General features: G+C 66.3%; 57 protein-coding genes. 30 read left to right on the top strand and 27 right to left on the bottom strand.

What is annotated here, in order from left to right; genetic code table 11:
- The first annotated feature begins 73 nt into the window (after positions 1-73).
- Complete coding sequence (locus EYZ64_RS24615) at positions 74-496, top strand: pyridoxamine 5'-phosphate oxidase family protein (RefSeq protein ID WP_135460228.1); 423 nt, start codon at positions 74-76, stop codon at positions 494-496.
- 43 nt (positions 497-539) lie between these two features.
- Positions 540-2,264, top strand: coding sequence for a GAF domain-containing sensor histidine kinase (locus tag EYZ64_RS24610; protein ID WP_135457553.1), 1,725 nt, complete (start codon positions 540-542; stop codon positions 2,262-2,264).
- Between the two features lie 86 nt (positions 2,265-2,350).
- On the opposite strand, the gene EYZ64_RS24605 is transcribed toward EYZ64_RS24610, so the two are convergent.
- Positions 2,351-3,766 (bottom strand): class II fumarate hydratase, encoded by a 1,416-nt coding sequence (locus EYZ64_RS24605; RefSeq protein ID WP_135457551.1) that lies wholly within the window; start codon positions 3,764-3,766, stop codon positions 2,351-2,353.
- A gap of 27 nt (positions 3,767-3,793) precedes the next feature.
- Positions 3,794-4,822 (bottom strand): class II fructose-bisphosphatase, encoded by a 1,029-nt coding sequence (glpX, locus tag EYZ64_RS24600; protein WP_135457550.1) that lies wholly within the window; start codon positions 4,820-4,822, stop codon positions 3,794-3,796.
- Between the two features lie 55 nt (positions 4,823-4,877).
- On the opposite strand from glpX, the gene EYZ64_RS24595 reads away from it, so the two are divergent.
- Together EYZ64_RS24595 and EYZ64_RS24590 are read left to right on the top strand one after the other, a co-directional pair.
- The gene (locus tag EYZ64_RS24595) at positions 4,878-5,516 is read left to right on the top strand and encodes a DUF4245 domain-containing protein (protein ID WP_135457548.1); all 639 of its coding nucleotides are present in this window, start codon (positions 4,878-4,880) and stop codon (positions 5,514-5,516) included.
- A 23-nt stretch (positions 5,517-5,539) separates the two neighbouring features.
- Complete coding sequence (locus EYZ64_RS24590) at positions 5,540-6,340, top strand: dienelactone hydrolase family protein (RefSeq protein WP_167857954.1); 801 nt, start codon at positions 5,540-5,542, stop codon at positions 6,338-6,340.
- Here the strand turns inward: EYZ64_RS24590 and EYZ64_RS24585 are convergent.
- The 4 genes from EYZ64_RS24585 to EYZ64_RS24570 all read right to left on the bottom strand — a co-directional run bounded on the left by EYZ64_RS24585 (position 6,318) and on the right by EYZ64_RS24570 (position 10,305).
- Positions 6,318-7,517, bottom strand: coding sequence for an AI-2E family transporter (locus EYZ64_RS24585; RefSeq protein WP_135457544.1), 1,200 nt, complete (start codon positions 7,515-7,517; stop codon positions 6,318-6,320). The genes EYZ64_RS24590 and EYZ64_RS24585 overlap by 23 nt on opposite strands.
- Before the next feature lie 63 nt (positions 7,518-7,580).
- Positions 7,581-8,426, bottom strand: a complete 846-nt coding sequence (locus EYZ64_RS24580; RefSeq protein ID WP_135457542.1) for an SDR family NAD(P)-dependent oxidoreductase — start codon at positions 8,424-8,426, stop codon at positions 7,581-7,583.
- A complete protein-coding gene (locus EYZ64_RS24575) occupies positions 8,423-9,196 on the bottom strand; it encodes an SDR family NAD(P)-dependent oxidoreductase (protein WP_167857953.1) in 774 nt (257 codons plus the stop codon). Before EYZ64_RS24575 ends, EYZ64_RS24580 begins: the two co-directional genes overlap by 4 nt.
- A gap of 8 nt (positions 9,197-9,204) precedes the next feature.
- On the bottom strand, positions 9,205-10,305 hold the full coding sequence (locus tag EYZ64_RS24570; RefSeq protein WP_135457540.1) for a cholesterol dehydrogenase/isomerase: 1,101 nt from the start codon (positions 10,303-10,305) through the stop codon (positions 9,205-9,207).
- A 398-nt stretch (positions 10,306-10,703) separates the two neighbouring features.
- On the opposite strand from EYZ64_RS24570, the gene EYZ64_RS24565 reads away from it, so the two are divergent.
- A complete protein-coding gene (locus EYZ64_RS24565; RefSeq protein WP_210115568.1) occupies positions 10,704-10,979 on the top strand; it encodes a hypothetical protein in 276 nt (91 codons plus the stop codon).
- A gap of 12 nt (positions 10,980-10,991) precedes the next feature.
- Here the strand turns inward: EYZ64_RS24565 and EYZ64_RS24560 are convergent, their stop codons facing one another.
- Entirely contained in the window at positions 10,992-12,191 is a 1,200-nt protein-coding gene (locus tag EYZ64_RS24560) for a cytochrome P450 (protein ID WP_135457538.1), read from the bottom strand.
- 165 nt (positions 12,192-12,356) lie between these two features.
- On the opposite strand from EYZ64_RS24560, the gene EYZ64_RS24555 reads away from it, so the two are divergent.
- Entirely contained in the window at positions 12,357-12,923 is a 567-nt protein-coding gene (locus EYZ64_RS24555; protein WP_135457536.1) for a TetR/AcrR family transcriptional regulator, read from the top strand.
- Here EYZ64_RS24555 and EYZ64_RS24550 read toward each other — a convergent pair.
- From EYZ64_RS24550 to EYZ64_RS24535, 4 genes are read right to left on the bottom strand one after another with little or no spacing between them, the layout of a single operon-like run.
- A complete protein-coding gene (locus EYZ64_RS24550) occupies positions 12,920-13,807 on the bottom strand; it encodes a formylglycine-generating enzyme family protein (protein WP_135457534.1) in 888 nt (295 codons plus the stop codon). The genes EYZ64_RS24555 and EYZ64_RS24550 overlap by 4 nt on opposite strands.
- Before the next feature lie 28 nt (positions 13,808-13,835).
- Complete coding sequence (locus tag EYZ64_RS24545; RefSeq protein WP_135457532.1) at positions 13,836-14,747, bottom strand: HAD family hydrolase; 912 nt, start codon at positions 14,745-14,747, stop codon at positions 13,836-13,838.
- 3 nt (positions 14,748-14,750) lie between these two features.
- The gene (locus EYZ64_RS24540) at positions 14,751-16,304 is read right to left on the bottom strand and encodes an arylsulfatase (protein ID WP_135457531.1); all 1,554 of its coding nucleotides are present in this window, start codon (positions 16,302-16,304) and stop codon (positions 14,751-14,753) included.
- Between the two features lie 3 nt (positions 16,305-16,307).
- Complete coding sequence (locus EYZ64_RS24535) at positions 16,308-17,858, bottom strand: arylsulfatase (RefSeq protein WP_135457529.1); 1,551 nt, start codon at positions 17,856-17,858, stop codon at positions 16,308-16,310.
- Between the two features lie 440 nt (positions 17,859-18,298).
- On the opposite strand from EYZ64_RS24535, the gene EYZ64_RS24530 reads away from it, so the two are divergent.
- Positions 18,299-19,936 carry a fatty acyl-AMP ligase gene (locus EYZ64_RS24530; RefSeq protein WP_135457527.1) on the top strand — a complete coding sequence of 546 codons (1,638 nt, stop codon included), beginning with the start codon at positions 18,299-18,301 and terminating at the stop codon, positions 19,934-19,936.
- Positions 19,937-19,998: 62 nt separating this feature from the next.
- Positions 19,999-20,274: a DUF1876 domain-containing protein gene (locus EYZ64_RS24525; RefSeq protein WP_044519921.1), complete on the top strand. Its 276-nt coding sequence runs from the start codon at positions 19,999-20,001 to the stop codon at positions 20,272-20,274.
- Positions 20,275-20,285: 11 nt separating this feature from the next.
- Here the strand turns inward: EYZ64_RS24525 and EYZ64_RS24520 are convergent, their stop codons facing one another.
- From EYZ64_RS24520 to EYZ64_RS24505, 4 genes are all read right to left on the bottom strand, one after another.
- Positions 20,286-21,371 carry a 3-beta-hydroxysteroid dehydrogenase gene (locus EYZ64_RS24520; protein WP_135457525.1) on the bottom strand — a complete coding sequence of 362 codons (1,086 nt, stop codon included), beginning with the start codon at positions 21,369-21,371 and terminating at the stop codon, positions 20,286-20,288.
- Positions 21,372-21,434: 63 nt separating this feature from the next.
- Positions 21,435-21,647 (bottom strand): exodeoxyribonuclease VII small subunit, encoded by a 213-nt coding sequence (locus EYZ64_RS24515; protein WP_135457523.1) that lies wholly within the window; start codon positions 21,645-21,647, stop codon positions 21,435-21,437.
- A gap of 11 nt (positions 21,648-21,658) precedes the next feature.
- Positions 21,659-22,888, bottom strand: a complete 1,230-nt coding sequence (xseA, locus tag EYZ64_RS24510) for an exodeoxyribonuclease VII large subunit (RefSeq protein WP_135457520.1) — start codon at positions 22,886-22,888, stop codon at positions 21,659-21,661.
- The gene (locus EYZ64_RS24505; protein ID WP_135457518.1) at positions 22,885-23,469 is read right to left on the bottom strand and encodes a lipid droplet-associated protein; all 585 of its coding nucleotides are present in this window, start codon (positions 23,467-23,469) and stop codon (positions 22,885-22,887) included. Before EYZ64_RS24505 ends, xseA begins: the two co-directional genes overlap by 4 nt.
- 53 nt (positions 23,470-23,522) lie before the next feature.
- On the opposite strand from EYZ64_RS24505, the gene EYZ64_RS24500 reads away from it, so the two are divergent.
- The gene (locus EYZ64_RS24500) at positions 23,523-24,536 is read left to right on the top strand and encodes a 4-hydroxy-3-methylbut-2-enyl diphosphate reductase (RefSeq protein ID WP_135457516.1); all 1,014 of its coding nucleotides are present in this window, start codon (positions 23,523-23,525) and stop codon (positions 24,534-24,536) included.
- Positions 24,537-24,564: 28 nt separating this feature from the next.
- Here the strand turns inward: EYZ64_RS24500 and EYZ64_RS24495 are convergent, their stop codons facing one another.
- Positions 24,565-25,767, bottom strand: a complete 1,203-nt coding sequence (locus tag EYZ64_RS24495) for a DUF6542 domain-containing protein (protein WP_167857952.1) — start codon at positions 25,765-25,767, stop codon at positions 24,565-24,567.
- Positions 25,768-25,851: 84 nt separating this feature from the next.
- Here EYZ64_RS24495 and ychF point away from each other — a divergent pair, with 84 nt between their 5' ends.
- Positions 25,852-26,925, top strand: a complete 1,074-nt coding sequence (gene ychF / locus EYZ64_RS24490) for a redox-regulated ATPase YchF (RefSeq protein WP_135457514.1) — start codon at positions 25,852-25,854, stop codon at positions 26,923-26,925.
- Positions 26,926-26,998: 73 nt separating this feature from the next.
- A complete protein-coding gene (locus EYZ64_RS24485; protein WP_210115567.1) occupies positions 26,999-27,544 on the top strand; it encodes an OsmC family protein in 546 nt (181 codons plus the stop codon).
- Positions 27,545-27,607: 63 nt separating this feature from the next.
- Here EYZ64_RS24485 and EYZ64_RS24480 read toward each other — a convergent pair whose 3' ends face one another.
- Positions 27,608-27,988, bottom strand: a complete 381-nt coding sequence (locus EYZ64_RS24480) for a nuclear transport factor 2 family protein (RefSeq protein ID WP_135457510.1) — start codon at positions 27,986-27,988, stop codon at positions 27,608-27,610.
- Between the two features lie 128 nt (positions 27,989-28,116).
- Here EYZ64_RS24480 and EYZ64_RS24475 point away from each other — a divergent pair, with 128 nt between their 5' ends.
- Both EYZ64_RS24475 and EYZ64_RS32500 read left to right on the top strand, forming a co-directional pair.
- The gene (locus EYZ64_RS24475; RefSeq protein ID WP_135457508.1) at positions 28,117-29,040 is read left to right on the top strand and encodes an alpha/beta hydrolase fold domain-containing protein; all 924 of its coding nucleotides are present in this window, start codon (positions 28,117-28,119) and stop codon (positions 29,038-29,040) included.
- Positions 29,041-29,393: 353 nt separating this feature from the next.
- The gene (locus tag EYZ64_RS32500) at positions 29,394-29,798 is read left to right on the top strand and encodes a class III extradiol ring-cleavage dioxygenase family protein (protein ID WP_286175116.1); all 405 of its coding nucleotides are present in this window, start codon (positions 29,394-29,396) and stop codon (positions 29,796-29,798) included.
- Positions 29,799-29,837: 39 nt separating this feature from the next.
- Here EYZ64_RS32500 and EYZ64_RS24465 read toward each other — a convergent pair whose 3' ends face one another.
- Entirely contained in the window at positions 29,838-30,206 is a 369-nt protein-coding gene (locus EYZ64_RS24465) for a VOC family protein (protein ID WP_135457506.1), read from the bottom strand.
- Positions 30,207-30,352: 146 nt separating this feature from the next.
- On the opposite strand from EYZ64_RS24465, the gene EYZ64_RS24460 reads away from it, so the two are divergent.
- From EYZ64_RS24460 to EYZ64_RS24450, 3 genes are read left to right on the top strand one after another with little or no spacing between them, the layout of a single operon-like run.
- Positions 30,353-30,775, top strand: coding sequence for a hypothetical protein (locus tag EYZ64_RS24460; protein ID WP_210115566.1), 423 nt, complete (start codon positions 30,353-30,355; stop codon positions 30,773-30,775).
- Between the two features lie 38 nt (positions 30,776-30,813).
- The gene (locus EYZ64_RS24455; protein ID WP_135457504.1) at positions 30,814-31,560 is read left to right on the top strand and encodes a class I SAM-dependent methyltransferase; all 747 of its coding nucleotides are present in this window, start codon (positions 30,814-30,816) and stop codon (positions 31,558-31,560) included.
- A gap of 41 nt (positions 31,561-31,601) precedes the next feature.
- On the top strand, positions 31,602-32,000 hold the full coding sequence (locus tag EYZ64_RS24450) for a hypothetical protein (RefSeq protein ID WP_135457502.1): 399 nt from the start codon (positions 31,602-31,604) through the stop codon (positions 31,998-32,000).
- A 42-nt stretch (positions 32,001-32,042) separates the two neighbouring features.
- Here the strand turns inward: EYZ64_RS24450 and EYZ64_RS24445 are convergent, their stop codons facing one another.
- Positions 32,043-32,453, bottom strand: coding sequence for a hypothetical protein (locus EYZ64_RS24445; protein ID WP_135457500.1), 411 nt, complete (start codon positions 32,451-32,453; stop codon positions 32,043-32,045).
- 208 nt (positions 32,454-32,661) lie between these two features.
- Positions 32,662-33,342 (bottom strand): guanylate cyclase, encoded by a 681-nt coding sequence (locus EYZ64_RS24440; RefSeq protein WP_135460222.1) that lies wholly within the window; start codon positions 33,340-33,342, stop codon positions 32,662-32,664.
- Positions 33,343-33,383: 41 nt separating this feature from the next.
- On the opposite strand from EYZ64_RS24440, the gene EYZ64_RS24435 reads away from it, so the two are divergent.
- Positions 33,384-33,554: a hypothetical protein gene (locus tag EYZ64_RS24435; protein ID WP_135457498.1), complete on the top strand. Its 171-nt coding sequence runs from the start codon at positions 33,384-33,386 to the stop codon at positions 33,552-33,554.
- A 24-nt stretch (positions 33,555-33,578) separates the two neighbouring features.
- Here EYZ64_RS24435 and EYZ64_RS24430 read toward each other — a convergent pair whose 3' ends face one another.
- From EYZ64_RS24430 to EYZ64_RS24420, 3 genes are read right to left on the bottom strand one after another with little or no spacing between them, the layout of a single operon-like run.
- Complete coding sequence (locus tag EYZ64_RS24430) at positions 33,579-35,438, bottom strand: outer membrane protein assembly factor BamB family protein (RefSeq protein WP_135457496.1); 1,860 nt, start codon at positions 35,436-35,438, stop codon at positions 33,579-33,581.
- Between the two features lie 41 nt (positions 35,439-35,479).
- Positions 35,480-38,413, bottom strand: coding sequence for an aminotransferase (locus EYZ64_RS24425; protein ID WP_135457494.1), 2,934 nt, complete (start codon positions 38,411-38,413; stop codon positions 35,480-35,482).
- The gene (locus EYZ64_RS24420) at positions 38,410-39,288 is read right to left on the bottom strand and encodes an alpha/beta fold hydrolase (RefSeq protein ID WP_167857950.1); all 879 of its coding nucleotides are present in this window, start codon (positions 39,286-39,288) and stop codon (positions 38,410-38,412) included. Before EYZ64_RS24420 ends, EYZ64_RS24425 begins: the two co-directional genes overlap by 4 nt.
- 94 nt (positions 39,289-39,382) lie before the next feature.
- Here EYZ64_RS24420 and EYZ64_RS24415 point away from each other — a divergent pair, with 94 nt between their 5' ends.
- From EYZ64_RS24415 to EYZ64_RS24395, 5 genes are all read left to right on the top strand, one after another.
- The gene (locus EYZ64_RS24415; RefSeq protein WP_286175115.1) at positions 39,383-40,018 is read left to right on the top strand and encodes a TetR/AcrR family transcriptional regulator; all 636 of its coding nucleotides are present in this window, start codon (positions 39,383-39,385) and stop codon (positions 40,016-40,018) included.
- Positions 40,019-40,145: 127 nt separating this feature from the next.
- Positions 40,146-40,772 carry an Rv1363c family protein gene (locus EYZ64_RS24410; protein WP_135457490.1) on the top strand — a complete coding sequence of 209 codons (627 nt, stop codon included), beginning with the start codon at positions 40,146-40,148 and terminating at the stop codon, positions 40,770-40,772.
- A complete protein-coding gene (locus EYZ64_RS24405; RefSeq protein WP_135457489.1) occupies positions 40,769-41,536 on the top strand; it encodes a hypothetical protein in 768 nt (255 codons plus the stop codon). Before EYZ64_RS24410 ends, EYZ64_RS24405 begins: the two co-directional genes overlap by 4 nt.
- On the top strand, positions 41,533-42,438 hold the full coding sequence (locus tag EYZ64_RS24400; protein WP_135457487.1) for an alpha/beta fold hydrolase: 906 nt from the start codon (positions 41,533-41,535) through the stop codon (positions 42,436-42,438). Before EYZ64_RS24405 ends, EYZ64_RS24400 begins: the two co-directional genes overlap by 4 nt.
- A complete protein-coding gene (locus tag EYZ64_RS24395) occupies positions 42,428-43,684 on the top strand; it encodes a WS/DGAT domain-containing protein (protein ID WP_135457485.1) in 1,257 nt (418 codons plus the stop codon). The genes EYZ64_RS24400 and EYZ64_RS24395 overlap by 11 nt, the downstream gene beginning before the upstream one ends.
- Before the next feature lie 13 nt (positions 43,685-43,697).
- On the opposite strand, the gene EYZ64_RS24390 is transcribed toward EYZ64_RS24395, so the two are convergent.
- Positions 43,698-44,300: a TetR/AcrR family transcriptional regulator gene (locus EYZ64_RS24390; RefSeq protein ID WP_135457483.1), complete on the bottom strand. Its 603-nt coding sequence runs from the start codon at positions 44,298-44,300 to the stop codon at positions 43,698-43,700.
- 24 nt (positions 44,301-44,324) lie between these two features.
- Between EYZ64_RS24390 and EYZ64_RS24385 the strand changes: the two genes are divergently transcribed.
- The 4 genes from EYZ64_RS24385 to EYZ64_RS24370 all read left to right on the top strand — a co-directional run bounded on the left by EYZ64_RS24385 (position 44,325) and on the right by EYZ64_RS24370 (position 47,817).
- Positions 44,325-45,098, top strand: coding sequence for an SDR family NAD(P)-dependent oxidoreductase (locus tag EYZ64_RS24385; protein WP_135457481.1), 774 nt, complete (start codon positions 44,325-44,327; stop codon positions 45,096-45,098).
- A gap of 22 nt (positions 45,099-45,120) precedes the next feature.
- Positions 45,121-45,633 carry a DoxX family protein gene (locus EYZ64_RS24380; RefSeq protein ID WP_135457479.1) on the top strand — a complete coding sequence of 171 codons (513 nt, stop codon included), beginning with the start codon at positions 45,121-45,123 and terminating at the stop codon, positions 45,631-45,633.
- A gap of 80 nt (positions 45,634-45,713) precedes the next feature.
- A complete protein-coding gene (locus EYZ64_RS24375) occupies positions 45,714-47,450 on the top strand; it encodes a DUF3556 domain-containing protein (RefSeq protein WP_135457477.1) in 1,737 nt (578 codons plus the stop codon).
- A complete protein-coding gene (locus EYZ64_RS24370; protein ID WP_135457474.1) occupies positions 47,419-47,817 on the top strand; it encodes a hypothetical protein in 399 nt (132 codons plus the stop codon). Before EYZ64_RS24375 ends, EYZ64_RS24370 begins: the two co-directional genes overlap by 32 nt.
- Positions 47,818-47,940: 123 nt before the next feature.
- Here the strand turns inward: EYZ64_RS24370 and EYZ64_RS24365 are convergent, their stop codons facing one another.
- A complete protein-coding gene (locus EYZ64_RS24365) occupies positions 47,941-48,732 on the bottom strand; it encodes a FadR/GntR family transcriptional regulator (protein WP_135457472.1) in 792 nt (263 codons plus the stop codon).
- A 202-nt stretch (positions 48,733-48,934) separates the two neighbouring features.
- On the opposite strand from EYZ64_RS24365, the gene EYZ64_RS24360 reads away from it, so the two are divergent.
- The 4 genes from EYZ64_RS24360 (at position 48,935) to EYZ64_RS24345 (ending at position 53,038) form a co-directional block, all read left to right on the top strand.
- Positions 48,935-50,083, top strand: coding sequence for a thiolase family protein (locus EYZ64_RS24360; RefSeq protein ID WP_135457470.1), 1,149 nt, complete (start codon positions 48,935-48,937; stop codon positions 50,081-50,083).
- On the top strand, positions 50,080-50,874 hold the full coding sequence (locus EYZ64_RS24355; protein ID WP_135457468.1) for a crotonase/enoyl-CoA hydratase family protein: 795 nt from the start codon (positions 50,080-50,082) through the stop codon (positions 50,872-50,874). The genes EYZ64_RS24360 and EYZ64_RS24355 overlap by 4 nt, the downstream gene beginning before the upstream one ends.
- Before the next feature lie 3 nt (positions 50,875-50,877).
- Positions 50,878-52,020 (top strand): acyl-CoA dehydrogenase family protein, encoded by a 1,143-nt coding sequence (locus EYZ64_RS24350; protein ID WP_135457466.1) that lies wholly within the window; start codon positions 50,878-50,880, stop codon positions 52,018-52,020.
- Positions 52,021-52,165: 145 nt separating this feature from the next.
- Positions 52,166-53,038, top strand: a complete 873-nt coding sequence (locus EYZ64_RS24345; RefSeq protein ID WP_210115565.1) for a type IV toxin-antitoxin system AbiEi family antitoxin domain-containing protein — start codon at positions 52,166-52,168, stop codon at positions 53,036-53,038.
- Between the two features lie 23 nt (positions 53,039-53,061).
- On the opposite strand, the gene EYZ64_RS24340 is transcribed toward EYZ64_RS24345, so the two are convergent.
- Both EYZ64_RS24340 and EYZ64_RS32495 read right to left on the bottom strand, forming a co-directional pair.
- Positions 53,062-53,772, bottom strand: coding sequence for a fasciclin domain-containing protein (locus EYZ64_RS24340; protein WP_135457462.1), 711 nt, complete (start codon positions 53,770-53,772; stop codon positions 53,062-53,064).
- Between the two features lie 156 nt (positions 53,773-53,928).
- Positions 53,929-54,524 (bottom strand): MFS transporter (locus EYZ64_RS32495; protein WP_286175114.1); only part of this gene is annotated, 596 nt, incomplete at its 5' end.

Raw genomic sequence — 54,524 nt, 5'->3', positions numbered from 1 at the left:
CCCTGGCGGATAGGGCTTTCGCCCATGGTGCCGCGAACTGCGCGGCCATAGCCTCACGGCTATGGGAATCGGAATGTCAACGCGCAGTGAGCCGGTCACGATCCTGTCCGAGCGTGAGTGCTGGGAACTGCTGGGCAGTGTGTCGCTCGGCCGCCTCGTCACCGCAGTCGACGACGAGGCGCACGTCTTCCCGGTGAACTTCGTGGTGCAGAACCGAACCATCCTGTTCCGCACCGCGGCGGGGACGAAGCTGATCAGCGCGGCCATCAACAACCAGGTGGTGTTCGAAGCCGACGATCACACCGCGGCCGAAGGCTGGAGCGTGATCGTGCGAGGTGTTGCACGCACCCTGCGTACGGACGAGGAACTGGCCGAAGCCGAACAGGCGCAGTTACTGCCGTGGACTGCGACGTCGAAAACGCACTATGTGCGGGTGTCCCCGGTCCGGGTCACCGGCCGCCGCTTCCGGTTCGGACCTGAACCGGCCGCCGAGTGACGACCCCGGACGAGCTTGGTGCGCCGCGGCCGGTAGTGCCAGCATGGTGGACGTGACTGGTCACCGTGCGCACCCCGACGATGAACAGCGGACTCCGCAGTTGAGGGACACGCTCTCGCAGCTGCGGTTGCGCGAATTGCTCACCGAGGTCCAGGACCGTGTCGAGGAGATCATCACCGGCCGCGACCGGATCGACGGCCTGGTCGAGGCGATGCTCGCGGTGACCTCGGGACTGGACCTCGAGGTCACGCTGAGCACCATCGTGCGGACGGCGATCGAGCTGGTCGACGCCCGCTACGGTGCGTTGGGTGTCCGTGGCGACGAGCATGAGCTGACCGAGTTCGTCTATCAGGGCATCGACGACGAAACCCGGGCCGTGATCGGGCATCTGCCCGAAGGGCGTGGCGTGCTGGGTGTGCTGATCGACGATCCGAAACCGATCCGGCTCGACGACATCCGCCAACATCCCGCCTCGGTCGGGTTCCCGCCCAATCACCCGCCGATGCGGACTTTTCTGGGTGTCCCGGTGCGGATCCGCGACGAGGTGTTCGGCAACCTCTACCTCACCGACAAGACCAACGGGCAGCCGTTCAGTGAGGACGATGAGGTGCTCGTGGAGGCCCTGGCCGCGGCTGCGGGCGTGGCCGTGGAGAACGCCCGGCTCTACGAACTGTCCCGAGACCGGCAGGCCTGGATCGCCGCCACCCGCGATATCGGCACCGAACTGCTCGGCGGTACCGATCCGGCCAGGGTGTTCCGCATGGTGGCCGATGAGGCGCTCAAACTGACGGGTGCCGACCGGATCGTGGTCGCCGTGCCCGGCAGCGAGGTCCCCGCCGGTGAGGCCGACACCCTCGTGGTGGCCGCCACCGCGGGCAGTCCGACCACGGTCGACTCGATTCCGGTGGGCCCGCACGGAGCGGAGGACGCGGTGGGCGCGGCGTTCCGCGACGGCACTCCGCACCGGCTCGACCGCCTCGAGTTGGACGGCGCGGGTGGCCCGGCGCTGGTGCTGCCGCTGCGTGCCATCGACACGGTGGCCGGTGTGCTGGTGGCCGTGCGCGCCGACGGCGCCCGGAGCTTCACCGCCGAGCAGCTCGACATGGCCGCGGCGTTCGCCGACCAGGCCGCGGTGGCCTGGCAGCTGGCCAGCTCTCAGCGCAGCGTGCAGGAGTTGGAGATCCTGGCCGATCGGGACAGGATCGCCCGGGACCTGCACGATCACGTGATCCAGCGGCTGTTCGCGGTGGGCCTGTCGCTGCAGGGCACGATCCCGCGGGCGCAGTCTCCGGAGGTGCAACAACGGCTCACGGGAACTGTCGATGACCTACAGGCGGTCATTCAGGAGATCCGGACCGCGATCTTCGATCTGCACGGTGCGCAGGCCGGCACGACGCGGCTGCGGCAGCGGCTCGACAAGGTGATCGCCCAGTTCGCCGACGCGCCGATACACATCAGCACGCGGTTCGTCGGCCCGCTGTCAGTGGTCGATGCGACCCTGGCCGATCATGCCGAGGCGGTGCTGCGCGAGGCGATCAGCAATGCGGTACGTCATTCGGGGGCAAGTGAACTCACCGTTCTCGTGGAGGTGGCCGACGACCTGTCCATCGAGGTGTCCGACAACGGCTGTGGGATCGCCGCCGAGGTCACCGAGAGCGGGCTGGGGAATCTGCGGGCCCGCGCGTTGAGCGCGGACGGCCAGTTCACGATCACCGACCGGCCCGGTGGCGGGACCGTGTTGCGTTGGGCCGCACCGCTTCCCGAGTAGCAGCCATACGCCGACCAGACGCAAAAGCACCCGAAAACGCCGGTTATCGGGTGCTTTTGCGTCTGCTCGCGCAGAGAAGGTGAGGGCTACTCGGCGTCCTTGACTTTCGCCATGGCGAGCACATCGAGGCGCTTGTCCAGCTCGGCCTCCGACAGCTTGTCGCCGATCAGGCCGCGGTCGATCACGGTCTGGCGGATGGTCTTCTTCTCCTTCAGGGCCTGCTTGGCGACCTTGGCGGCCTCCTCGTAGCCGATCGCCGAGTTCAGCGGCGTCACGATCGACGGGGAGGACTCGGCCAGGGTGCGCAGGTGGTCCTCGTTGGCCACCAGGCCGTCGATGCACTTGGCGGCGAACAGCTTCGATACGTTGGCCAGCAGGGTGAACGACTCGAGCACGTTGCGGGCCATCATCGGGATGTACACGTTGAGCTCGAAGGCGCCCGACAGGCCACCGACGGTGACGGCGGCGTCATTGCCGATGACCTGGGCGGCCACCTGGGTGACCGCCTCGGGCAGAACCGGATTGACCTTGCCCGGCATGATCGAGCTGCCCGGCTGCAGATCCGGCAGCTGGATCTCGCCCAGGCCGGTCAGCGGGCCCGAGCCCATCCAGCGCACGTCGTTGGCGATCTTGGTCAGTGAGACGGCGATGGTCTTCAGCGCGCCGGACGCCTCGACCAGCCCATCGCGGGCCGCCTGGGCCTCGAAGGAGTCAGCGGCGGTGCGCAATTCGGCCAGACCGGTCTGGTTGACCAGCACCTCGACCACCTTGGGGCCGAAGCCGTCGGGGGCGTTGAGCCCGGTGCCCACGGCGGTGCCGCCGATGGCGAGTTCACCCAGGCGGGGCAGGGTGGCCTTGACCCGTTCGATGCCGGCCTCGACCTGACGGGCGTAGCCGCCGAACTCCTGGCCCAGCGTCACCGGCACCGCGTCCATCAGGTGGGTGCGGCCGGACTTCACCACGGTCTTCCACTGCTTGGCCTTGGCGGCCAGCGACTCGTGCAGAATCTCGAGTGCCGGGATCAGGTGGCGCACAGCGGCTTCGGTGGCCGCGATGTGGGTGGCCGTCGGGAACGTGTCATTGGAGCTCTGCGACATGTTCACGTCGTCGTTGGGATGAACGGTCACGCCGTTGCGGGCGGCGATCGAGGCGATGACCTCGTTGGCGTTCATGTTGGAGCTGGTGCCCGAGCCGGTCTGGAACACGTCGATCGGGAACTGGTCGTCGTGCAGGCCGTCGGCGATCTCACCCGCCGCGGCGATGATGGCGTCAGCCTTCTCGGCGGCCAGCAGGCCCAGGTCCTTGTTGACCTGTGCGCAGGCCGCCTTCAGCAGGCCCAGCGCGCGGATCTGGGTGCGCTCCAGGCCGCGGAAGGAGATCGGGAAGTTCTCCACGGCGCGCTGGGTCTGTGCCCGCCACAGGGCGTTGACCGGCACCCGGACCTCGCCCATGGTGTCGTGTTCGATGCGGTATTCGGTCTCGACAGCGTTGTCGGTGCTCATACGTGCCTTTCTCGGAGGACTTCGGAGTTACGGGAGCGGGTAGGCGGCGGTCTTGTCGCCGGTGAAGTCGATGGCCGAGTACTCGTTGAGTTTCGTCAGCCGGTGGTAGGCCTCGATCATCCGGACGGTGCCGGACTTGGACCGCATCACGATGGACTGCGTGGTGCAGCCACCGGGGTAGTACTGCACGCCCTTGAGCAGGTCACCGTCGGTGACGCCGGTCGCGCAAAAGAAGACGTTCTCGCCCGCGACCAGGTCGTCGGTCGACAGGACCTGGTCCAGGTCGTAGCCCGCGTCGATGGCCTTCTGGCGTTCGGCGTCGTCGGTCGGGGCCAGCTGCGCCTGGATCGCGCCGCCCATGCAGCGGATCGCTGCCGCGGCGATGATGCCCTCGGGTGTCCCGCCGATGCCGGCCAGGATGTCGGTACCCGAGTTGGGGCGGCAGGCCGAGATCGCGCCGGCGACGTCGCCGTCGGTGATCAGCCGGATGCGGGCACCGGCGGCGCGGGCATCGTCGATCAGCTGGGCATGGCGCGGCCGGTCCAGGATGCACACGGTGAGATCGCTCACCGACGCTCCACGCACCTTGGCCACCCGCCGGATGTTCTCACCGATCGGGGCGGTGATGTCGATGGCGTCGGCGCACTCCGGGCCGACGGCGATCTTGTTCATGTAGAACACCGCCGACGGGTCGAACATGGCGCCCCGCTCGGCGACCGCGAGCACCGAGATGGCGTTGGGCATGCCCTTGCTCATCAGCGTGGTGCCGTCGACCGGGTCGACGGCGAAGTCGCACTCCGGTCCGTCGCCGTTGCCGACCTCTTCACCGTTGAAGAGCATCGGTGCTTCGTCTTTCTCGCCCTCGCCGATCACCACGACGCCGCGCATCGATACCGAGTTGACCAGCTCACGCATGGCGTCGACAGCGGCCCCGTCGCCGCCTTCCTTGTCGCCGCGGCCGACCCAGCGGCCTGCTGCCATGGCACCGGCCTCGGTCACCCGGACGAGTTCGAGGGCAAGGTTGCGATCCGGGGCTTCTCCCCGCGTGGGACTCATGGCCCAGATTGTCCCAGAACGTGGTCAACGTTTGGGAGCTGGGATACTGACGAGCATGTCCTCCGAGCCGACGTCTGAGCCAACCCCGGTCCCCAAGCCGGAAAAGTCGCGGTTGTTGCAGGACGGCCGGGATATGTTCTGGTCGATGGCTCCGCTGGTCGTGGCCTGCATCGTACTGGCCGGAATGCTCGGTATGTGCTCGTTTCAGGCCGGTGGGCCCGGGGCGGGTCCGCCTCCGGAATTCGATGCGCCGGCCGCACTGCAGGCCGACGCGGACGCCCTGAAGATTCCGATCCGGCTGCCTCAGCTGCCCGAGGGCTGGCATCCCAACTCCGGCAGTCGCCACGGCATCGACGGTGGTATGACGCTGCCCGGCGGCCAGCATGGCCGCGCGGTGTCCTCGCGTATCGGCTATCTGGCGCCCAACGGCAAGTATCTGAGCCTGACCCAGAGCAACGCCGACGAGGCCGCCCTGGTGGCTTCGATCAAGCCGGATTCGTATGCGTCGGGCACCGAGGATGTCGACGGGGTGACCTGGGTGGTCTACGAGAGCAGCGACCCGGAACCGGTGTGGACGACGAGGCTGAGCGGACCGGCACAGGTTGCGATCACAGGCGCCGGTGGTACTGATGAGTACCGTACGCTGGCGAGTGCGACGCAGAAGCAGTCGCCGCTGCCGACCAAGAGGCCGTGACGCACTAACGGATGGAGCCCGTGTTGTCGTCGCCAGTTGCAGATCTCACCGGGTGGACCGCCACCCCATTCACCGCCGCCGATCAGACCTACGACGTGTACCGCAAGGGCGAAGGCCCCGGTGTGGTCCTGATTCCCGAGATTCCCGGCCTGCATCCCGGGGTGCTCGCGCTGGGCAACCACCTGGTGGAAAACGGCTTCACGGTGGCCGCCCCGTCTTTGTTCGGCACCCCCGGCGCGGCTGCGGTACGTCCGGGTGCCATCCCGGTCATGCTGAAGGCCTGCGTGACAAAGGAATTCGCCGCCTTCGCGACGAACGCCGACCGGCCCGTCGCGCATTACCTGCGGGCGCTGGCCCGCGATCTGAACGCCAACACACCCGGTAAGGGCGTCGGCGTCATCGGGCAGTGCTTCACCGGCGGGTTCGCACTTGCCGCCGCGGTGGACGACAGCGTGCTGGCCCCGGTGCTGAGCCAGCCGTCGGTGCCGGTGGCCCTGACCGCGGCGCAGAAGCGCGATCCGGGCATGTCGGAGGCCGAGCTCAAGATCATCGAACAGCGCGCCGCCAATGACGGCCTGTGCGCACTGGCGCTGCGCTTCAGTCAGGACCGGCTGGCACCAGGGGAGCGGTTCGCCACCCTCAAGGCGCGGCTCGGCGACGCATTCGAGGTCATCGAGATCGACTCGAAGAAGGGCAACGCCGACGGCATCCCGGCGTCGGCGCATTCGGTGCTCACCGATCAGGTGCGCGAGGTCGACGGGCATCCCGCGTATGAGGCACGGAAGCGGGTGGTGGCGTTCCTTACGGAACGTCTGGTGGCGTAACCGCCGACGGGGATTCGTCGGCGGCATCGGCGGTGTCGGCCTCCGGCGCCGGGGCCGCGCCCTTCTGCCGCCGCGACCACAACTTCTTGCGGGGCGCGTCGGGCTCGTCGGTTTCGAGCTCGACGCCCTTGTAGACGGCCAGGTACACGCTGACCGTGGTGACGATGATGATCATCAGGACCGGCCCGATCACCAGACCGAAGAAGCCGAACATCGAGATGCCGGCGAACACCGCCAGCAGCATCAGCGCGGGATCGAGTCGGGCCGCCTTGGGCACCAGCCACGGACGCAACAGATTGTCGATGTTGGTGACCACCAGCAGGTGGAACACCACCACGAAAATACCGCCGAAGATGTTGCCGAAGAACATCATTCCGATGCCGAACGGGATGGTGACGATGCCGCCGCCGAGCGGGATGACCGACAGCGCGGTCAGCAGGATCGCGAAGACGAAGAACCCCTCGTGGAAGCCCGCGATGTAGATCGATATCGCCCCGGCCACGCCCTGGCAGAACGCGATCACGAACTGGCCCTTGACCGTTCCCTTCACCATGGCGCCGGTCTTGGCCAGGTACAGGTCGGTGATCTCCTCACCCAGCGGATTCAGCCGGCGGATCAGGGTGGCCATCTCGTCCTTGTTGACCAGCATCGAGATGAACACGTACAGGAAGATGATCGACGAGGTGATGGCGCCGACCATGCCGCCGACTGCCCCCTGCAGGACGCTCAGCAGCCATTCGCCGAGGTGCTGGGAAAGCTTGATTACGGTGTCGCGCAATGAATCTGCGCTGAGGCGGATGTCCAGGAAGGGCACCCGTGCCAGCAGTGAGTTGACCAGTTGCAGGGCCCGGTCGCCCAGGGTGCTGAGGTCGGTGTTGCCGATCCAGTTGCTGACCGTGTTGACGAGCTGGGTGACCTGGACGATGGCCATGAACACCACTAGCGACACCGGGATGATCACCATGAGTATGGCGACCAACAGCGTCAGCGTGGCCGAGAGGCCGGTACCGAATCTGCGCTGAAACCGTTGGTAGAGCGGGGTGAACAAGTAGGCGCCGACCGCGGCCATCACGATCAGGACGAAGAAGCTGCGCAGGAAGTAGGCCCCGAGTAGCAGGGCGAGCACTGTGAAGACCGCCAGCGCTCGCTTCTGGGTGAGGGTGAACTGGTCTTTCATCAGATCCCTTCCCGACGTTGCGCTGACCCTATCGTCACGCGGGCGTGACGGTCGGCATTGACTTCACTCCAGCGTGACGTCGGAGACCAGAGCCGAGCGGCGGGCGGCCTGGCCGGCCCGTTGTGCGGCGACGAAGCGCATCGAGAGCCGTTGCATCAGGCCGGGCGCCAGGCGGGCGATCAGCCAGGAGGCATGGGCGCGACGGGGTTTGACCAGGATGGCTCTATTGCGCGAGATGGCGCGCAAGGCGTCGGCGGCGAGCCGATCGGCGTCGTAGGCGGTCTTGACTCCTTGGCCCTGCAGGAAGTAGTCGCGGCCGACGAAACTGCCGACCGCGCCCTTGTCCAGGATCGGAGTCTCGACTGCGGCCGGGCAGACCGCCAGCACGCCCACGCCGTGGGCGGCCGCCTCCGAACGCAGGGCCAGCGACAGCCCGACGACGGCGTGCTTGGTCATCACATAGCTGGTGAGCTGACCCGCGGCGGCCAACCCGGCCATCGAGGCGGTGTTGATGATGTGGCCGTGGCCCTGCCGGATCATCTGCGGATACGCCGCGGCGACACCGTGGACGACCCCGCGCACGTTGATGTCGATGATGGCGTTCCACTGGTCGAGCGTGAGCAGTTCGGTGTCACCGCCCCAGACGATGCCGGCGTTGTTGAACATCAGATCGAGCTTTCCGGCCCGTTCCACGACGCCGTCGACCGCGGCCTGCACGGCGGCCGCGTCGGTGACGTCGAGGCGTGCCGACCGGGCGCCGAGCGGCGCAGCGGTGCGCGCCGCCGCAGCCTCGTCAATGTCGGTGCAGAGCACCTCGGCACCGGCGGCGGTCAACGCGCGGCACAGCGCTGCGCCGATCCCGGACCCGGCGCCGGTGACGATCGCCTGCTTACCGGCGAGCGTGCTCACGCCTGGGTCAGCTTCATGACATGGCCGAGAATGTCCGGATAGCGCTTGAGGTGCGCGCCCCCGTTGAGATCGAGCACCTCGCCGGTCAGCCAGGACGCCTGCGGGGAACACAGGAACACCACGGCCGCAGCGATGTCCTCGGGGGTTCCGCTGCGACCCAGCGCGGTGTTCTCGACGTACTCCTCGACCACCCCGGGGATCATCGCCGCGGGATCGGTCAGCGGAGTCTTCACGAATCCCGGCGCGATCGCGTTGACCCGGATGCCACGCGGTCCCATCTCGAGGGCGGCCACCTGCGTGAGCATCGACAACCCGGCCTTGGCCGCGCAGTAGGCGCTCATGCCGGCCGCGGGCTGGCGGCCGTTCAGCGATGAAATCAACACCAGGGCACCACCTTCGGGCAGGGCCCGGCCGGCGTGTTTGGCGACGATGAATCCGCCGTTGAGGCAGACGTCGACGACCGAGCGGAAGTCGTCGACCGGCATATCGGTGATCAGTCCGACGTTGCTGAACCCCGCGCAGTTGAGCACGATGTCAACAGAACCGGCGCGGGTAACTTCAGTGAACAACTTCTGCACCGCATCCTCGTCGGTGACGTCGACGTAGAAGCTGGTGTGTGGTGCGCCGAGCTCGGCAGCCCGGGCCGCTGCGCCGTCGGCATCACGGTCGGCGATGACGATGCGGCAGCCGTCGGCGGCCAGCGCCTGGGCACTGGCCCACCCGATCCCCGAGGCCCCGCCGATGACGATCGCTACGCGATTCATTGACATTCCGCTGCTCATTCCTTCTCCTCGCGCGAGCGCTCGTCGGCCCGATCCGGGCGGTGGTCGCCCCACTTCTTGTCGATGGCGTTCCATGGGTCGGCCAACTGTCCGGGATAGTCCTTGTACGCGGACTTGGACCGCAGGAAGGCGCGAATCAAGGGCGCCGCCAGGCCGATCGGGAAACGCTTCAACCCGGCGTTCGCCCTGGTGTCCGCCAGCAGTTGCGGCCAGGAGTGATGCTGGAACCCGAGCGCTTCCTGCGCCCGGCTGGTGTCCATCCAGTCGGTGGCGAACCAGGCGGCGTCATCGTCGGGGTTGCCGGGTCGGCCGATCGGCAGGCCGCCCCTGATCCCCATCGCGGCAGCTGCTTGCGAACCGACTCCGGACTGGATGTGGCGGTGCGTCTCGGCGTCGCCGCCGATCAGCAGCACCTCGTGGTTGGCGGTTTCGGTCGGGACCGTGGTGGCGGCGACGAACGCTGCCGCCACATCACGAACGTCCACGGTCTGCAGCCGCCCGTCGGCGGGCAGCACACTCTCGAACGAGATGAGGTCAACGTCGATGCCGAGGCTGAACTCGGAGCTCATGACCCCACCGAGACGCAAGATCAGCCAATCCAGCTTCGAGGCTCGGACCAGGGCTTCGGCCTCGACCTTGTGCGCGCCGTAGATGTCGGATGGGTTGGTCGGGGTGTCCGGGGTCAACACGTCGTCGATGTGGTGCGGATTGCGGGCACCGTAGACCGCGATGCTCGATGCCTGGACGAACCGAGGCGGAGTCGGTTGGGCCTCGGCGGCCCGCAGCAGCGACGCGGTGGCCTCGACGTTCACCTTTCGGGCCAGCCCACGGCGCATGTAGCAGAACGGCGGGATGATCGCGGCGAGGTGGATGATCGCGGCCGGTGCGACCGCAGCCACGAGTGCGTCAACGGCAGCGGCGTCGGTCAGATCGGCCCAGCGCACCTGTACGGATGACGGGAGCACGGCGGCGGCCTTGCGGTTCGCGGGGACGTCGAGATCGGTCGCGACCACCGTGCGCCCGCCGGCGGCCAGCGTTTTCACGACGGCTGAGCCCACCAAACCGAACGCTCCGGTAACCAACACAGCGTCGGACATAGGTCTCCTCGCTAGAACGTGTTGCAACACTAGCGAACGCCGATGTGGTGTGTGTCACCGCGATCCGGACGGGGTTGTCGGGTTTTCGGCGGGCTGTTCGCCCCTGATTGCTCAGCAACCGGTCCACGGCCGTCGTACTGGGGGAGTTTGATGGAAGGCGAATGTTGCTGCCGTTGCCTCAAAAGCATTGATCAGTGGCACTGTCGGCCGATGAGCGTGACTGACATCACGCTGCACACCCCACTGTGACGCGTTTGCCGGAATGGTCGTCGTTACCGGATTTGGAAATTTGCCCGAGACCTATGCAAGGTGTGGCTGTAGGTATCAACGAAAGTGAGCCGATCGCAGGCGTTTGTGATGTACTCGGTTGCACGCGTCAGCAATTGGGGAGGTGTGGGATGTCCGAAGATGTCGTGACGGGGGTTAACGGCAGCGACTCCGGTGAAATTGCCGAAGAAGTTGCTGTGGGTTCCTCGGTGGTGGTGTATCCGGGAACTGACGAAGAACTGCATGGCACCGTTGTCGAAGATTTCGCCGACTTGGCCGGGACCGCGGTCGAGGTCGCCGGCGAGCGAATCGTCGAACCGGCACGGCGGTGGGCCGTCAACCTTGACGACGGTGGCCTGGTGTTCGTCGACGACGACAGCATCGCGCTCGCCGCGCAAGCCGCCTGAGTTCCGGGTAGATCACCGCACGCTCAGCGGAAGCTGACGTAACCGGCGAACCAGCAGGCTGGGTTGCCATTCGGCATCCCCGGCCGGTCGAATGGTGTTGTCGGTGCCCAGTAGAGACGACATCACGATGCGGGCTTCGAGCCGGGCCAGCGCGGCCCCGAGGCAGAAGTGCCCGCCCTTGCCGAATGCCAAGTGGTTCTTGGTATTCGGCCGGTCGAGCCGGAATTCGTTCGGGTACTCGAACACTGCGTCGTCCCGGTTGGCCGCGCCCCACAGCAGCAGCAGGTGGCTGTCCGCGGGCAATGCGACTCCTGCCAGTTCGGTATCGGCCAAGACGTGGCGATAGTGCCCCCGGAACGGGGACTCGAACCGCAGGACCTCCTCGAGAAACGGCGCGATCATCGTGGGATCCGTTCGCAGCCGCTCGGCCAGGTCGGGCCGGCGGCTCAGAATCCACACGGCGCTGCCGATCAACGATGCGGTCGATTCGCCTCCCGCCCCCACCAGCTGGATCAGCATGAACACCGCTGTGTCGCGGGACACCCGCTCGGCCGCGCAGTACCCGGCCAAGTCCCCGAGCAGGTTTTCCCGTGGGTTTGCCGAAGCTGCACCGAACTGTTCGGTCAGGTACCCGCCGAGTTCGACGGCCGCGATCCCCGACGTGGTCAGCTGGTCGGCGTCGACCAAACCGTCGAGGAGCTGAGTGCTGGCATAAGCCCACGTCACGAGCCGGTCCACGTCGTCGGCTGGAAGCCCGAGCAACCGCGCGACCACCAGCATGGGCAGCCGGTCGGCCAGTGCGGACATCCAGTCGAACTCCCCGCCGGCCTCGGCGAGCAGTTCTGCGGCCGTGGTGGCGATGAACGGCTCGAGCTCGGAGATCCGCTTGGCCGCCATCCGGGGTAGCACCAACTTGCGATGCGCGGCGTGGACCGGATCGTCGGCGGTGGCCAGCACGTGGACGGGGTTGCCCGGCTCGCCCATGCCGAAGGGGGAGACGGTGCCGTCGGGCTGAGACCACATGGTCGCCGTGAGATTCGAGGAGAAGTCCTGCGCGCGTGCGGTGGCCTCGATGACGGCGTCGAATGACGTCACCACGAAGAACGGGGACTCGCCGACCTGTGCCACCGGCGCGTGGGCCCGCAGCCGGTCATAGAGCGGATACGGATCCTGCAGGCAGTGCGGCTCGAACAGTTCGTGTGCCAGAAGCATTTGCCCAGGTTGGCTGGCGATTCTGGGCGAGTCAACGACGTCGGGACAAGTTGATATTCGCCGACCGGACTCGTGGTGCGGACGCGTCTCAATCCAGCGCGGTGACCTGCAGACCGGCTGAGAATTATTCAGCATACTGTCTCAGCATGCGATAAATTAGTCGCTATGTCTCCTGGGCGCACGGACTGGTTGGTCGGGGGCGACCGACGGGTCGAGGCTGCCGAGCGCATCTACACCGCTGCGGCCGAGATGGCGGCCCGCGACGGGTTTGACGCACTGGACATCGACGCGCTGGCGGCCCGGGTGCACTGCTCGCGCGCGACGGTCTACCGGCACGCCGGTGGCAAGGCGCAGATCCGCGACGCTGTATTGGCCAGGCTGGCGGCTTCGATCGTGGGAGAGGTGCGTCGAGCGGTCGACGGGCTGACCGGAGCGCAGCGGGTTTTGACCGCCGTTACCGTTGCACTGCAACGCATCCGAGCCGATCCGATGTTCGATCTGCTCCTCGGCTCACTGCGCAGCGGCGGCGGGATGGCGGACCTGACGCAATCGCCGGTGCCTGCCGCGTTCGCCACCGAACTCACCGGTCTGGGCGAGGACGACCCCGCGGCCGCGGCATGGATCGTGCGCCTGGTGCTGTCACTGCTGGTCTGGCCGGGTGACGATGAGGCCGCCGAGCGGGAGGTGTTACGGCGCTTCGTCGCCCCGGCGTTCGGTGAGGCCCAACCCTAGTCGGCGCGGCGCACACACCGAAAGCCGATGTGGCTCATACCCGTATCCACCATCTGGGGCCGCCGCGCGGCGGGGCGGTACCGCATGCAGTAGCTGTCGGCACAGAGGAACGAGCCGCCCTTGATCACCCTGCGCCCGATCTGGAACTGCGGCTGGTTCGGGTCGTAGGTGTCCGCGGCGCAACACGGTGTGGTGGCGCGGTCCTCGCCGTACCAGTCCGTGGTCCACTCCCAGACATTGCCTGCCATGTCGAACAGGCCGTAGCCGTTGGGTTCGAAGCTGCCGACCGGTTTCGTTGTGCCATAACCGGTGTCAGGCAGGTAGGGGAACTCGCCGTGCCAGTAGTTCGCCAGGCGCTGCCCGGGTTGCTCGGGCTCGTAGCCCCACGTGTATGCCGCACCGGCGATCCCGCCGCGGGCCGCGGTCTCCCACTGGGCCTCGCTCGGCAGTTCCAGGCCGGCCCAGTCCGCATAAGCTACGGCATCGTCAAAGGCGATGTGCACCACCGGATGCTGCTCGCGTCCCTTCAGGGACGATCGCGGCCCGCGGGGGTGATTCCAGCACGCGCCCGGCGTCCAGGCCCACCACTGGTTGATGTGCCGCAGGTCCACCGGACCCGAGGTGCGCTGGAACACCATCGAGCCGGGAACCAGGTTTTCCGCCGGAGCGCCCGGGAAGTCGTCCGGGTTCACCGGACGTTCGGCGACCGTGAGATAGCCGGTGGCGTCCACGAATTCGGTGTAATCGGCGTTGGTCACCTGTTGACGCTGGATCCAGAACCCCGCGGTGGCGACCTCCCTGGCCGGCGCCTCCTCGGGGTAGTGCGCGTCAGAGCCGAGGACCGCCGTCTGTGCCGGAATCCAGACCAGATCGGCTGATGTCATGCGTCGAGTCGACCACTTCGGTGCGGACTCAGTCAAAGACCGTCGTCCAATCGTCGCGCATACTCGCCACCGTCCAGCCACGGTCGGCGGCCAGCCCCAGTGCCTTTTCGGCTCCTGCGGTGTAATCGAATTCGCGTTCGGCGTCGTCATGACGCACCAGCAGACCCAACGACGGGCCCGTGCCGCCGCCGGCGTACTCCAACATCTGGATATCGCCGTTGGAGTTGCCCGCCGCGAAGATCGGCCGACGCCCGACGCGCCCCCAGATGCGCACTGCCTTGACCGGACCGTCATTGAGGAACTCCGGTGTGGCCGTGGTCTTGAGCTGACCGTCGACGAAATCGAGCCCCACCGAGCTGCCGATCACCCGCTCGGGCGGGATGCCGTACATCGACTCTGTCACCGGGCGCATGAAATCACGGCCGCCACCGGAGGTGATGTAGTTGGTGAAGCCGTTGGCCTCCAGGTAACGCAGCAGTTCGACCATCGGCTGATAGCCGCACGCGGTGTACGGCCGGTTCAGTGTCGGGTGCTGCGCCTCGGCGAAGAACGCCGCGATCCGGTCCGCGTGATCCTCGACGGTCAGTCCCGCGTACGCCGAAAGTACGCCGCCGGCAAGGACTTTCAGGGCCGAATCATCACCGTTGTAATGCTTGGTGACGGCATCCCCGAACCAGGCCAGATCGCCGGCGGCCGCAGCCTGATACGGCTGCTCGGCTGCCAGCGCCGGCTCGGCGGCGGCCTGCTCGGCCAGCCGGCGCACCAGGAAGTCCAGCTGGATGTAGGCCGGCTTCTCACACCACAGGGTGCCGTCGTTGTCGAAGACCGCGACCCGGGCTTCCGGCGCAACGAAATCCGGACCGTCGGTGGTGACGCGGCCCACGAAGTCGACGATCGCCGACTTCGTGGGTCCCTCGGCCCAGGAAAGCAATTCCGTCACCGCCTAGCCGCCGCCCGTTGCGAGGAACTTCTTGAGTTCGTCCACGGCGTGATTGATGGTGAACGAAGCCGGCTCCTGGCGCGGCGGGAATTCCTTGAAGGTATCGAGGAACTGCGTCACGATCGCGGAGCCATAGAACATGAGGAACAGGCGGTCGATCATCCAGTCCCAGTAGGTGTTTGATGTAACGTCCGCACGCTCGAAGGGGTCGGTGCGCAGATTGAACAGCTTGGGCGCACGCAACTTGGTGAACGGCTCGAACCATACCTGCAGGGTGCCCTGGCAACGTTGCTCCATGAACACGATCTTCCAGTTGTCCGCTCGGATGCCCAGCACGTCGCCGTCGTCGGAGAAGTAGATCATTCCGCGGCGCGGACTCTTCTCCACCTCGCCGGTGAGGTATGGCAGCAGGTTGTACCCGTCGATATGGACCTTGTACTCGGTCTTTCCATCGGCCCCGGCCGTATGGCCTTTCTTCAACTTCTCGACGATATCCGGGTCGCCCGCCACGGCCAAGAAGGTGGGCAGCCAGTCGTGGTGCTGCACAATCTCATTAGAGATTGCGCCCGGCTTGATCTTCCCGGGCCAACGAATCATCTCCGGAATGCGGAACGCGCCCTCCCAGTTGGTGGCCTTCTCACTGCGGAACGGGGTGGTCGCACCGTCCGGCCAGGAGTTCGCGTGTGGGCCGTTGTCTGTCGAGTAGATGACGATGGTGTCCTCGGCGATACCCAAGTCGTCGACCAGGTCGAGAAGTGTGCCGACGTTGCGGTCGTGGTCGATCATGGTGTCGTGGTACGGGGACTGCCAGCGGCCGGCTTGTCCCCGACTCTCCGGCTTGGTATGAGTCCGGAAGTGCATGTGGGTCAAGTTCATCCACACAAAGAAGGGGGTGTCGGCTTCGTACTGGCGCCTGATGAAATCGGCACACGCGGAGGTTGTTTCGTCATCGACGGTCTCCATCCGCTTCTTGGTCAGCGGTCCGGTGTCCTCGATGCGCTGCTTGCCCACCGGCCCGTAGCGCTCGTCCACCTCGCCGGAGTCTTGGTCGGTGGCCCAGGAGTGAATGACGCCTCGGGGCAGCAACGCGGCCCGCATCTTCGGGGCTTCCTCGGCGGTGGGGTAGTCCTCGTGCTCCGGTTCCTCCTCGGCGTTGAGGTGGTACAGGTTGCCGAAGAACTCATCGAATCCGTGTTCGGTGGGTAGGTACTTGTTCAGGTCGCCGAGGTGGTTCTTGCCGAATTGCCCGGTGGCATAGCCCAGTGGCTTGAGCAGTTCGGCGATCGTCGGGTCCTCGGCCTGCAGTCCGACGTCGACGCCGGGCATGCCCACTTTGCTCATCCCGGTGCGGTACACGCTCTGACCGGTGATGAACGATGCCCGGCCCGCGGTGCAGCTCTGTTCGCCATAGGAATCGGTGAACAGCATGCCTTCGTTCGCGATGCGGTCGATGTTCGGCGTGAAGTACCCCATCATGCCGCGGCTGTAGCAACTGAGGTTCCAGATGCCGATGTCGTCGCCCCAGATGACCAGGATGTTCGGTTTTCCGTTCGGCATGACTCAGTCCTTCGCTAGAAACTCGTGCAACTTCTCGACGGCTTGATCCACGCTGAAGCTGGCCGGTGCGTGCCGAGGCGGGAAGTCCTTGAACGTCTCAAGGAACTTCGTCGCCATTGCGGTCGCGTAGAACACGAAGAAGTCGTGCCGCAGCAGCCATTCGTAGTACGTGTTCGACGTGATGTCGGCGAACTCGTACGGGTCGGTGCGCAGGTTGAACAACTTCGGCACCCGCAGGGGGGTGAACGGCTCGGCCCAGACCCGCAGGGTGCCTTGGCACCGCTGTTCGGCGAAGACGATCTTCCAGTTCTCGAATCGCAGCGCCACCAGGTCCCCGTCGTCGGAGAAATAGAAGAACCCACGCCGCGGGCTGGTCTCCACCTCGCCGGTCAGGTACGGCAACAGGTTGTACCCGTCGATGTGAACCTGGTACTCGGTCTCCCCGTCGGCACCGGCTTTGTGGCCCGTCTTGAGCTTCTCCGCGATGTCGGGATCACCGGCGGCGGCCAACAGGGTGGGCAGCCAGTCGTGGTGCTGGATGATCTCGTTCGAGACCGAGCCGGCCTTGATCTTTCCGGGCCAGCGGATCAGCTCGGGAATCCGGAAAGCGCCCTCCCAGTTGGTGTTCTTCTCGCTGCGGAACGGAGTGGTGCCGCCGTCGGGCCAGGTGTTGCGGTGCGGGCCGTTGTCGGTGGAGTAGATGACGATGGTGTCCTCGGCGATACCGAGCTCGTCGAGCACGTTCAGCACGGTGCCGACGTTGCGGTCGTGGTCGATCATCGTGTCGTGGTACGGCGACTGCCACAGCCCGGCCTGCCCACGGCTCTCCGGCTTGGTGTGGGTGTAGAGGTGCATGTGGGTGAAGTTGCACCACACGAAGAACGGATTGCCTTCCGCATGCTGACGCTTGATGTAGTCGACCGTGGAGTCGGCGATGTCCTCGTCGATGGTCTCCATCCGCTTGGTGTTCAGCGGGCCGGTGTCCTCGATGGTCTGCTTGCCGACGGGCCCGAACTTCGGGTCGTCCGGTTCGGTGGACACGTCGGTGGTGGCCTTGCACTTGAGCACGCCACGCGGTTTGGCCAGCTGGTAGAGCCGCGGGTACCGATCCTCGTGCGGGTAGTCGAAGTTCTCGGGTTCTTCCTCGGCGTTGAGATGGTAGAGGTTGCCGTAGAACTCGTCGAAACCGTGAACGGTCGGCAGGTATTTGTTGAGGTCGCCGAAGTGGTTCTTGCCGAACTGGCCGGTCGCGTACCCGAGCGGCTTGAGTAGCTCGGCGATGGTCGGATCCTCTGCGGCCCAACCGATGTCCACGCCGGGCACACCGACTTTGCTCATTCCGGTGCGATAGACGCTCTGCCCACTGATGAATGCCGCGCGGCCCGCGGTGCAACTTTGCTCGCCGTAGGAGTCGGTGAACCGCATGCCCTCGCTGGCGAGGCGGTCGATGTTCGGGGTGTGGTAGCCCATCAGGCCGTCGCTGTAGCAACTCAGGTTGCTGATGCCGATGTCATCGCCCCAGATCACGAGAATGTTCGGCTTGCCGTTTGGCATGTTTCAGTCCTCCTGTCGATCCCCGACTTTTTCGTCTCTGGCCGACGGTATGTGGTTTCGCCGGCCACCGGTGGGCTTCTCGACGCTTCTCAGCCGATATTTACCGACGCGCTCGCTTTGGGGCCGGGGCGTCGATCGGAGTCCATCGTCGAATTTGCCACCTCCTTCGATATTCTCGTTGTTCGGCGGGCGTATTGCCTTGTTGCCCAAACAAATATCCATTCAGGAACGCCGACACGAACATCGGTTGACCGGCAGATGGCCTCGAATCTTGGCCCAGGCTGGCTATTCTGTCGGAATCGTGGGTTCGTCCCGTGCCGACTGTCCGGCCGCCGTCTGCGATTGCTCTGATTGCCGTGGGAGCATCGCCGATGATTACGTGCGCCATTCGGGTACGAATCATTCGCGGAAACGTAACGCAATGGGTTCAGGGGGGATCCATGAGCAAATTCACCGAGACGATGTATGCAAACGCACATGCAAGCACCAGGGGGATGGTGACCGGTGAACCACATGCGCCGGTTCGGCATACTTGGGAACAGGTACATCAGCGGGCGCGTCGGGTCGCGGGCGGCCTCGCCGCGGCAGGCGTAGACCGCGGCGACGCGATCGCGGTGCTGGCCGGACTTCCGGTCGAGGTTGCGCCTACCGCCCAGGCGGTCTGGATGCGTGGCGCCAGCCTGACCATGCTGCACCAACCCACCCCTCGCACCGACCTCGTGAAATGGGCTGCTGAAACGGCCGAGGTGGTCGGAGCCATCGACACCGACACCGTTGTGCTATCCGAGCCATTTCTGGGTGCCGAGCCCGTGCTGGCCGAGCGCGGGGTGGCCGTTGTCACCATCGAGCAGCTGCTCGGTACGGAGCCGATCGACCCGGTGCACGTCGACGAGGACGACCTGGCGCTGTTGCAGCTGACGTCGGGCTCCACGGGGCCTCCCAAAGCGGTCCAAATCACCCACCGCAACCTGCATTCCAACGCTGAGGCGATGTTCGTCGGCGCCGAGTACAACCTAGACAGCGACGTGATCATCAGCTGGCTGCCGCTGTTCCACGACATGGGGATGACCGGGTTCCTGACAGTTCCGATGTACTTCGGTGCGGAGCTGGTCAAGATCACGCCAATGGATTTCCTGCAGGACGCGTTGCTGTGGGCGAGGCTCATCGACAAGTACAAGGGCACGATGACCGCCGCGCCGAACTTCGCCTATGCACTGTTGGCCAAGCGGTTGCGCAGGCAGGCCCAACCCGGCGAGTTCGACCTGTCGACGTTGCGATGGGCGCTGTCAGGTGCCGAGCAGGTTGAGCCGGCCGACGTCGAGGATCTGTGCGCTGCAGGCAAGCAGTTCGGCTTGCGACCAGAAGCGATTCTGCCGGCGTACGGCATGGCCGAGACCACGGTCGCGGTTTCGTTCTCGGAGTGCAACTCCGGCCTCGTGGTCGATGAGGTGGATGCCGACATCCTGGCGACGCTGCGACGTGCGGTGCCGACGAAGAACGGCAATCGTCGCCGGTTGGCGACACTGGGCCCCTTGCTGAGTGGGCTCAAAGCCCGCATTGTCGACGAGGACGGGAAAGTGCTTCCGGCCCGCGGTGTCGGAGTGATCCAGGTCCGCGGCGAATCACTGACCCGGGGCTACACCACGGCGGCGGGATTTGTGCCCGCACAGGACGAGCGGGGCTGGTACGACACCGGCGATCTGGGCTACCTGATGGAGAACGGCCACATCGTGGTCTGTGGCCGCGTCAAGGATGTAATCATCATGGCCGGGCGGAACATCCATCCGACCGACATCGAGCGTGCTGCCGGTCGCGTCGATGGCGTGCGACCGGGTTGTGCCGTTGCGGTGCGACTGCATTCCGGGCGTTCGACGGAGTCCTTCGCCGTCGCAGTGGAATCGAGTGCGTTCGATGACCATAGCGAGGTCCGCCGCATCCAGCATGACGTCGCCCATCATGTGGTCACCGAAGTGGATGCACGGCCACGCACGGTCGTCGTCCTACCGCCGGGAGCCATCCCGAAAACACCGTCGGGCAAGCTTCGTCGCGGGTTCGCGCTGTCCCTGGTCGGCCAATGACTCGCCAAACTGTTGGCATCCTCGCCGTGCCCGGCGCACAGTTGTAGGTGGAGGTGTCCGACATGTACGACAAGGATCTGACCAACAAGTGGCTCGTCGAGATCGAGTTCTCCGAAGACGAGATCCACACCCATGCCTCGGTCCGGGCACAGGTGCGCGACGACACGATATCCACCACCGGAGACGCCTACCGGAACCCCAAAGACCCCGGCGCGCCGATGATCGGTGAGGAGATCGCGGCGGCCCGCGCGCTGATCTCGCTGGGTACCGAACTACTGCATGCCGCATCGGCACGGATCGAACAGTCCACGCACCATCCGGTGCACCTGTACCGCTGAGGGGTGACCGGCTACGCGGTGACGGACTGCTTGGACCCGGACTCCATCTGGTGGAACAGGTCGACGTAGTAGGGCATGCACTCGGTCATGGCCTGCTCAGTGGTGAACAGCGGCTTGTAGCCCAAGTCGCGTCCGGCCTTGGCGATCGAGAAGTAGTTGTTGAGGTAAAGCCGTTCCACCGCAAGGGGTTCGATCAACGGCTCGGGGAGGGCGAACTTGAAGTGCAGCCACTGCCAGGCCATCATCACCTTGTGTACCAGCTTGCCGGACACGTAGAACGTCGGCAGCTTCCGGCCGCACGCCGCGATCACCGGGCGGGCGAACTCGAACATGTTCATCGGTTCACCGTCGTTGATGAAGTACGCCTGACCGGGTGCGGTGCCACCGGGGACCAGGTGCTGGCCGGCCAGGATGAACCCGTGGATCAGGTTGTGCACGTAGGAGTTGTCGAGCTTGATGTTCTTGTTGCCGACGAGCACCTTGACGTGTCCGGCCAGAACGTTCTCGAACACCTTGCGGAACATGGTCTGATCGCCGCGGCCCCAGATGCCGCTGGGCCGGATCGAACACGTCAGCATGCCCTGCTCGCCGTTCTGGGAGAGCACGAACTTCTCGGCCACGACCTTGGTCTCGGTGTACAGGTCGTTGAACCGGGTGGTGTACGGCATGGTCTCGTCACCGTTGACGATGTCCTGTCCGCCCATCACCACGCTGTTGGAGGCGGTGTAGACGAAGCGCTTGACGCCGGCGGCCTGGCCCGCGTGCACCAGGTTCTTGGTGCCCTCGACGTTGACGGCGAAGCTGCGCTGCCGGTACTCCTCGGTGACCGAGGCGCCGCCCATCAGGTCGATGATCGCAGCGGTATGAATGATCGTGTCGATGTCCTTGACGGCGTCGGCCACGGTCTCCGGGTTGCAGATGTCGCCCTCGATGACCTCCAGGCCGGCGTGATCGCCCAGCGGCGACGGCGCGCGGTCGAACGAGCGCACCGCGTAACCGCGGTCGAGCAGCTCGGTCACCAGGTTGGCGCCGACGAAGCCGGAGCCACCCGTCACCAGGACGCGGCCGAGTTCAGTGGTCAGAGATGCGTCACCCATGCTGGGCAGCTTAACTGAAACAGGTTCCAGTTTCGACCTGGATCGGCAAAAACAGTTGCTGCATCAAGATTCTTCGGACTCGCGCGCGGCCAGGGCCTGCTCGACCCGCTGCCGTGCTCCAGCTAAGTGTTCTTCGCAGCGTTGTGCCAGCTTCTCGCCGCGCTCCCAGAGATTCAGCGAAGCGTCGAGATCGAGCCCACCCTGCTCCAACTGCTGCACGACGGCGACCAATTCGTCGCGGGCCTCTTCATAGCCCAATTCACTAATAGGCTTCATGCTCACATCCTCTACTCGCTGCCGTCGCTGACAGCCGAGATCACTCCGTCGGACACCCGCACTCGCAGCCGGGTGCCGTTCGGGGCGTCGGCCACTGAACGTAGAACTGTCGGTGCCCCCGACTCCGGGACCGCCTGGACCACCGCATAGCCGCGGGCCAGCGTCGCCGCCGGGCCGAGCGCGGTCAGCCGCGCCGACAGATGGCCGACGGTGTCGGCCCCCGCGGCGATCAACCGGGTGATATCGCGTTGGGCGGTGGCCCGGGCCCGGGCGATCTCGTCTGCCCGCGCGGTGAGACCGGCGAGAGGTTGCGCGAGTACCGGGCGGCTGCGCAACTGCTCCAGATGGTGCTGCTCACGGTGTACCCAGTTGCGTAGTGCGCGGGCGCTGCGCCGGTGCAGATCGGTGATCAGCGCCTGTTCGGCGGCCGCATCGGGCACGATCCGCTTGGCCGCGTCGGTCGGGGTGGCCGCGCGCACGTCGGCGACCAGATCGGACAGGGGAGTGTCGGGTTCGTGACCGATCGCGCTGACCACCGGCGTGCGGCAGGCGGCGATGGCCCGGCACAGCGTCTCGTCCGAGAACGGCAGCAGGTCCTCCACGCTGCCGCCGCCGCGTGCGAGGACGATCACGTCAACGTCGGGCATAGCGTCCAGTGCTGCTAAAGCGTCGACGATCTGCGGAACCGCGTTGGGCCCCTGCACGATGGTGTTGCGGATCGCGAAGCGCACCGCGGGCCAGCGGGTACCGGCGACCGTGGTGACATCACGCTCGGCGGCCGAAGCGCGGCCGGTGATCAGACCGATGGTGTTGGGCAGGAACGGGATTGGCCGTTTGAGTCGCGGATCGAAGAGTCCTTCGGCCTCGAGTAGCCGGCGCAACCGCTCGATCCGGGCCAACAGCTCACCGATGCCGACCGCACGAATCTCGCTGACCCGCAACGAGAATGTGCCGCGACCGGTGTAGAAATTGGGCTTGCCGCAGATGATCACCTGGGTGCCCTCGGTCAGCTTGACCGGGGCGTTGCGCACCAGGTCGCGCGGGCAGGTCAGCGTCAGCGACATATCGGCTGCCGGATCCCGCAGCACCATGAAGACGGTCTTGGAGTCCGGGCGGACCTTGAGTTCGGTCAGCTGCCCCTCGACCCATACCGTGCCGAGCCGGTCGATCCATTTGGCGACGCGGGTCGCTACGGCGCGGACCGGCCAGGGGTTTTCCGGTGATTGGCCCGGTTCGGTCACTTCGCGGTCGCGCGGGTGATCCTGTTGGCGAGCAGCGTCACGAACGGTGCGCGGGCCCGGCCGGCCTCCTCGTAGGCCAGCAGCGCCTCAAGGTCGGCCACCCGCAGGGCGGTCAACCGCGCGCGCAGCTGCGCCAGCGTCAGCGCGTCGTACCCGAGTTCGCCCGCGATGTCGGGCGCTGCGCCTGCGGCGGTGGCGCCTCCGGCCTTGCCGTTCGCCGAGCCCGCCGAATCGGGCTCTCCGGTGCTGTAGAGGGCGAACCGGCCCTCGGTGCGCCGCTCGCCGTCGCCGGCTGCCGGCCCGTCGGCGTCGTCCTCGGAGTCGGGGTCGGACTCGAAATCCTCGTCGAAGGTGGCCCACTCGGGCTGCTCGTCCTTGGGCGGAAACAGTTGTTCGAGTGTCTCGTCGCCCTTGACCACCAGCTCTGCGAGGTTCTGCTGGACATGCATGACGAGGTTGGCCGCCTGGCTGGCCACCGTCATGGGGTAGGTCAGGATCGTCTGAGGCAACTTGCGGGTTTCTTCCAGGGCGGTTGCTGCCGCACCCACCAGCAGCCGGACCCCATACGGTGCAGTTCCCATGGCCCACAGCCTACGGCTGGCTCGGCGCTGCGGTGGGCCCGTACCCTGGAGACATGCCGCCGACAATCAACATGGGTATCCCGGGTGCCACCAGCTCGGTGAGGTCAGGCGGTGGTTCGCAAGTCTCCGGCAAACGGGTCCTGCTGGCCGAGCCTCGTGGGTACTGCGCCGGTGTGGACCGCGCCGTCGAGACCGTGGAGCGCGCCTTGGAGAAGCACGGCGCTCCGGTCTACGTGCGCCACGAGATCGTGCACAACAAGCACGTGGTGGAGACGCTGGCCAAGGCCGGCGCGGTATTCGTCGACGAGACCGACGAAGTGCCCGAAGGGGCGATCGTGGTGTTCTCGGCGCACGGTGTGGCGCCGACCGTGCACCAGACCGCTGCCGAGCGCAGCCTGCAGGTCATCGACGCCACCTGCCCGCTGGTCACCAAGGTGCACAACGAGGCCAAGCGGTTCGCCCGCGACGATTTCGACATCCTGCTGATCGGCCACGAGGGCCACGAGGAGGTTGTCGGCACCGCCGGTGAGGCGCCCGACCACGTCCAGGTCGTCGATAATCCGGACGCGGTGGACAAGGTCACGGTGCGCGACCCGGACAAGGTCATCTGGTTGTCGCAGACGACGCTGAGCGTCGACGAGACCATGGAGACGGTGCGCCGGCTACGCGAGAAGTTCCCGACATTGCAGGATCCGCCGAGCGACGACATCTGCTACGCCACGCAGAACCGTCAGGTGGCCGTCAAGGCGATGGCTCCCGAATGCGAGCTGGTGATCGTGGTCGGTTCACGCAACTCGTCGAACTCGGTGCGGTTGGTCGAGGTGGCCCTGGGCGCCGGCTCGCAGGCTTCACACCTGGTGGACTACGCCGAGGATATCGACCCGGCCTGGTTGGAGGGCGTCACCACCGTGGGTGTCACTTCCGGGGCATCGGTGCCCGAGGTGCTGGTGCGCGGTGTGCTCGAACGGCTGGCCGAGTACGGCTATGGGACCGTGCAGCCGGTCACCACGGCCAACGAGACGTTGGTGTTCTCGCTGCCGCGTGAGATCCGCCCGCCGCGCGCCTGATCGGCGTCAGGCGTCGACCAGACGTAGATCAGTCGTCGTGATCCGAGGAGTGGCGGCCCCTGGCCGCTGCACCCTTTGACGAGCGAGGCCGCATGCGGTGCTCCACCCGGTGGTCCTCGTCCTCAGAACCGCGGTAGCGCACCCGCGACACCGGATGGTGCGTCGAGCGGCCGGAACCGTTGGGTGCCTGCTTGGGCTGCTCGAAGGAATCCTCGAACGGCTGGTAGTCGTCGAATCGGCGGCGCGGCCGCTGCGGTCGCTCATGTGGGGCGTCGAACGAGCCGGTGTCACGGCGCTCCGGCGGCGGCTGCTTGCGCGGGTCGCGCGGCTGGGTCCGCACCCGCCGGCGCGGCTCGCCGCCTCCCGGCTCGGCTGAGCGCGGGGGCCTGGGCCGCCGCGGCCGCTCGGGCATCGCGCCGTCGAGTTCGCTGCTGAGATCGCTGTCGGCGCCACGGGTCGGGCGGGGGCGCGGCGCTGCGGTGCGCTTGGTCGGCCTGCGCTCGCCGCGGGGCCGCCCGGAGGCCGCTGCGGCTGCCGCTGCAGCACCCGTGCCGGGCTCTGCGCCGGCTGGACGCCGGCGCGGGCGCCGTTCGGATGGGCGCCGCCGTGGCGGGGCATCGGCCGCGTCGTCCTGCCGGGCCGTCCGCTCCCGGCGGGTCGACGCGGTGGCGGGTTTGCGGAGAACCAGCCCGGAAAGTTTCGCTGTGACGGATGACACAATTCCCGCGGCGGGCTTGGCCTTGGCTGTTTCGGCCGTTCTGGAGTCGGCCGTCCCATCTGCTTCGGCTCCACGACGGGATGTCAGACCGACGTACCACCGGCCGAGTCCGATCAGCAGCACTGCCGCTGACAGGAACAGCATCAGCGGGAAGCGTTCGATCAATGGATATCCGCAGTTGATCGCGAGGTCCTTCACCCCGGCCAGCTGGCCGCCGTGGAACAGGAAATAGGACCCGGGAACGGCGACGAAAAGGATGAGTGGGGGCTGGATCACGGCCGTGAACAGACCGGCCTGCTGGACCACCAGAACAGCCAAAATGCAACCGAGTGAATAGCAGACCGCGAACACCGAACTGAGCTCGCGATTGCCCGAACCGGCATCGAAAGCAAAGCCGATCGCGGTAGCCGTGATCGCAATCAGCACAGCTCCCCACCACGGCACACCGGCGAATTGCGGGTGTACAGAGCGATGGTCAGCCGGCACTGCCGACTGTGCGCGCTGTCCTGACACACGTAGACCGTACCGGCTCAGTCTGGCCGCGTGCTGCCAGCTCGCGCTGGCGTGCCCGTCACACCCGCCTAGACTGTGGTCCCTGTGAGCCTGAACCTGGGAATCGTCGGTTTGCCGAACGTCGGAAAGTCGACTCTGTTCAATGCCCTGACACGGAATGACGTGTTGGCGGCCAACTACCCGTTTGCGACCATCGAGCCCAATGAGGGCGTGGTTCCGCTGCCCGATCCCCGGCTCGACAAGCTCGCCGAGATCTTCGGCTCGGAGAAGACCGTGCCGGCCCCGGTGACGTTCGTCGACATCGCAGGCATCGTCAAAGGCGCCTCAGAGGGCGCCGGCCTCGGCAACAAGTTCCTCGCCAACATCCGCGAGTGCGACGCCATCTGTCAGGTGGTGCGCGTGTTCGCCGATGACGACGTGGTGCACGTCGACGGGCGGGTGGATCCGCGCTCGGACATCGAGGTGATCGAGACCGAGCTGATCCTGGCCGACATGCAGACGCTGGAGAAAGCGGTGCCGCGCCTGGAGAAGGAAGCCCGCAACAACAAGGAGCGCAAGCCGGTCCTGGACGCGGCGGTCGCGGCCCAGGCGGTGTTCGACGACAGCAAGACGCTCTTCTCCACCGGCAAGGACTGGTCGGTGCTGCGTGAGCTGAATTTGATGACCACCAAGCCGTTCCTGTACGTGTTCAACGCCGATGAGTCGGTGCTCACCGATGAGGCGAAGCAGGCCGAGCTGCGTGCACTGGTGGCTCCGGCCGACTCAGTCTTCCTGGACGCCAAGATCGAATCGGAATTGATCGAGCTCGACGACGAGTCGGCCAACGAGCTGCTGGAGTCGATCGGGCAGACCGAGCGTGGCCTGGACGCCCTGGCTCGGGCCGGCTTCCACACGCTGCGGCTGCAGACCTATCTGACGGCCGGGCCGAAGGAATCGCGCGCCTGGACCATCCACCAGGGCGACACCGCTCCCAAGGCGGCCGGCGTGATCCACACCGACTTCGAGAAGGGCTTCATCAAGGCCGAGGTGGTGTCGTTCGACGATCTCGTCGAGGCCGGGTCGATGGCCGCCGCCAAGGCCGCGGGCAAGGTCCGGATGGAAGGCAAGGACTACGTGATGGTCGACGGGGACGTCGTGGAGTTCCGCTTCAACGTCTAGACAGTGCGCCGAGCGTGGCGCCTATGCACGCAATCGGTCCGGTTTTCGTGCATAGGGCCCACGCTCGGTCCTAATGCCGTTGGCCGGTCGTTACTATCGCCTCCTTGTGACGACATCGACCAATCACCTCGCCGGGATAATCGCCGCCACCGCCGATGCGGTCGCGGCAAACGAAGCCAATGCGAAGGTGGTGTTCCGGGCAGCCGCGCAGGCGCATGGCGCGGTGGCCAGCTCGGTCACGCTGGGGCAGTACCGCGTTGAGGTGGACGAGCCGCCGGCGTTGGGCGGGGAGAACAAGGCCCCGAATCCGGTCGAGTTCTACCTGGCCTCACTGCTGTCCTGCCATGTCGTGACGTGGCGGTTCTGGTCGGAAAAGCTCGGTATCGCAGTGGACGACATTTCCGCGCGTGCCGAAGGCGACCTCGACGTCCGTGGCTTCTTCGGACTGGACGAGGGTGTGCGGGCGGGTTTCGGCGAGATCCGGGTGATGGTTAAGGTGACCGGGCCGGAAACCGAGGAACGCTACCGCGAGCTGCATGAGGCCGTCGAGGCGCACTGCCCGGTGCTGGATCTGACCCGGAACACGACGCCGGTGCGCGCGACGTTGGAAGTCGGGTAGTCCTCGATCACCGATGGCGTCGGAGTGGGGCTAGACGCTCGCTTCAACGTGTGAGCTCCGCAGTCACTCCATCGATTCGACCCACTGACTGCGGGATGGCCCGGGGCTGAACGGATCTCCGAAGTACTGGGTCTCGCGGACGACCTCACCGTCCACGAATTCCATGATGCTCACCACGTATGACGGTTGCCCGTCGTAGGTCAGAACGAGTTCGCTGATCCACAGATCACCGCCACCGAGGATGCGGCGGACCGTGAAGCGTTTGGCATTCGGCTGGGCTTCGCGCGAAGCCTGAATGCTGTCCCGCCCGCGGATCCGTTCACCTGATTGGGGATATTCGAGGACCGCGTCGGCCCGGTAGATCCGATGCTCGGCGTCGAAGTCGTTCATGTCTGATGACGCCCAATGTGCCTCAACAGCGGTGCGCAGGTTGTCTTCATCCATGGCAAAAACCGTATCGGGCGCGCTGATCGATGCCATGTTCTTCGGTCCAGCAATCTGGTGGCGTTCTGCTTCAACGTCTGACCGATTTCGGTTCAACCTGACGATCGGCAAGTTCGTAAGCTGTTCGCATGCGTCTGCGGCTGTCTTCCCTGACTGACCCGTCGTTGCTCCCATTCGTCGACGAGTCTCGCGCGTTCTACGCGCGGCGGCCATCCGGCCGCGGACCGACAAGTCTGAGTGAGCTTTTCGCCGCCCGCGACGCGATGCCCACACCTGCCGAATGTGAGCCATCCCCCTTGGTGGAGACCGTGACCGCCGGCGGGCGAAGTGTGTCCGTCCGTATTCACACCCCGACGGATCGGCGTGCGGCGGGGGTGCTGCTTGAGATTCACACCGGCGGCTTCTATCTGGGCTCGGCCGCGCGGAGTGACGTTCAGAATCGACGTCTCGTCGAGACGTTGGGGGTCGCGGTGGTCAGCGTCGACTATCGACTGGCGCCAGAGCATCCGTGGCCCGCAGCCCCGGATGACTGCGAGACTGCGGCTTTGTGGCTCGCCGAGAACTCCGAAACACGATTCGGCACAGCACAGCTGGCCATCACGGGATTCTCCGCAGGATCCACACTTGTGGTCACGACGTTGGTCCGGTTACGCGACCGGGGGCTCCATGTCTTCGGTGGGGCGGTCGTTCAGTGCGGCACGTTCGATCTCTCCGCGCAGACGCCGGCGGGTCGTCTCATCGCTGACGAGTATTTCCTCAGTGCATACGCAGGTGACGCGCCAGATCGCACCGATCCGGATGTCTCGCCCGTTTTCGCGGAGCTCAAGGACCTCCCGCCGGTCCTGATGGTGATCGGTGCAGAGGATGTGCTTCTTGAGGACAACCTCGCTATGGCGGCCAGGCTCGCCGCAGCGGGTGTCGAAGTTGATCTGCGGGTCTACCCCGCATCGCCGCATGCATTCACCGGGCATGCGACCTCGATGGCGCAAGCTGCTCTGGACGGGATCGACGGATGGCTGCGAGGACGGATCGGAGCTATGCCATGGCGCTGATCTCGGCCGCGATCTGCCCGCACCCGACGATGTTGATCCCAGACGTAGCCGGGCGTAGTCGCCGGTGGAACCGCCTCCGCGACGCCTGCCGGGAAGCGGTTGGGCGACTACAGATTCCGGTCGTGGGAGGCGGGCATGAACCGTCTCCGGATGCTCCTCAATTGGTTGCGGTCGTCGGCGGTGACGACTCGACACGGAGTTTCGACCCGGCGGGGGTGTACCCCAGCCTGTTTGCGAGTGGCGTTCGCTGGAGGTCCGGATGGGGGCAGGACGCAGACGACCCGCAGCCGCTGCCGTTGACGCTCTCCGTCGGCTACTGGCTTCTGGGGGCGTCAAGGCCGGGTGACAAAGGAATGATCGTTGCCGACTGCGCATTCGAATCGATCGATTTCGATGCCTCGGTTGAGGACTGCGCTGCGCTGGGCCGAGATTTGGCCGGACGTGCCGAGCGGGTGGCGATGATCGTCATCGGCGAGGGATCGACGTGCATGACTGCGTCGGACCAGGCACATCACGCCAAAGAGGCGGACGTGTACGACAAGGCAGTCATGCGGGCGTTAGCGCAAGGCGATGACGACGCACTGGGTCGACTCGGTGAAAACAGCATCGCAACGACCGGGCGGGCGCCGTGGCGGGTCTTGGCCGGAGCCGCTGCGGGGCACCAATTCGAGGGCCGATTGCATGCGCGCGGGGGAGCGAGAGACCGTGGGTACTTCGTGGCGAGTTGGACTCGGCGCCAACGTGGGTCGCTGACGTAACTCGAGTTCGGCCTCAATGCCTGATGACGTTCTGCCCTCTCACGCTTCGAAGTACTGGACCAGGCAGAACTCGTGGCCTTCAGGATCGAGCATGACCAGAACGACACCCTCGTCGTAGTCGTTGCGGATGCCAGACCACTGGCCGCCGAGGGCCTCGACCTGATCGAGGCCCACCGCGATGTCGTCTACTTGCACGTCCAGGTGGATGCGCACTTTTGTGACCTTCGGTTCGGGCACGCGCTGGAAGGTGAGTCGGGGAAACCGTCCCGAGCGCGAGCCCACAGTCGCCCAGTTCGGGTCCTCCCCATGCTCGCTGGACGTCGGAATACCGAGCAGCGCGGCCCAGAAAGCCGACATCCGAATGGGATCGGCGCAATCGATCGTCACTCCAGACCAGCGGTTTGCCATCGGTTCTCCCCAGGGCTTGACGACACTCCAACAGATCTTTCCACCGCATCGGAGGGAGGGATTCCGCGGTTCGACCGGCAGTGATGGCTGACGGTGATCGGCGATGAAATGTGGTGGAGTTGTGCTTTGAATGTGTCGGTCGAGTCATGAGGTTCGCAGCGATGTACATCCCGAACGAACTGCTTTCCCGGCTCGTCGGTGCGCGACTGTATTCGGTCGAGATCGTCCTCAACGACTGCGCGCACCTGAAGTTCGACGGGGCGGCCGGTGGGGGAGAACCGGCCGTCCTCGCCTGCTATGTCTGGCCGGTGGTCGAAAGCTCCGGTCGGGTCTGGCGTGAGTCCGACCTCGGGTACGCGGACAGCCTGCGCAAGTTGACGCCGGGCACGGTGACGGCGACTACCGAGCAGACAGGTATCGGAATTCGCATCGAACTCGACACGGGCACAGTCGTGATCCATCCGGAGTTGGATGAGGTCTACGTCGAGATTGCGATGCTCACGGGATTCGCCGATGGAGCGTGGATGGTGTGGCGGCCCGGCGAGGACAGCTTCGAGGATCTGGTCTGAACGCAGACCTGACGGGGCCTGCGACGTAGCATTTTCTGGTGGGGTTTGTTGTCCCGCCGGATGCTTACACACGCTTCATGGGCCGCTACGCCGAGCCCCTGGCGAAGGCTTTCGTGTCGTTCTCCCGGGTCGGCGCCGGTGACAAGGTGCTCGACGTGGGGTGCGGCCCCGGTGCATTGACCGCCCAGTTGCTGTCGGTGGGAGCCCAAGTCGCAGCGATCGATCCGTCACCGCCTTTCGTCGACGCGATCCGTGCACGCTTCCCCGACATTGATGCGCGGCGGGGAACTGCCGAGGAATTGCCGTATGACGCAGCCACTTTCGATGCTGCTCTGGCGCAGTTGGTGGTGCATTTCATGACGGATCCGGTGGTCGGCATCGGGCAGATGGCCCGCGTGACCCGGCGCGGCGGCGTCATCGCCGCATGCGTGTGGGACGGGCCGACGGGCGCGCTCGCGCCGTTCTGGGAGGTCGTTCACCTGATCGACCCGGACGCTGAGGATGAAGCGTTACTCGCCGGGGCGCACCGGGGACACCTGACCGAGATGTTCGAAGCGGCCGGCCTGCGTGACGTGGACGAGCGTCCCCTCGCCGTCGACGTTGTGCATCCGACCTTCGAGGAGTGGTGGGAGCCGTACACATTCGGGGTAGGTCCCGCTGGCGACTATTTCCAGGGCCTCGATGACGCCGGTCGTGCACGTCTCGAATCAGTGGCTCGCGGACATCTTGGCGCCGGACCCTTCACCGTTGCCGCCACCGCGTGGGCCGCCCGCGGGACGGTGTGACAACAGGCGGTGAAGTGCCAACCTCGTTAGACTCCGCGCTCGTGGCGTCGAACACTCGTCGGGCGGCCGGTACGCAGACCTTCACCGATGTCTTGAAGATATGGTTCGCCGGCAAGCGGCCGGACCCTGCCGCCGATCTCTCCGACTTTGAGTCGGGTGCGACGTTGCAGGTCAGCTGTTTCCTCCGCTCCCCGGGGGCGACATCCCGGGCCAAGTTGGGGACCCTTTCACTCACCCGCGGTGAGCCCGTGAGCTGGCGCGGCCGGGATAAGAATGCCGTCACTTTCAACCCGCCGCTGACGCTGACGGAATCAGGCGAGAAGGCCATTGGGCCGAGATTCACCGCGTTCGTTCTCGCCTGCGCCACCGGGTCATTCGATGTTCACATTCCCACGCTGGACGTCGCGCTGGTGAAGCATGCTTTGGACGCCTCTGCCTGATCAGGCGCCGAGGTTGGTTTGCGCTTCGTCGAACGGCGAGAGCTAAAGCCCGCCGCAGCGCGATGGGGCCAGGATCGGGGACCAGGGCGGGCAATCCGCCGGCAGCGGCTGCGGGGGAGCGGGCGGTGGTGGCGGGCCCAGAACCGGCGGCGGCGGAGCCTCATGGGGAACGCCGTTCCACGGGTAGATGGTGTTGGAGGCGACGTCCACGACACCCTCTGAGTTCCAGTACCAATCGTGGCAGATGCCGGCGTCCCAGGTGATGACCTGGCTTCCCGGTATCGGAGGATCACCCGGACACCAATGGGTGCAGGTGAGCCCGCCGGGGCAGTTCCCGCCCTGATAACTCGGTCCGAAGGCCGGGTCCGCTTGGCTGACGCCCAGCCCCAACCCGGCCAGGGCCAAGCCTCCGGATGCTGCGATGACAACCGCTAATCGGGTAACCGGATCCATCGTCTGTCCCCTTCGTGAGGCACTCCTCTGCTGGCAATGAAGCCATGCTCACCAGGCAATTGTGCCGCGATCGCGGGACGCGCGACAGCGTTCTTCGGGGAGAGTCCTCGAACGAATCGGGTGTTGAGCGGCGGCGCGACTTGGCGGACAGAACTCGAGGGGAGCGTAAGCCCACCGAGGACGTCACAGGCCGACGGACCCACACTCCCTAGTCGACGGTCACCGAGATCTCGTCACCCAACCGGTAGCCGTCGGTCAGTGGCAACTCGTCACCGCTCCAGAACGAGCCGGGATCGAACCAGTTGTAGCGCTTCTCGGTCGTCAGCAGACCCATCTCCTCAAACGTGATGGCCACTGTCTCGGCGCAGTAGGCGGTCTCCAGCCCCACCTGGCGGCTACGCGCCTTCTTGCGTTCGGCGGACTCGCGAACCTTCTTGTGCACAAGGGGAATTCCGCGGGTGAAATCGCTGACGATCGGTATCCGTCCACGCAGCCAGCGTCCGGTCAGTCGCGCGGTGGTGGGAAAGGCGGTGCCGTTCATCCGGGCGATCACCTTGAGGAGCTGGTCCTCCTGCTCGCGAGTTGCGAACGGGGTGAGCTGCCGCAGCCAGCAGCGCTGCCCGTAGCTGTGTGCCCAGCGTTCGACGACCTGGCGGGCATCGTTGAGTTGCACCCCGCGGTGGTTGGTACCCGTCCACATGTCGAGCAGCTTGTCGCCGAGCTCGGCATGCCAGATCAGCGGTGGGAGGTCGTCGATCGCGACGGTCATCCCGACGTGGTTGACCGGGCTGTTGGTGAGGGTCTGGATCGCCCGGTCCGGCCCGGAGCCTCCGCGAAACAGCCAGATGTCACCGGTACGGGTCTCCTCCAGCGCCTTGGTCAACGACACGGTGTTCGCTTTCACAAGCGAAGCTTAGGCACACTTGGAGCATGCGCAGCATCTGGAAGTGGGTAGGACTTGCCGGTGTCGCCGGCGTCGTCGCGGGTGGCGTCATGGTGGCGCGGGACCAACGCCGCCGTAACGCGTATACCCCGCAGGACATCCGGGAGCGGCTCCACCAGCGGTTGGCCGGGGCCGAACGGGCTGAGCAGGCGCGATAAGCCTGTGTCGAATCGCGTTTCGGGTCAGGAGTAGCCGATCAGGGTTTCCTCGATCGGTGCAAACGAGTTGCCTTGGCCCTGGGAATGGACGGCGATCGTCGAGCCGCGCACGGGGTACAAACCAAGCTGTCCGCCGCGCACCGGGACAGGCACGGTAGCGGTTTCGCGGCAGTCGGATCGGTTGACCACGCGGAGTATGGGATCCGCCATGTGAGTGTCGTCCAGGACGTACGTGATCTCCTGCCGGAGCACAGCGATTGCCTCGATATGGCGGAGTGGGCCGAACTCGGGTAACGCGAACTCGCAGAGCGGATCTCCGGATCCAGAGAATTGACGGACCCGGTTGTTGTCGTAGGCGACGAACCCGCCGTCGGGCCCGGTAATCACCATCCGCAAGTTCATCCAGTCGTTCGGGCCCTGGTAGACGAGAGTCGGTGCCCCGGCCGCATTTACGAACAGCTCCTGCACCACTTCGGGAGCATCCCGCCAGAAGAGTTCGACGTTGTATCCCCCGGCACCCGCCGGGCTCGCACTCCAGTCGTGCGGCAGTTGCCGGCGTGGACCGTTGTCGATCGTCGCCGGCACGGGGCGATCTGTCTGCAGCGCACCGGTCTTGGTGTCGATCGAGATCTCCCGTAGGTCAAATCGATCGGGGGTCGAACAATCCAAGATGGTGATGAGGCGGTCGGTGGTGTCGATGTACTCGATATTGCGGCCGCCAAGGCTTCCACCTCCGAACGGACCGCGCGCGTAGTCGTAGTCGCTGTAGTCAGGCGTGCGCCCGTCCGCGCAACGCAGCGGATTCGATACTGTCCACCGTTGGTGTCCGGTGTGCGGATCGTACGCAATCCACTGGGATTGACCGCGGTCCACCAGAAGGGGAGTCTGGCTGGACCAGGAGGGCGAGGACTGCTGTTGGTTGTCTCGGAACACCGAATACAGCGCCCGGTCATCGGAGGTCCAAATGGGTGCACCGGTGGCGGCGTCGAGCCCGATCAGCAGCTTCGCTTCCCTGGTTGAGGCGTCCGCGATGACGACAGCACCGCCACCGTAGACGCGCAGGTCGGCGATCGGCATGGGCCCAATACGGCTGTAGCGCCACAGCTCCCGGCCATCCGGGTCGTACGCAACCACCGCGGGTTTGTCGCCGGTCGAGGCCAGCTTTCGCAGCATCACGAAGCCGGGACCCGCGGCACGCGGCATGAACTGCGGCGTGTCAATCGGGCGCGGTCCGGCCATGGTGAATCGCTGTTGTCCCAACTTCGCCGGGAACGGCGGGATGTCAGCTGCTGGCGCCGTCGTGGCGGAGAGGAAGCCGGCATCGGATTCCTTGCTGAACGTGGGGGCAGCTTGGGTGAGCGTCAGAGCGACGGCTGCGATGACACCCACCGCGATCCCCGCCATCGCGGCTCTGCGATCCGGTCGCGGAGGCGGCGTAATCGTGACGACCGAAAGCGCCAGCAGACCGGCGACTCCGATCAGAACCGTGGCAGGGACCAGCCCGATCTGCTGGCTCGGCGGAATCAAGCCGTTGAGCGCGTTGCGTTTGTCGGTGAATTTCGAGCCCAGATAGAAGGTGACCAGTCCGGCGGCGGCGATGAGTACCGCGATGCGAACGGTCCGCCGCAATGCCGGGCGGGCTCGTTCGCCGGCAATCGCCACGCCGGCGACGGCGGCGACCGCAACGATTGCCGTCACCGTCACCGACCACGCCAACGAGGTTGCCGTGGTCACCAATTCAGAGCACCGCTTGCCGGCGCAGGCCGGCCTGCCGGCCGCAGAGGCCGTGAACGCCCCCAATCCGATGCTGACCAGGAGGAAGATGGTGGCGACACCTGACACGGACCACCGAACCGCTGTGGTCGCCGCGCCTGTCACTGACATTCGCGAATACTAACGGCGACGTGGGCGGTGTGGGCCTGCGTTCACCAACCTTCGGTCAGCACCCGGTCCAGGGCGTCGGCGTAGAAATCGGCTGCCTCGACGTCAATGCACAACGGCGGCTTCGTTTTCAGGATGCTCTGGTGGTCGCCGGTCGGCTGGATGATCACCCCGAGCTCGAGCATCCGATCACAGATCAGCGCCGTTTCCTCGGTGGCCGGCTCCAGGGTCTGGGGGTCACGGATCATCTCGACACCCAGATACAGGCCGACGCCGTGGACGGTGCCGATGAGCGGATGCCGGGTGGCCAGCTCTTCCAGCCGTGACTTGAGATGCGCCCCCACGCGGGCCGCGTTGGCTTGCAGCCCTTCGTCATTCAGCACGTCGAGCACGGTCATCCCGATCGCACACGACAACGGGCTGCCGCCGGTGGAGGAGAAGAAGTAGCCCTGGCTGCGGAACGCCTCGGCGATCTCGCGGCTGGTGACCACGGCACCCAGCGGGTAACCGTTGCCGACCGACTTCGCCATCGACACGATGTCCGGGACGATGCCCTGCTGCTGGAAGCCCCAAAACCATTCACCCAGACGGCCGTATCCCACCTGTACCTCGTCGGCGACGGCGTAGCCGCCCGCTCCGCGGACCGTCGCATAGACCTGCTGCAGATATCCGTCGGGCAGGGCCATGCCGCCGGCATTGCCGTAGACCGTCTCACAGATGAATGCCGCGGGGGCACGCCCGTCCGCGATCAAACCCTCGATCTGGGCCACCGCGTCGACGGCGTAGCGGCCCACCTCGCTGCCGCGGTACTTGCCGCGGAAGCTGTTGGGCGATTCGACGGTGTGCACCCAATCCGGCCGGGTGGTAAGCGCATTGGGGTTGTCGGCGGTGGAGGTCGACACGGCATCGGTGCCGTACGTCCAGCCGTGATACGCCTCGCGCATCGCCACGACATCGGGCCGGCCGGCCGCCGCGGTGGCCAGCCGCAACGCCAGATCACTGGCCTCGGACCCGGAGTTGACCAGAAACACCGTGTCCAGAGGCTCGGGTAGCAGCCCAGCAAGGCGTTCACTGAACTCGACGACGGAGGCGTAGTTGAACCGCGAGTTGGTGTTCAGCTTGCGTAACTGGCGGGCTGCGGCCGCCGCGACCCGCGGATGCGCATGGCCCAACACTGTGACGTTGTTGACCATGTCCAGATAGCAACGCCCATTGGTGGACATCAGGAAGTGCCGCCACCCTCGTTCGATGCGCGGCGGTCGACGGTAGTAGTGCTCCTGCACAGGCGCAAACGCCCGGTCCCGCCTGGCCATCAGGTCGACGTCGGCCGGCTCGGTATCGAGGGGCGCCAGCCCCAGCAGCGGCCGCGGATCACGCACGCACGCCAGCCATCCCGGCGCCAGGCCGGGCGTGGTCAGTTCAGGGGCGCGGGGCGCCCCGATCGGCCGCAGCGCCACGTGCGTCCACCGGCCCGGCTCGGCCATGCCCAGAGCATCGCCTGCGCCCGAAGCGGAACTGATGCCGGTGAGCGTCAGCTCGTACTCAGCGCCCTGGAGCGTCACCGAATCCCACGAACGGTCGATGACCTCACCGTCGAACGGTGCGGCCAGCTCCAACCGTTCCGCCGGCCAGATGCTGAGCCCGGTCGGCACCACCGCGGGCTCCTCCTGGCTCAACGCCGGGGCCCGTGAGATCCGTGGTTGGCCGAACGCCGTCACCACCAGATCTGAGCCGCCATCGATTGCGGCCCTGGCCAATTCGTCCTCGACGCCGGGCCTCAGCCAGCCGCCGGCGAGGAACGCATCGTCCAGATCGTCGGCGGTCGCGGACAGATCCAGTGTCGTCACCGATTGCGGTGTGGCCATCATCGGGCGGGTGACCCGCACCGGCGCGGGCGGAGACGGCAGGCCCAGGTCAGCCTTGATCAACGCGGTCATCACGTCGATCGGCACCGAGGTGGCGCGCTCGAACATCTGCCACTCGCCGTCGGACTGCTCGGTGAGGTAGTCGTTGTCCGGATCGAAGCCGGCCTGGTGTGCCCCGCTGACGATCAGTACCGCGGTGCGCAGAACCAGCAACGGCCACAACGCTTCTGCCTCGGCAACGCTCAGCGGCCGGATGGCGTGGAAAGCTCGGATCCCGGGTAGCACGGACGTCGGATCGCTGCCCGGGTGCTGCAGTACCGAGGACAGGGTGATGGCCAGTTCACTGACTGCCCAGCTGTCGGACAGATCGCCGAGGTCGATGATCCCGTCGGGGTGCACCACACCGCCGATGCCGTGGGACACCACCACGTTGGCGTCGGTGAGGTCCATGTGCACGGCCTGGCGGGGCAGGGCGTCGGCCAGCGGCTCGATGTGTGCCCACGCGTCATCGGCCGCGGCCTGCAGCCGGGAGCGTGCGGCGCCATCGTCGACATGGGAGACCAGCCCGCGCACCACTTCGGCTCCGAAGCGCAGGTCCCACTGCAACGCGCGGTCCAGACCGGGATGGCGGAATTCGGCCAATGCCCGGCTCACCCGCCCGGCCAGTGCGCCGAGCTCAGCGACCGTGGCCGGCGGCAGATACCCGGACTCGATGAGCGTCCCGCCGGACAGGTGCCGCAGCAGCCGGACATAGGTGGTGCCGTTCGAGCCCAGACCGGTTACCGCGGTGAGCTTCTCGTCGTGCCGGTTGGGCAACGACTGGGCCACCCGCAGATCCGGCTCCGCCGTTGCGATCAGGTCCGCGGCCAGCTCCTGAGCAGTCAGCTCGATCTCGTTGAACGCCGGGTTGGCGATCTTCAGTACGCCGGCAATCGTCGCGCCAGCGTCGACCAGGAAGTTCTTGTCCTGTTGGCTGCCCAGCGATTTCACATTCGCGTGCAGCCCGAAGTGGGCGGCCAGGATGTCGCGGGCCTGCTGGTCGGTGACCTGAGGGGCGGGCAGCTCAGGTTCGCGCAGAAAGTTGAAGCCGATGGTGTCACGCTCGGCGTTCACCGTCCGACGAACTCCACGACCACCTCGGAGAACGCGTCGTTGTCGTCTCCGGCGGCGGTGTGCCCCGCATCGGACAACTCGACGAACTCCGCGGCGGGCACCTTGTCCAGGAAGTCCTGCACACCTTGGGGGCTGACCACATCGGACAGCTTGCCCCGGATCAGCAGGATCGGGATGCTCAGGTTGATCGCTGCCTGTTCGAGCTTCTCCACCCGCATGAACGGGTCGTCTTCGGGTTTGGTGAGGAAGGCCGGATCCCAGTGCCAGTACCAGCGCCCGTCGCGCAGTCGCAGGTTCTTCTTCAGCCCCTCGGGGCTGCGCGGCTTGGCGCGGTAGGGCAGGTAGGCCGCGACGGCGTCGGCGGCCTCCTCCAGCGAATCGAAGCCGTTCACGTTGGTGAACATGAAATCGCGGATGCGGGCGCTGCCGCTTTTCTCGAACCGCGGCACCACGTCGACCAGGACCAGCTTGGTCACCAGCTCCGGGCCGGCCTCGTGCGCGGCCAGGATGCTGGTCAGCCCACCCATGCTGGCTCCGATCAGCACCACCGGGCGCCCGATCTGGTACAGCACATGCTGCACGTCGGCGGAGAGCGCTTCCACCGAATAGTTCGCGCTGGGTGAGCGGTCGCTGTCGCCGTGACCACGTGCGTCGAGTGCGATCACGTGCAGCCCGCGATCGGCCAGGATCTGCCCCGTGTTCTTCCAGGAGTACCGGTTCTGCCCGCCGCCGTGCAGCAGCAGGACCGTGGGACGGTCAGCGGTGGACGCGGCGTCCCGGTTCCATTCGTCGCCGACCAGGTTCAGGTCGTCGACTCCCCGGAACGTGACGGTGCGCGAATCGCTGTGCTCGGTTTTCCCGGTGCTCACGGACATTCCTCTCGCCAGGCCCCGGGAGGTCACGTTACCCACGTGGGTTTTCGCCGCATCTGCGACCCGGACAAGCGTGCCGTTCCTAGAATCGTCAATCGTGCAGCCAGGTATCGAGGCGAATGAGGTGGGGGGCGACGTCAGCGAGCGCGACGCGGTCATCGAAGCCGCCTTCAGCTGCCTGTCCGAGCCCCACACCGGTGCTGTGCCGGTGGCTGCCGTGCTGGCCAGGGCGGGATTGTCGACCCGCGCGTTCTATCGGCACTTCGAATCCAAGGACGCGCTGTTCCTGGCCATGATGCGGGGCGAGGGTGACTCACTGGCCCGCCGGCTCGACTGGATCGCCGAGCATTTCGACGGCCCTCCCAGCGATCAACTGCGAGTCTGGCTCGGTCAGATTTTCGGTCTGCTGCAGGACGCGCGGCTGAACATGCACATGACCGTGCTCGATTCGGACGAGGTCCGCGCAGCCAAGGGCTATCGCGCGGCCCGCGAGCAGTGGCACGACGACCGTGAGCGGTCGCTGGCGGCGATCCTGCGCCGGGGCCTGGACGACGGATCGTTCCCGTTGGCCAAACCGGAGCAGGACGCGGTTGCCATCGGCGCGGTGGTCAGCCACGCGATGTCGCGACTGTGCTCCGACGGCGAGTGCGAGGTCGCGCAGGGCGAGGTCGTGGACTTTGCGCTGCGCGCGGTGGGGGCCCAGATCCCGTGCGCAGAGTCCGGTGGCGCGTAGCGCCAACGCGCCCGCAGGTCTTCCCGGGACTGCCGGTACCGCTGCTGACGGTGTGACCGGTGCCACGTACTTTGGACCGCACGCGTGCCATTGCACGCACCACGCAGTGCCACCGAGGAGCAGATGTATGGCAGACGACAGCGCCGACGCCGAGCCGGTCGAGCTGACCGAGGCCGACGAGTCGAGCCAGTCCGCCCCCGAAGCCGAGGTCGTCGAACCCGAGGCTGAGGGCACAGAACCTGCCGTGGCAGCCGACGACGCGGCCCCGAAGCGGCTGCACTTTCCTTTCGCGGGGGTTATCGGAGGGGCGCTCGTCGTCGGGCTCGTGGCGCTGGCCGGTTGGCTGGGCTATGGCTACTACCAGGCCCATCACGAACAGCAGCGACGTGCGATGTTCGTGGACACCGCGCGGGAGGGCGCGACGAACCTCACCACCATCGACTGGGAGCACGCCGAAGACAACATCCAGCGAGTGCTGGACATCTCGACCGGGAAGTTCTACGACGACTTCGAGCGGCGTTCGAAGTCGTTCCTCGACGTGGTCAAGCAGATCAAGTCGAAGTCGGTGGGCACGGTGACCTCATCGGGTCTGGAGTCCTACTCGAACGACAAGGCGGATGTCCTCGTGTCGGTGACCGTTCGGTCGACGAATGCGGGCGTGCCGGAACAGAAGCCCCAGGTGTGGCGAATGGTGCTGACGGTGCAGGACATTGAAGGCAAAACGAAGGTTTCGAACGTGGAGTTCATCCAGTGAGCGGCCGGCACAAGATGCCGCCGGCCGGGCGCCGTAAGGCCGCCGCGGATCCAGTGGAGAGCGTCGAGCAGGCAAGCCCCGGGCCGGAGACCGTCGAAGACACGAGCGCTGCGGAACCAGCCGAAGCGGTGGAGGCGGCTGAGGCCGAGGCGGTAGTCGAGGAAACGGTCGACGCCGACACGGACGACGCCGACACGGACGACGCCGCCGAGTCCGACGACGTTAAGGGCGAGGCTGAGGACGAGCCCACTGACGAGCCCGCCGAAGCCACGCCGTCGCGCGCCCGCTCGCGGGTCGGCTTGCCGGTGGTGCTGGCGACCGTCGCGCTGGTGTTGGCATTGACCTGCGCGGTGTTGCGGTGGCTGACCGTGTCGCAGGCTGAAAGCGACACGGCCCGAAACGAATCGGTTCAGGCGGCCAAAGAGATCACCGCCGAGATGCTGTCGTATGAGACTGAGACAGCCGAGCAGCAGCTCACGGCGGCCCGCGACCGGATGACCGGGGAATTCCTCGGCACCTACAGCGCGATGATCGGTGAGGTCATCCCGGCGGCGCATGCCCAGCAGATTGCGGCCGTAGCAGAGGTGTTGCGCGCGGGGGTGGTGAGTGCCAAGCCGGACCGCGCCGAACTGGTGTTGTTCGTCAACCAGAGCGTCCAGGTCGGAAACCACATGCCGCAGAAGACCCCGTCGGCTGCCCGGGCCACCATGGTCAAAGTCGATGACCGCTGGCTCATGTCCGAGTACGAACCGGTGCCGCTGTGACCGAGCCGCGCTGGATCGATGTCGCCACCCCCGCGGTGCACCTGCGGGCGCTGGCGTGGGGGCCTGATGATGGCCCGGTTGCGTTGTGTCTACACGGCTTTCCCGACACGGCCTTCGGCTGGCGCAAGGTGGCGCCGGTTCTGGCTGAGGCCGGCTGGAAAGTGGTTGCGCCGTTCATGCGCGGTTACATGCCCTCGTCGGTTCCTGCCGACGGGAGCTATCACGTCGGGGCGCTGATGGACGACGCGCTGCGCCTGCTGCAGGCGGTCGGGCCGACCGGACGCGATGTCATCATCGGCCATGACTGGGGGGCCATGGCGGCATCGGGTGTGGCTGCGCTGCCGGACAACCCGTTCACGAAGGCCGTGATCATGTCGGTGCCGCCGTTGGCGTCGTTTCAGCCGTTGGGTCGGGTGCCCGATGCCGGAAAGCTGTTGGCCCAGTTGCCGCGTCAGGCGCTGCGCAGCTGGTACATGATGTACTTCCAATTACCTTGGCTTCCTCAGCGTTCGGCGTCCTGGGTGGTGCCCCGGCTGTGGAAGACGTGGTCGCCGGGATACGACGCGGCCGAGGACCTGCGTCATGTCGACGCCGCGATCGGTGCACCGGACCGGTGGCGCGCCGCGCTGGGCTACTACCGGGCCACGATCCGCATGAGCAAACCGCCTGCACAGTACGCCGAGCCGCACAAGCACTGGCTGCTGCCGCCGGTGTTGCCGTCGCTGTACCTCCATGGCACTGACGATGGTTGTGCCGCACCGGATTACATCCGATGGGTGCGCGAGGTGCTGCCGGCGGGCAGCGATGCCCACGTCGTCGAATCCGGCGGTCACTTCCTGCAACTCGACCAGCCCGACATCACAGCCGCCCGCATCCTGGACTTCGTCGGACGTGAGGGCTAACCGACTCACTGCGGTCGATGCGCAGATGTTCTGGATGTCGTCCAGGATGCCCAACGACACCTTTCTGCTCTACGGATTCGACGGTGTGCCCGCCGACCTGCAGGCGGCACTCGGCGAGTTGGCGGCCAATGCCCGCATCAGCCCGGATCTGTCGCAACGCATCGACGACACCTCTCGGCTGCACTACCCGGCCTGGGTGCCGTCCCGTGTCGACGAATCCCGGTTCGTGGTACATCATCTCGACGATTCGACGTGGCTGGGCTGCCTGGCCGCCGTGAGCGGACTGGTGGACGATCAACTCGATGCGCGGGTGCTGCCGTGGCGGCTACACGTGTTCCCCGGAGTCGAGGGGATGCCCGGTGTCGCCGGCGCCGGCACCGTGGCGGTCCTGCAGATCACCCATGCCCTCGGCGGCGGCGGGCGCACCTGCGGCCCGGCGGCGGTCATGTTCGGCCGCCCGGGAACGGTGGCGCCGGTGGCGCCGGTGTACGGCCACCCGGCGATGTTGCCGTGGCGCAGCATCGAAGCGGCCCGGGCCCACCGGCAGTTGGTAGCCGACACCGAGGCCGGGCGGGTGCCGCCGGCCGCCACGTCACGCCCGCCGCTCCGGACCAACGACCGTCCTTCGGGCGTACGCGGCATGCGGACGCTCGTCCGGGATCGAGCGCAGCTGTCGGGCGCCACCGTGACGGTGCGTGCACTGGCCGGGATCTCCGAAGCCCTGGCCGGTCAGCTCCGTGAGCTGGGGACGGATTCGGCCACCCTGGGCGCCGAGGTGACCATGGCGAAATCCGGTCCGCGGCAGGCGTACAACCATTTCGGCACGGTCGGCGTGGGCCTGCATCCCTCGCTGCCGGTGGCGCAGCGCCGCGACGCGATCGCCGCTGAACTGGCGGCGCGCCGGGAACGCGCCGCACACCCGGCGATGCGGGCCTCGGAACGTGCGTTCGCCGCCACGCCGGCCCCGCTGCTGCGGTGGGGGATCGGTCAGTTCAATCCCGATGCGCGGTCGGCGACGGTCACCGGGAACACCGTGGTGTCCAGCGTGAATTGCGGTGCTGCGGACTTCGGCCTCGGCGGTATGCCGGTGCGGCTGGCGGCGGCGTTTCCGGGCTTGTCCCCGATGGTGGGGCTCACCCACTGCGTGACGGGCGTGGGGGACACCATCGCGATCAGTGTGTTCGCCGCGGAGTCGGCGATCGGGGATATCGACGCCTATATCGAGCGGCTTGAGGCGGCGTTGTGAAGGGCCTGCCGGTCTAACCGCGGCGCAGCATTGGGATGCCGACATCAAGCGCGGACTCCAGGTAACTCAGGTCGCCAGAGGCCAGCATCACACTGACCCCACCCTGGATCCCGGCCAGCAGTGCGGCGCCCACCCGGTCGGCGTCCAGATCGGCGGCAATCTTCTCCTGCGACTGCATGTGCCGGATCCCCGCCGAGATCTCGTCATGCCATTGCCGCAGTAGGGCTTTGGTGACCGCCTGGGCGCCGGGAGTGGTGCGGCCGATCTCTGACATCAGCAAGCTCAGCGGGCAGCTCTGGCCTTGGCGGCGATAGCGCTCGACCACGGCGTCGCGCCAGCGTTGCCAGGCCACCCACGAGGTCAGCTCGCCGAGGTAGGGCTGCTGATCCGCCAGCACCATCTGGGCTTCGCGTTCGGCCACGGCGAGCAACAGCTGGTCCTTGCCGTCGGGGAAGTAGTGGAACAGCTGGCTCTTCGAGGTCTGGGTGTGGGCGCGGATGTCGTCGAGCGTGGTGGCGGCGACACCGTTGCTGCGGATCACTTCGGCGGCGCCCTCGATGATGCGGTGCCGGGTGGCCTCGCCCTTGGCGGTCAGTTTTTGGACTTGCAGGTCCATTTTCATCTGCCTATACCTGGACTCATGAGTCCAAACACTACCCACGGCACCGCTCTGGCGGGTCGCACAGCACTTGTCACGGGATCCACCGGAGGCCTCGGCGTCGCCATTGCCAAGGCCCTCGCCGATCGGGGCGCCTTCGTCATCGTCAGCGGCCGCAACAAGGAACGCGGCGACTCCGTCGTCGCCGAGATCCGCACCGCCGGAGGGCAGGCCGACTTCGTCGCCGCCGACCTCGGGGCCGGGGCGGGCGAGGTGCGGCGCCTCGCGCGGCAGGCCACCGAGGCCGCCGGCGGCCAGATCGACATCCTGGTCAACAACGCCGGGGTGTGGGGGATGCCGGAACCCACCGGCGAGGTTTCCGAGCAGGCACTGCTGGAGTCGTACCAGACGAACGTCATCGCCCCCTTCCTGCTGACCGGTGCGCTGGCGCCCGCCATGGCTGAGCGTGGCCACGGCGCGGTGGTCAACGTCGGGTCGATCACCGGCCTGATCGGGGGCGACCGCTCCGCGCTGTATTCGTCGACCAAGGCCGCCGTGCACTCGCTGACCAAGTCATGGGCCGTGGAATACGGACCGCGCGGGGTGCGGGTGAACGCCGTGGCCCCCGGGCCGATCGCCACGGAACGGGCCGCCGACGTGGCCGATGAGATCGGACCGGTGCTGGCCCGCATCCCGTCCCGGCGCATGAGCACCCCCGAGGAGGTCGCCGCAGCGGTGGCTTTCCTGGCCGGTGACGACGCCGGGAACATCCACGGGGTGATCCTCAGTGTGGATGGGGGCTGGGCGGCGGCTTAACAGATGCCCTAGATTCTGTTACATGGCTGCTGATGCTGCGATCCTGATTCTGCGTGTGGTTCTTGGCCTGACCATGGCCGCACATGGCTACAACAAGTTCTTCGGCGGTGGGCGGATCCCCGGCACCGCGGGATGGTTCGACAGCATCGGCATGAAGCCGGGCCTGTTTCACGCCAGGGTCGCGGCCAGCACCGAGATCGCGGCCGGTCTCGGCTTGGCCCTCGGCCTGCTGACCCCGGTGCCCGCGGCCGGGTTCGTGGCGCTGATGCTGGTGGCGGCCTGGACAGTGCACCGGCACAACGGGTTCTTCATCGTCAAGGAGGGCTGGGAGTACAACCTGATCCTGGCGGTGGCCGCGGTGGCGATCGCCGGTACCGGGGCTGGTCACTACAGCCTTGATTACCTGCTGTTCTCCAACTGCAGCTTCTACCACCTGCTGCACGGCTGGTGCGGAATGGCGATCGCAGTCGTGCTCGGCCTGGCCGGTGGAATCGGCCAGTTGGTGATCTTCTTCCGCCCGCCGGTGAAGTCCTAGTTCGTGCGCGCCGACAATGACGCCCACTGGCCGGTCAGAACGACTACCACCGGACTAGAACACGTTCTAATCTGACCGGCATGGGTTTTCTCAAACAGGAATCTCCCGAGATCGACTTCGAGCAGTGGAGCAAGGGCACTCGTGCGGAGAAGATCCAGCCGATGGCGCGGCACTGGGCCGAGGTGGGGTTCGGGACGCCGGTCGCACTGCACCTCTTCTATGTCGTGAAGATCCTGGCCTACATCCTTGGTGCCTGGCTGATCGCGCTGACGACCACCGGGATCGACGGGTTCACCAACGTCGCCTCCTGGTACGCCGAGCCGATCGTCTACCAGAAGGTTGTGTTCTACACGATGCTGTTCGAGGTCATCGGCCTCGGCTGCGGCTTCGGCCCGCTCAACAACCGGTTCTTCCCGCCCATGGGATCGGTCCTGTACTGGTTGCGGCCCAGGACGATTCGGCTGCCACCGTGGCCGAATCGGGTGCCGCTGACCAAGGGTGATGACCGCACCGTCGTCGACGTGGTGCTGTACGGGGCGCTGTTGGTGATGCTGGTGGTGGCGTTGGCCTCGCAGGGCACCGGCCCCATCCCGGCACTCGGCAGTGAGATCGGCGTGCTGCCGGTGTGGCAGACCGCGGCGATCGTCGGCCTGCTGGCCGTGGCCGGTCTGCGAGACAAGGTGATCTTCCTGGCTGCCCGCGGCGAGGTATACGGCTCGTTGGCCGTGTGTTTTCTGTTCAGCGGCGCCGACATCGTCATCGCGGCCAAGCTGATCTGCCTGACGATCTGGATCGGTGCGGCGGCCTCCAAACTCACCAAACACTTCCCGTTCGTCATCTCGACGATGATGAGCAACAACCCGGTGGTCCGGCCGCGCTGGATCAAGCGGAGGTTCTTCGAACACTTCCCCGATGATCTCCGGCCGGGGCGGCCGTCACGCTTCGTGGCGCACTTCTCCACTGCCATCGAGGGTTTGGTTCCGTTGGTGCTGTTCTTCTCGCATGGCGGCTGGCCGACGGCGATTGCCGCCTTTGTCATGTTGGTGTTCCACTTCGGAATCCTGAGCTCCATTCCGATGGGCGTGCCGCTGGAGTGGAACGTCTTCATGATGTTCTCGGTGCTGGCACTGTTCGTCGGGCACGCCGGGATCGGGCTGGGGGATCTCACCAGCCCGTGGCCGATCGTGTTGTTCGCGGTGGTCGCGGGCACTGTGGTGCTGGGAAACCTGTTCCCGCGCAAGATCTCGTTCCTGCCAGGTATGCGCTATTACGCGGGCAACTGGGACACCTCGCTGTGGTGCGTCAAACCCTCGGCGGCGGAGAAGATCGAGAAGGACATCGTCGCGATCGCCAGCATGCCGGCCGCCCAGATGGAGCGGTACTACGGCAGCCCGGAAGTCGCCCAGATGTATCTGTACATGGGATACGCCTTCCGCGGCTTCAACTCTCATGGCCGGGCCCTGTTTACCTTGGCGCACCGGGCGATGGCGGGTGAGAACGAGGACGACTACGTGTTGACCGACGGGGAGCGGATCGTCTCCACGGCGATCGGCTGGAACTTCGGTGACGGACACATGAGCAACGAGCAGCTTGTGGCGGCCCTGCAGAAGCGGTGCCATTTCGAGCCGGGGGAGGTGCGGATCGTCATGCTCGACGCTCAGCCGATCCAGCGTCAGACCCAGCAGTACCGGCTCGTCGATGCGGCCACCGGGGAGTTCGAGCGGGGCTACGTCAACGTTGCCGACATGGTGACGCGCCAGCCCTGGGACGACGAGCTCCCGGTCCATGTCCAGCGAGATGACGCCACCACCACCTGAGCCGGTCACGGTATGGGTCGATGAGTCCGGGCGGTTGATGAGTGACCTGGGCAGCGTGGACACGCAGTGTCACGCCACCGTCCGGGCCGGCCATTGCCCGCAGCGGGCGCAGTGTGTGCTGCTGCATCGCGCGCCGGGTCCGCGGTTGCTGTTCGGCGAGTTGATGTCGGAGCTCGACGACGAGGCCGGCATCTACCTGGAGACACACGCCAAACAGCTTGACGCGGACCTCATTTCGATCACGGTGGACCACGTGGGTCCGGACGGTCCGGCCGGCAGCTGGCGCTATCGGCTGTTGCCGATGCGATGGAAGACCGCTGACGGCTGGCGGGATACCGGGGCGCGGCTGGCGGTCTGGCCGGATTAGTTCAGTCGTCTTCGAAACTGCGCACAGATCCTCGACACTGCGCACAGATCGCAATATTGCCGCGAAACGCGATCTGGACGCAGGCTCGATGGGCTGGACGCAGGCTCGATGAGCGGCCAGGGCTCAGCGCATGACGTCGCGGACCTTGACGCTCTCGATGTCTTTCAGCATCAGGATCCGTGCGGTGTCCAGGTGCCTGCGCCAGTGCGCCTCGGCGGCATCCCCGTCGCCGGAGCGGATGAGCTGGATCAGCTTGCGGTAGGACCGCATCAGCTTGTCGTAGTCGCTCTTCGACACCGGTCGACGCTCCTTGAACAGGAAGGCGTGGTGGCGCACGGTGATCTCGTGCAGCATGCCGGCGATGATGCTCAAGGTGGCGTTGCCGGACAGTTCCACGACCCGGCGGTGAAAGTCGCCGGTGGTCTCGGCCAGTTGATCTGACTGGTGGTCCTTCGGGATGTGCTCGTCGAGCATCTGTTCCAGTTCGGCGAACGCCGCCTCATCGCCCTTCTCGGCGAGCAGGCGTGCGGCCATCGGCTCGATCGCCGCACGCCCCACCAGGAGATCGGCGATGTCGGCCCCCGACAGTTCGAGCAGCAGCCCCGCCGGTCGGGCGACGATCTCGGGACCGGGCACCCGGACCCGGGCGCCGGTACGGGAACCGCGCCGCACCTCGACCAGACGCTCGGACTCCAGCACCCGCACGGCCTCGCGCAGCGTCGGCCTGCTGACCCCGAAATGCTCCATGAGCTCGGCTTCGTTGGGCAGGAAGTCGCCCTCTTTCAGCTGGCCGTCGACGACCATGCGCCGTAATGTGCCTGCGACGAGTTCGGCGGTCTTCGGGGAACGGACCGGTGCCTGCGGTGCTATTGCGTCAGGGCCGATCATCGGCGCCAGCGGTGTGGTTCGAGCCACCAGACACTCCCAGTTAAGACAACTTCGTGCTGGCCGGATGGTCAGCTGTACAACTCAGTAAACCATCTGTTCACCGCAGGATCGGAACATCGAGCCCTACCAACCAGTAGGTTGACCTAGTAAACCTACTGGTCTATTTTCACCTCGAGCGCCCCGTTGAGCTCCACTGGGGTCGCGCCACCCACTCTTCAAAGGAGAAGTCATGGCTGAAGCCGTCATCGTCGAGGCTGTCCGGTCACCTGTCGGGAAGCGCAACGGCGCCCTCTCTGGTGTGCATCCGGCGGAGCTGTCGGCGCAGGTGCTCAACGGCCTCGTGCAGCGCGCCGGGATCGACCCCGCCCTCGTCGACGACGTCATCTGGGGCTGCGTCATGCAGGCCGGTGAGCAGGCGCTCGACATCGCCCGCACCGCGCTGCTGACCGCCGGGTGGCCCGAGACCGTTCCCGGTGTCACGGTCGACCGTCAGTGCGGTTCCAGTCAGCAGTCCCTGCACTTCGCGGTCGCCGGTGTGATCGCCGGGCACTACGACGTCGTCGTCGCCGGTGGTGTCGAGTCGATGTCGCGCACCCCGATGGGATCCTCGCTGGCCAGCGGCGGACACCCCTACCCGGAGGCGTTCCGGGAGCGCTACGACAACAAGACCCCCAACCAGGGTGTCGGTGCCGAGATGATCGCCGAGCAGTGGGGCCTGTCGCGCACCCAGCTCGACGAGTTCTCCCTGCGGTCGCACGAGAAGGCCGCTGCCGCACAGGATGCCGGTGCGTTCAAGGACCAGATCGTCGGGATCAAGGACCAGGATGGCAACGTCGTTCTGGAAGACGGCGGCATCCGTCGCGGTGGCACGGTCGAGTCCATGGCCGCCATCAAGCCGGCCTTCAAGGAGGACGGTGTGATCCACGCCGGTAACTCCAGCCAGATCTCCGACGGCTCGGCAGCACTGCTGGTCATGTCGGCGGAGAAGGCAAAAGACCTGGGGCTCAAGCCGCTTGCCAAGGTGCACACCGCGGTGCTCGCCGGTGCCGACCCGGTCATCATGCTGACCGCACCGATCCCGGCCACCCAGAAGGCGCTGGCCAAGTCCGGCCTGACGGTCGACCAGATCGGCGCGTTCGAGGTCAACGAGGCGTTCGCCCCGGTTCCGATGGCCTGGCTCAAGGACATCGGCGCCGACGAGAGCCGGCTCAACCCCAACGGCGGTGCCATCGCTCTGGGTCACCCGCTCGGCGGCTCCGGTGCCCGTATCCTGACCACCCTGCTGTACCACATGCGGGACAACAACATTCAGTACGGCCTGCAGACCATGTGTGAAGGTGGCGGCCAGGCCAACGCAACCATCCTGGAGCTCCTGTGACCGACACCCAGCCCGGCGCCCTCGTAGAGAAGCGCGGCAACGTCCTGCTCATCACCATCAACCGGCCCGAGGCGCGCAACGCGATCAACGGCTCGGTCAGCGTCGCTGTCGGCGATGCGCTTGAGCAGGCCCAGAACGATCCGGAGATCCGCGCTGTCGTGATCACCGGATCGGGCGACAAGTCGTTCTGCGCGGGCGCCGACCTGAAGGCGATCTCGCGGGGCGAGAACCTCTTTCACCCCGAGCATCCGGAATACGGATTCGCCGGCTATGTCAGCCATTTCATCGACAAGCCGACGATCGCCGCGGTCAACGGCACCGCCCTGGGCGGCGGCACCGAACTCGCGCTGGCCAGTGATCTGATCGTCGCCGAGGAAAACGCCAAATTCGGTCTGCCCGAGGTGAAGCGGGGTCTGATCGCCGGTGCTGGCGGCGTCTTCCGCATCGCCGAGCAGCTGCCCCGCAAGGTGGCCAACGAGTTGCTGTTCACCGGTGAGCCGATGTCGTCTGCCGACGCACTGCGTTGGGGCCTGATCAACCAGGTCGTGCCCGACGGCACCGTCGTCGACGCCGCGCTCAAGCTGGCTGAACGGATCACAGGCAACGCACCGTTGGCCGTGCAGGCCAGCAAGCGCGTCGCCTACGGGGTCGACGAGGGCGTCATCGCCGGCGACAAGGACGGCTGGAAGCGCACCAACCGCGAGTTCAGCACCCTGCTGCGGACCGAGGACGCCAAGGAAGGGCCGCTGGCCTTCGCCCAGAAGCGCGAACCGGTTTGGAAGGCAAAGTAAGCCATGAAGCGACAGATCTTTACTGCAGAACACGAGGCCTTCCGCGAGACGGTCAAGGAGTACATCGAGCGCGAGCTCGTGCCGAATGCCGAGAAGTGGGAGACCGAGCGCATCGTCGACCGGTCGGCCTACACCGCTGCCGGCAAGTACGGCCTCATCGGCTTCAACATGCCGGAGGAGTTCGGCGGCGGCGGCTCGGATGACTTCCGGTTCAACGCCATCATCGATGAGGAGATCGCCAAGGCCGGCGTGCACGGCCCGGCGCTGAGCCTGCACAACGACGTCGTCGGCCCGTACTTCAAGGAGCTGGCCAACGACGAGCAGAAGCAGCGCTGGATGCCCGGCATCACCACCGGCGAGCTGATCATCGCGATCGCGATGACCGAGCCGGGCGCCGGCAGCGACCTGGCGGGCATCCGGACCTCGGCGGTGCGCGACGGGGATGACTGGATCATCAACGGCTCCAAGACGTTCATCTCGTCGGGCATCAACTGCGACCTGTGTGTCGTGGTCGCCCGCACCGACCCCGAGGCCGGTCACAAGGGCTTCACGCTGTTCGTGGTGGAGCGGGGCATGGAGGGCTTCACCCGCGGCCGCAAGCTCGACAAGATGGGCCTGCACAGCCAGGACACCTCAGAGCTGCACTTCGAGAACGTGCGGGTACCGAACGCCAATCTGCTGGGAAAGGAAGGTCGCGGTTTCTACCACCTGATGACCAACCTGCCCTCAGAGCGGCTCGGCATCGCCATCTCGGCGATCTACGGTGCCCGTGCGGTCTTCCAGGAGACGCTGCAATACGCCAAGGACCGCAAGGCCTTCGGCCAGCCGATCGGCAGCTTCCAGCACAACCGGTTCCTGCTCGCCGAGATGGAGACCGAGCTGGAGGTCACCGAGAACTACCTCGACCGCTGCCTGCAGGGTGTGGTCGACGGTGAGCTGACCGCGGTCGAGGCGGCCAAGGCCAAGTGGTGGGCCACCGAGGTCGCCAAGAAGGTCGTTGACCAGTGTGTGCAGCTGCACGGCGGTTACGGCTACATGATGGAGTACCGGGTGGCCCGCGCCTACGTGGACGGACGGATCCAGACGATCTTCGGTGGCACCACCGAGATCATGAAGGAGATCATCGGCCGCGAGCTGGGCGTCTAACTTCACGACCGCCTTCCCGCGAGCAGACACAAAACTGCCCCTTTTCACGCGAAAAGGGGCAGTTTTGCGTCTGCTCGCGGGGTTATCCACAGGGCTGGCTGCCAGTTGGTGGCGGCTGGGGAATTGTCCGCAAACAATCACCGGCATGACGCTCGACGAAGTGTTCGCTCTCAACCACGGCGTCGCGACCACGAACCAACTGTTGGCCGCCGTGACGTACCGGACACTCGCACGGCGGGTTCGCGACGGTGAGATCGTCCGGTTGTGGCACGGCGTCTATTCATTGGGCCCGCCAGATACATTTCGTCGGCTCTGTGGACTTGACCTGATGTCGGAGACCCCGATTGTGGGCTGTCTGGGAACGGCCGCTCAGTTCTACGGCTTTGACACCGAGAACACGGTTCGGACCCACGTTCTCGACCCGGGGGTACGCATGAGGTCATCGCCAGACATCATGGTGCATCAACGAATTGGCGCTCCGCTCAAGAAAGTCGATGGTCGGTTGCTAACCGCGCCGGCTTGGACTGCCATCGAGTTGGCGCGAACGTTGCGGCGTCCACGCGCGTTGGCCACGCTTGACGCCGCGCTGCGCAGCGGCACCTGCGCTGCAGTCGAACTCGAGCAAGCGCTCAAGGGACAGCGGGGCCGCCGCGGCGTGGTGAAGGTGCGTGAACTGTTGCCTCACGCTGACGGCAGGGCCGAATCGCCGATGGAATCTGAGATGAGGTTGGTCTTCATCGATTGGGGCTTACCCACGCCAGAACTGCAGTACGAGATCGTCGACCGACACGGACAACTGTGGCGCGTGGATTTCGCCTGGCCCGAGTGCCGGTTGGCGGCCGAATACGACAGCATGGATTGGCACGCGAATCCTGTTGCGGTCAAGCATGACCGGATGAAATCTGCCCGCTTGCAGGAGATCGGCTGGATCAGCGTGCCGGCCGTGGTTGATGATGTCCGACGGTATCCCGCTGAACTGTGCGCCCGAATCGGGAGTCACCTTGAACGTGCGGCCTGATGTCCCGCGAGCAGAGAAAAAGATCAGCCGATCGGTGCGTCGGCAGCCGGGGTCGCCGACTCGGGTGCCTTGGTGGTGGTCGTGGCGGCGGTGCCGGTGACCGTCGGCACCAGGGCCTCCGGCGGGGCGTTGGGATCGAGCACGGTGTCGATCAGGTAGATCCGGGCGTTCTGCGCCTGGATCGGACCGCAGACCAGCTTGGCGGTGTCATTGACCTTGATGTCGCCGCCCTTGCCGGTCACCTTGACCTCGGCGCCCTGCTGGGTGGGCCGCTGGCCCTTGACGTCATCGGGGCCGAGCAGGCCGAGGAACGCGTGGTAGTAGTCCAGGCTGGTGAGCGCGGCCGGATCGGCCTTGAGCGCGTCGAGCTTGCCCGGCTCCAGGGCGGCGAAGGCGTCATTGGTCGGCGCGAAGATCACGTACGGGCCGTTGTCGAGCACCGGCACGATGTTGACGCTCGGGTTCAGCCCGCCCGACAGCGCGGCGTTGAAGGTGCTGATGTCCGGGATGCTGGCCAGAACCTTGCCTGCCGGCAGATCCGCGAGGCTCTTCCAGTCCGGCATGGCCTTCTTGAAGTTGTCGCAGCCGGAGCCCTGCGGGTCGGGGATCTCCACGACCGGGGCCGTGGTCGTCGTCGGCGCCGGGTCGGCGTAGGCGGTAACTGCCAACGGCAGCGACGCCGTGATCGCGGCGACTGCCGCAGCAACGCCCAGAGTCTTGGTGCGAGTCTTCATCGGTGGGTCTTTCCTCCCGCTCATGCCTAGCCTGTAGTCGTCGGCTGCCGGTGACGCGTTACACGGCTCTCGGCGCGACGATGGCGAGCAACCGCGTACACAACAACCTCAGCGTTCCCCGCGGCGCCGCATCGGATGGTATGCGTAACGAAGCGGTTACGGCAAAGCCGAAGTGTCCACTCGATCCGGCTCGGAGCTTGTGACCTGGGTTTTTCGGATACTGAGGCATAACAGTGCGGCGACGAAACACAGCCCGGCGGCCAGCTGGAAGGCCAGGTCGTAATTGCCGTTGAGATCCCGCAGCCACCCCGCGCCCGCGGCGGCGATGGCCGCGCCGACCTGGTGGGAGGCGAACACCCAGCCGAACACCACTGGCGAACGATCCCCGAAGTAGTCGCGGCACAGCACGATGGTCGGCGGCACGGTCGCCACCCAGTCCAGGCCGTAGAAGATGACGAACACCCAGGTGCTCGGTTCGGCGTGCGGGGAGAGCAGTGACGGCAACAGCATCAGCGACAGGCCGCGGCCCGCGTAGTAGACGAGCAGCAGCAGCCGGGGGTCCACGCGGTCGGTGAGCCAGCCGGAGAACACCGTGCCCGCGACGTCGAGGATGCCGATGGTGGCGAGCAGCCCCGCGGCGACTGTCGTGGGCATGCCGTGGTCGTTGGCGGCCGGGATGAAATGCGTCCCGATCAGACCGTTGGTGGTCATCCCGCAGATCGCGAAGCTCCCCGCCAGCAGCCAGAACACGC

Source organism: Mycobacterium sp. DL99, assembly GCF_004762045.1.
Lineage (GTDB): Bacteria > Actinomycetota > Actinomycetes > Mycobacteriales > Mycobacteriaceae > Mycobacterium.
Note: the sequence above shows the minus strand (reverse complement) of the source record. Positions and strands in the feature narration are given on the sequence as shown.

Excerpts from the sequence above, each read along its gene's own strand:
- EYZ64_RS24615 (WP_135460228.1), top strand. The coding sequence starts at position 74 with ATGTCAACGCGCAGTGAGCCGGTCACGATCCTGTCCGAGCGTGAGTGC.
- EYZ64_RS24610 (WP_135457553.1), top strand. The coding sequence starts at position 540 with ATGGTGGACGTGACTGGTCACCGTGCGCACCCCGACGATGAACAGCGG.
- EYZ64_RS24605 (WP_135457551.1), bottom strand. The coding sequence starts at position 3,766 with ATGAGCACCGACAACGCTGTCGAGACCGAATACCGCATCGAACACGAC.
- glpX (WP_135457550.1), bottom strand. The coding sequence starts at position 4,822 with ATGAGTCCCACGCGGGGAGAAGCCCCGGATCGCAACCTTGCCCTCGAA.
- EYZ64_RS24595 (WP_135457548.1), top strand. The coding sequence starts at position 4,878 with ATGTCCTCCGAGCCGACGTCTGAGCCAACCCCGGTCCCCAAGCCGGAA.
- EYZ64_RS24585 (WP_135457544.1), bottom strand. The coding sequence starts at position 7,517 with ATGAAAGACCAGTTCACCCTCACCCAGAAGCGAGCGCTGGCGGTCTTC.
- EYZ64_RS24575 (WP_167857953.1), bottom strand. The coding sequence starts at position 9,196 with ATGTCAATGAATCGCGTAGCGATCGTCATCGGCGGGGCCTCGGGGATC.
- EYZ64_RS24570 (WP_135457540.1), bottom strand. The coding sequence starts at position 10,305 with ATGTCCGACGCTGTGTTGGTTACCGGAGCGTTCGGTTTGGTGGGCTCA.
- EYZ64_RS24565 (WP_210115568.1), top strand. The coding sequence starts at position 10,704 with ATGTCCGAAGATGTCGTGACGGGGGTTAACGGCAGCGACTCCGGTGAA.
- EYZ64_RS24560 (WP_135457538.1), bottom strand. The coding sequence starts at position 12,191 with ATGCTTCTGGCACACGAACTGTTCGAGCCGCACTGCCTGCAGGATCCG.
- EYZ64_RS24555 (WP_135457536.1), top strand. The coding sequence starts at position 12,357 with ATGTCTCCTGGGCGCACGGACTGGTTGGTCGGGGGCGACCGACGGGTC.
- EYZ64_RS24550 (WP_135457534.1), bottom strand. The coding sequence starts at position 13,807 with ATGACATCAGCCGATCTGGTCTGGATTCCGGCACAGACGGCGGTCCTC.
- EYZ64_RS24540 (WP_135457531.1), bottom strand. The coding sequence starts at position 16,304 with ATGCCGAACGGAAAACCGAACATCCTGGTCATCTGGGGCGACGACATC.
- EYZ64_RS24535 (WP_135457529.1), bottom strand. The coding sequence starts at position 17,858 with ATGCCAAACGGCAAGCCGAACATTCTCGTGATCTGGGGCGATGACATC.
- EYZ64_RS24530 (WP_135457527.1), top strand. The coding sequence starts at position 18,299 with ATGAGCAAATTCACCGAGACGATGTATGCAAACGCACATGCAAGCACC.
- EYZ64_RS24525 (WP_044519921.1), top strand. The coding sequence starts at position 19,999 with ATGTACGACAAGGATCTGACCAACAAGTGGCTCGTCGAGATCGAGTTC.
- EYZ64_RS24520 (WP_135457525.1), bottom strand. The coding sequence starts at position 21,371 with ATGGGTGACGCATCTCTGACCACTGAACTCGGCCGCGTCCTGGTGACG.
- EYZ64_RS24515 (WP_135457523.1), bottom strand. The coding sequence starts at position 21,647 with ATGAAGCCTATTAGTGAATTGGGCTATGAAGAGGCCCGCGACGAATTG.
- EYZ64_RS24505 (WP_135457518.1), bottom strand. The coding sequence starts at position 23,469 with ATGGGAACTGCACCGTATGGGGTCCGGCTGCTGGTGGGTGCGGCAGCA.
- EYZ64_RS24500 (WP_135457516.1), top strand. The coding sequence starts at position 23,523 with ATGCCGCCGACAATCAACATGGGTATCCCGGGTGCCACCAGCTCGGTG.
- EYZ64_RS24485 (WP_210115567.1), top strand. The coding sequence starts at position 26,999 with ATGCCGTTGGCCGGTCGTTACTATCGCCTCCTTGTGACGACATCGACC.
- EYZ64_RS24480 (WP_135457510.1), bottom strand. The coding sequence starts at position 27,988 with ATGGATGAAGACAACCTGCGCACCGCTGTTGAGGCACATTGGGCGTCA.
- EYZ64_RS24475 (WP_135457508.1), top strand. The coding sequence starts at position 28,117 with ATGCGTCTGCGGCTGTCTTCCCTGACTGACCCGTCGTTGCTCCCATTC.
- EYZ64_RS32500 (WP_286175116.1), top strand. The coding sequence starts at position 29,394 with ATGATCGTTGCCGACTGCGCATTCGAATCGATCGATTTCGATGCCTCG.
- EYZ64_RS24465 (WP_135457506.1), bottom strand. The coding sequence starts at position 30,206 with ATGGCAAACCGCTGGTCTGGAGTGACGATCGATTGCGCCGATCCCATT.
- EYZ64_RS24460 (WP_210115566.1), top strand. The coding sequence starts at position 30,353 with ATGAGGTTCGCAGCGATGTACATCCCGAACGAACTGCTTTCCCGGCTC.
- EYZ64_RS24445 (WP_135457500.1), bottom strand. The coding sequence starts at position 32,453 with ATGGATCCGGTTACCCGATTAGCGGTTGTCATCGCAGCATCCGGAGGC.
- EYZ64_RS24435 (WP_135457498.1), top strand. The coding sequence starts at position 33,384 with ATGCGCAGCATCTGGAAGTGGGTAGGACTTGCCGGTGTCGCCGGCGTC.
- EYZ64_RS24430 (WP_135457496.1), bottom strand. The coding sequence starts at position 35,438 with ATGTCAGTGACAGGCGCGGCGACCACAGCGGTTCGGTGGTCCGTGTCA.
- EYZ64_RS24420 (WP_167857950.1), bottom strand. The coding sequence starts at position 39,288 with ATGTCCGTGAGCACCGGGAAAACCGAGCACAGCGATTCGCGCACCGTC.
- EYZ64_RS24410 (WP_135457490.1), top strand. The coding sequence starts at position 40,146 with ATGGCAGACGACAGCGCCGACGCCGAGCCGGTCGAGCTGACCGAGGCC.
- EYZ64_RS24390 (WP_135457483.1), bottom strand. The coding sequence starts at position 44,300 with ATGGACCTGCAAGTCCAAAAACTGACCGCCAAGGGCGAGGCCACCCGG.
- EYZ64_RS24385 (WP_135457481.1), top strand. The coding sequence starts at position 44,325 with ATGAGTCCAAACACTACCCACGGCACCGCTCTGGCGGGTCGCACAGCA.
- EYZ64_RS24380 (WP_135457479.1), top strand. The coding sequence starts at position 45,121 with ATGGCTGCTGATGCTGCGATCCTGATTCTGCGTGTGGTTCTTGGCCTG.
- EYZ64_RS24375 (WP_135457477.1), top strand. The coding sequence starts at position 45,714 with ATGGGTTTTCTCAAACAGGAATCTCCCGAGATCGACTTCGAGCAGTGG.
- EYZ64_RS24370 (WP_135457474.1), top strand. The coding sequence starts at position 47,419 with ATGTCCAGCGAGATGACGCCACCACCACCTGAGCCGGTCACGGTATGG.
- EYZ64_RS24360 (WP_135457470.1), top strand. The coding sequence starts at position 48,935 with ATGGCTGAAGCCGTCATCGTCGAGGCTGTCCGGTCACCTGTCGGGAAG.
- EYZ64_RS24350 (WP_135457466.1), top strand. The coding sequence starts at position 50,878 with ATGAAGCGACAGATCTTTACTGCAGAACACGAGGCCTTCCGCGAGACG.
- EYZ64_RS24345 (WP_210115565.1), top strand. The coding sequence starts at position 52,166 with ATGACGCTCGACGAAGTGTTCGCTCTCAACCACGGCGTCGCGACCACG.
- EYZ64_RS24340 (WP_135457462.1), bottom strand. The coding sequence starts at position 53,772 with ATGAAGACTCGCACCAAGACTCTGGGCGTTGCTGCGGCAGTCGCCGCG.